The 54,413-nt window shown below is 70.9% G+C and carries 65 protein-coding genes (1 of these 65 running past the window's edge); 20 read left to right on the top strand and 45 right to left on the bottom strand.

All coding sequences use genetic code 11. The features are described from left to right. The 18 genes from METY_RS14225 to METY_RS21095 all read right to left on the bottom strand — a co-directional run. Positions 1-882, bottom strand: an 882-nt coding sequence (locus tag METY_RS14225; protein ID WP_146035727.1) for a DUF2793 domain-containing protein, incomplete at its 3' end; no start/stop codon positions are given. A 29-nt stretch (positions 883-911) separates the two neighbouring features. Continuing rightward, positions 912-4,847: a baseplate multidomain protein megatron gene (locus METY_RS14230; RefSeq protein ID WP_103122059.1), complete on the bottom strand. Its 3,936-nt coding sequence runs from the start codon at positions 4,845-4,847 to the stop codon at positions 912-914. A gap of 84 nt (positions 4,848-4,931) precedes the next feature. Next, positions 4,932-5,489 carry an NlpC/P60 family protein gene (locus METY_RS14235; protein ID WP_103122060.1) on the bottom strand — a complete coding sequence of 186 codons (558 nt, stop codon included), beginning with the start codon at positions 5,487-5,489 and terminating at the stop codon, positions 4,932-4,934. Then, complete coding sequence (locus METY_RS14240; protein WP_103122061.1) at positions 5,482-6,354, bottom strand: DUF2163 domain-containing protein; 873 nt, start codon at positions 6,352-6,354, stop codon at positions 5,482-5,484. The genes METY_RS14235 and METY_RS14240 overlap by 8 nt, the downstream gene beginning before the upstream one ends. Positions 6,355-6,549: 195 nt before the next feature. Further along, on the bottom strand, positions 6,550-7,179 hold the full coding sequence (locus METY_RS14245; RefSeq protein ID WP_103122062.1) for a DUF2460 domain-containing protein: 630 nt from the start codon (positions 7,177-7,179) through the stop codon (positions 6,550-6,552). Continuing rightward, positions 7,176-7,727 carry a phage tail tape measure protein gene (locus METY_RS14250; protein WP_103122063.1) on the bottom strand — a complete coding sequence of 184 codons (552 nt, stop codon included), beginning with the start codon at positions 7,725-7,727 and terminating at the stop codon, positions 7,176-7,178. The genes METY_RS14245 and METY_RS14250 overlap by 4 nt, the downstream gene beginning before the upstream one ends. Beyond that, positions 7,714-7,902, bottom strand: a complete 189-nt coding sequence (locus METY_RS14255) for a rcc01693 family protein (protein ID WP_103122064.1) — start codon at positions 7,900-7,902, stop codon at positions 7,714-7,716. The genes METY_RS14250 and METY_RS14255 overlap by 14 nt, the downstream gene beginning before the upstream one ends. Beyond that, positions 7,902-8,264, bottom strand: a complete 363-nt coding sequence (locus METY_RS14260) for a gene transfer agent family protein (RefSeq protein ID WP_103122065.1) — start codon at positions 8,262-8,264, stop codon at positions 7,902-7,904. Before METY_RS14260 ends, METY_RS14255 begins: the two co-directional genes overlap by 1 nt. A gap of 4 nt (positions 8,265-8,268) precedes the next feature. Beyond that, entirely contained in the window at positions 8,269-8,679 is a 411-nt protein-coding gene (locus METY_RS14265; RefSeq protein WP_103122066.1) for a phage major tail protein, TP901-1 family, read from the bottom strand. 21 nt (positions 8,680-8,700) lie between these two features. Next, positions 8,701-9,114: a DUF3168 domain-containing protein gene (locus METY_RS14270; protein WP_103122067.1), complete on the bottom strand. Its 414-nt coding sequence runs from the start codon at positions 9,112-9,114 to the stop codon at positions 8,701-8,703. Beyond that, complete coding sequence (locus tag METY_RS14275; protein ID WP_103122068.1) at positions 9,111-9,449, bottom strand: head-tail adaptor protein; 339 nt, start codon at positions 9,447-9,449, stop codon at positions 9,111-9,113. The genes METY_RS14270 and METY_RS14275 overlap by 4 nt, the downstream gene beginning before the upstream one ends. Next, on the bottom strand, positions 9,446-9,976 hold the full coding sequence (locus tag METY_RS14280) for a head-tail connector protein (protein ID WP_103122069.1): 531 nt from the start codon (positions 9,974-9,976) through the stop codon (positions 9,446-9,448). The genes METY_RS14275 and METY_RS14280 overlap by 4 nt, the downstream gene beginning before the upstream one ends. Before the next feature lie 190 nt (positions 9,977-10,166). Next, positions 10,167-11,435, bottom strand: a complete 1,269-nt coding sequence (locus tag METY_RS14285; protein WP_103122070.1) for a phage major capsid protein — start codon at positions 11,433-11,435, stop codon at positions 10,167-10,169. Positions 11,436-11,665: 230 nt separating this feature from the next. Next, complete coding sequence (locus tag METY_RS14290) at positions 11,666-12,133, bottom strand: HK97 family phage prohead protease (protein ID WP_103122194.1); 468 nt, start codon at positions 12,131-12,133, stop codon at positions 11,666-11,668. 197 nt (positions 12,134-12,330) lie between these two features. Then, complete coding sequence (locus METY_RS21430; RefSeq protein ID WP_244593662.1) at positions 12,331-13,011, bottom strand: RES family NAD+ phosphorylase; 681 nt, start codon at positions 13,009-13,011, stop codon at positions 12,331-12,333. Beyond that, entirely contained in the window at positions 13,008-13,418 is a 411-nt protein-coding gene (locus tag METY_RS21435) for an MbcA/ParS/Xre antitoxin family protein (RefSeq protein ID WP_244593663.1), read from the bottom strand. Before METY_RS21435 ends, METY_RS21430 begins: the two co-directional genes overlap by 4 nt. A gap of 68 nt (positions 13,419-13,486) precedes the next feature. Then, positions 13,487-14,662 (bottom strand): phage portal protein, encoded by a 1,176-nt coding sequence (locus tag METY_RS14300; protein ID WP_244593664.1) that lies wholly within the window; start codon positions 14,660-14,662, stop codon positions 13,487-13,489. A 264-nt stretch (positions 14,663-14,926) separates the two neighbouring features. Beyond that, positions 14,927-15,532: a hypothetical protein gene (locus METY_RS21095; RefSeq protein WP_160147358.1), complete on the bottom strand. Its 606-nt coding sequence runs from the start codon at positions 15,530-15,532 to the stop codon at positions 14,927-14,929. 1 nt (position 15,533) lies between these two features. Between METY_RS21095 and METY_RS21100 the strand changes: the two genes are divergently transcribed. Both METY_RS21100 and METY_RS14310 read left to right on the top strand, forming a co-directional pair. Further along, a complete protein-coding gene (locus METY_RS21100; protein WP_160147359.1) occupies positions 15,534-15,755 on the top strand; it encodes a DUF1236 domain-containing protein in 222 nt (73 codons plus the stop codon). Positions 15,756-15,862: 107 nt separating this feature from the next. Beyond that, a complete protein-coding gene (locus tag METY_RS14310) occupies positions 15,863-16,270 on the top strand; it encodes a hypothetical protein (protein ID WP_103122074.1) in 408 nt (135 codons plus the stop codon). 13 nt (positions 16,271-16,283) lie between these two features. Here METY_RS14310 and METY_RS14315 read toward each other — a convergent pair whose 3' ends face one another. The 5 genes from METY_RS14315 to METY_RS14335 form a co-directional block, all read right to left on the bottom strand. Beyond that, complete coding sequence (locus METY_RS14315) at positions 16,284-17,621, bottom strand: DNA-packaging protein (protein WP_244593665.1); 1,338 nt, start codon at positions 17,619-17,621, stop codon at positions 16,284-16,286. After that, positions 17,530-18,030 (bottom strand): hypothetical protein, encoded by a 501-nt coding sequence (locus METY_RS14320; RefSeq protein ID WP_103122076.1) that lies wholly within the window; start codon positions 18,028-18,030, stop codon positions 17,530-17,532. The genes METY_RS14315 and METY_RS14320 overlap by 92 nt, the downstream gene beginning before the upstream one ends. A gap of 534 nt (positions 18,031-18,564) precedes the next feature. Beyond that, positions 18,565-19,746, bottom strand: coding sequence for a glycosyltransferase (locus tag METY_RS14325; RefSeq protein WP_103122077.1), 1,182 nt, complete (start codon positions 19,744-19,746; stop codon positions 18,565-18,567). Positions 19,747-19,749: 3 nt separating this feature from the next. Continuing rightward, positions 19,750-20,634 carry a hypothetical protein gene (locus METY_RS14330; protein ID WP_146035728.1) on the bottom strand — a complete coding sequence of 295 codons (885 nt, stop codon included), beginning with the start codon at positions 20,632-20,634 and terminating at the stop codon, positions 19,750-19,752. Positions 20,635-20,739: 105 nt separating this feature from the next. After that, complete coding sequence (locus METY_RS14335) at positions 20,740-22,956, bottom strand: putative bifunctional diguanylate cyclase/phosphodiesterase (protein ID WP_103122079.1); 2,217 nt, start codon at positions 22,954-22,956, stop codon at positions 20,740-20,742. Between the two features lie 235 nt (positions 22,957-23,191). Between METY_RS14335 and minC the strand changes: the two genes are divergently transcribed. The 3 genes from minC to minE are packed head-to-tail and all read left to right on the top strand — an operon-like array spanning position 23,192 to position 25,046. Beyond that, positions 23,192-23,920, top strand: a complete 729-nt coding sequence (minC, locus tag METY_RS14340; RefSeq protein ID WP_103122080.1) for a septum site-determining protein MinC — start codon at positions 23,192-23,194, stop codon at positions 23,918-23,920. A 44-nt stretch (positions 23,921-23,964) separates the two neighbouring features. Continuing rightward, entirely contained in the window at positions 23,965-24,780 is an 816-nt protein-coding gene (gene minD, locus METY_RS14345; protein WP_103122081.1) for a septum site-determining protein MinD, read from the top strand. Further along, positions 24,777-25,046, top strand: coding sequence for a cell division topological specificity factor MinE (gene minE, locus METY_RS14350; RefSeq protein ID WP_103122082.1), 270 nt, complete (start codon positions 24,777-24,779; stop codon positions 25,044-25,046). Before minD ends, minE begins: the two co-directional genes overlap by 4 nt. Before the next feature lie 99 nt (positions 25,047-25,145). Here minE and METY_RS14355 read toward each other — a convergent pair whose 3' ends face one another. The 11 genes from METY_RS14355 to METY_RS14405 form a co-directional block, all read right to left on the bottom strand. Next, positions 25,146-25,880, bottom strand: coding sequence for a cytochrome c biogenesis CcdA family protein (locus tag METY_RS14355; RefSeq protein ID WP_103122083.1), 735 nt, complete (start codon positions 25,878-25,880; stop codon positions 25,146-25,148). Positions 25,881-26,006: 126 nt separating this feature from the next. Next, on the bottom strand, positions 26,007-27,023 hold the full coding sequence (locus tag METY_RS14360; RefSeq protein WP_103122084.1) for a P1 family peptidase: 1,017 nt from the start codon (positions 27,021-27,023) through the stop codon (positions 26,007-26,009). After that, complete coding sequence (locus METY_RS21440) at positions 27,020-28,459, bottom strand: cell wall hydrolase (RefSeq protein ID WP_244593666.1); 1,440 nt, start codon at positions 28,457-28,459, stop codon at positions 27,020-27,022. Before METY_RS21440 ends, METY_RS14360 begins: the two co-directional genes overlap by 4 nt. Positions 28,460-28,565: 106 nt before the next feature. Further along, positions 28,566-29,513: an ArgK/MeaB family GTPase gene (locus tag METY_RS14370; RefSeq protein WP_103122085.1), complete on the bottom strand. Its 948-nt coding sequence runs from the start codon at positions 29,511-29,513 to the stop codon at positions 28,566-28,568. Positions 29,514-29,610: 97 nt separating this feature from the next. Continuing rightward, positions 29,611-30,021 carry a hypothetical protein gene (locus METY_RS14375; RefSeq protein ID WP_103122086.1) on the bottom strand — a complete coding sequence of 137 codons (411 nt, stop codon included), beginning with the start codon at positions 30,019-30,021 and terminating at the stop codon, positions 29,611-29,613. Between the two features lie 126 nt (positions 30,022-30,147). After that, a complete protein-coding gene (locus METY_RS14380) occupies positions 30,148-30,747 on the bottom strand; it encodes a glutathione S-transferase family protein (protein ID WP_103122087.1) in 600 nt (199 codons plus the stop codon). Positions 30,748-30,910: 163 nt separating this feature from the next. Next, a complete protein-coding gene (locus METY_RS14385) occupies positions 30,911-31,123 on the bottom strand; it encodes a cold-shock protein (RefSeq protein ID WP_103122088.1) in 213 nt (70 codons plus the stop codon). A gap of 243 nt (positions 31,124-31,366) precedes the next feature. After that, on the bottom strand, positions 31,367-32,215 hold the full coding sequence (locus tag METY_RS14390; protein WP_103122089.1) for a 23S rRNA (adenine(2030)-N(6))-methyltransferase RlmJ: 849 nt from the start codon (positions 32,213-32,215) through the stop codon (positions 31,367-31,369). 15 nt (positions 32,216-32,230) lie between these two features. After that, positions 32,231-32,626: a cupin domain-containing protein gene (locus METY_RS14395; protein ID WP_103122090.1), complete on the bottom strand. Its 396-nt coding sequence runs from the start codon at positions 32,624-32,626 to the stop codon at positions 32,231-32,233. After that, on the bottom strand, positions 32,617-33,273 hold the full coding sequence (locus METY_RS14400) for a ribonuclease T2 family protein (RefSeq protein WP_103122091.1): 657 nt from the start codon (positions 33,271-33,273) through the stop codon (positions 32,617-32,619). The genes METY_RS14395 and METY_RS14400 overlap by 10 nt, the downstream gene beginning before the upstream one ends. After that, on the bottom strand, positions 33,270-33,740 hold the full coding sequence (locus tag METY_RS14405; RefSeq protein WP_146035729.1) for a hypothetical protein: 471 nt from the start codon (positions 33,738-33,740) through the stop codon (positions 33,270-33,272). Before METY_RS14405 ends, METY_RS14400 begins: the two co-directional genes overlap by 4 nt. Before the next feature lie 186 nt (positions 33,741-33,926). Between METY_RS14405 and METY_RS14410 the strand changes: the two genes are divergently transcribed. Further along, a complete protein-coding gene (locus tag METY_RS14410) occupies positions 33,927-35,156 on the top strand; it encodes an ornithine decarboxylase (RefSeq protein WP_103122093.1) in 1,230 nt (409 codons plus the stop codon). A 3-nt stretch (positions 35,157-35,159) separates the two neighbouring features. Here the strand turns inward: METY_RS14410 and METY_RS14415 are convergent, their stop codons facing one another. Next, positions 35,160-36,221: a DUF1176 domain-containing protein gene (locus tag METY_RS14415; RefSeq protein ID WP_103122094.1), complete on the bottom strand. Its 1,062-nt coding sequence runs from the start codon at positions 36,219-36,221 to the stop codon at positions 35,160-35,162. Between the two features lie 226 nt (positions 36,222-36,447). Between METY_RS14415 and METY_RS14420 the strand changes: the two genes are divergently transcribed. Next, positions 36,448-36,972, top strand: coding sequence for a BA14K family protein (locus METY_RS14420; RefSeq protein WP_200819689.1), 525 nt, complete (start codon positions 36,448-36,450; stop codon positions 36,970-36,972). Positions 36,973-37,124: 152 nt separating this feature from the next. Further along, positions 37,125-37,433: a DUF3072 domain-containing protein gene (locus METY_RS14425; RefSeq protein WP_103122095.1), complete on the top strand. Its 309-nt coding sequence runs from the start codon at positions 37,125-37,127 to the stop codon at positions 37,431-37,433. Positions 37,434-37,442: 9 nt separating this feature from the next. Here METY_RS14425 and METY_RS14430 read toward each other — a convergent pair whose 3' ends face one another. The 7 genes from METY_RS14430 to METY_RS14460 all read right to left on the bottom strand — a co-directional run bounded on the left by METY_RS14430 (position 37,443) and on the right by METY_RS14460 (position 42,788). Beyond that, positions 37,443-37,805, bottom strand: coding sequence for a tRNA-binding protein (locus METY_RS14430; protein WP_103122096.1), 363 nt, complete (start codon positions 37,803-37,805; stop codon positions 37,443-37,445). Beyond that, positions 37,802-38,521 carry a TetR family transcriptional regulator gene (locus METY_RS14435; RefSeq protein ID WP_103122097.1) on the bottom strand — a complete coding sequence of 240 codons (720 nt, stop codon included), beginning with the start codon at positions 38,519-38,521 and terminating at the stop codon, positions 37,802-37,804. The genes METY_RS14430 and METY_RS14435 overlap by 4 nt, the downstream gene beginning before the upstream one ends. A gap of 86 nt (positions 38,522-38,607) precedes the next feature. After that, complete coding sequence (proC, locus tag METY_RS14440; RefSeq protein ID WP_103122098.1) at positions 38,608-39,447, bottom strand: pyrroline-5-carboxylate reductase; 840 nt, start codon at positions 39,445-39,447, stop codon at positions 38,608-38,610. Between the two features lie 16 nt (positions 39,448-39,463). After that, positions 39,464-39,964, bottom strand: a complete 501-nt coding sequence (locus METY_RS14445) for a YbjN domain-containing protein (protein WP_020185992.1) — start codon at positions 39,962-39,964, stop codon at positions 39,464-39,466. Positions 39,965-40,163: 199 nt separating this feature from the next. Then, positions 40,164-40,466 (bottom strand): accessory factor UbiK family protein, encoded by a 303-nt coding sequence (locus METY_RS14450; protein WP_103122099.1) that lies wholly within the window; start codon positions 40,464-40,466, stop codon positions 40,164-40,166. Positions 40,467-40,539: 73 nt separating this feature from the next. Further along, the gene (locus METY_RS14455; RefSeq protein WP_146035730.1) at positions 40,540-41,505 is read right to left on the bottom strand and encodes a class I SAM-dependent methyltransferase; all 966 of its coding nucleotides are present in this window, start codon (positions 41,503-41,505) and stop codon (positions 40,540-40,542) included. A gap of 104 nt (positions 41,506-41,609) precedes the next feature. Next, entirely contained in the window at positions 41,610-42,788 is a 1,179-nt protein-coding gene (locus tag METY_RS14460; RefSeq protein ID WP_103122101.1) for an MFS transporter, read from the bottom strand. A gap of 109 nt (positions 42,789-42,897) precedes the next feature. Between METY_RS14460 and METY_RS14465 the strand changes: the two genes are divergently transcribed. The 12 genes from METY_RS14465 (at position 42,898) to METY_RS14520 (ending at position 52,396) form a co-directional block, all read left to right on the top strand. Continuing rightward, positions 42,898-43,830 carry a LysR family transcriptional regulator gene (locus METY_RS14465; RefSeq protein ID WP_103122102.1) on the top strand — a complete coding sequence of 311 codons (933 nt, stop codon included), beginning with the start codon at positions 42,898-42,900 and terminating at the stop codon, positions 43,828-43,830. A gap of 46 nt (positions 43,831-43,876) precedes the next feature. Continuing rightward, entirely contained in the window at positions 43,877-44,695 is an 819-nt protein-coding gene (gene lgt / locus METY_RS14470; protein WP_103122103.1) for a prolipoprotein diacylglyceryl transferase, read from the top strand. Continuing rightward, on the top strand, positions 44,692-45,783 hold the full coding sequence (locus METY_RS14475; RefSeq protein WP_103122104.1) for a class I SAM-dependent methyltransferase: 1,092 nt from the start codon (positions 44,692-44,694) through the stop codon (positions 45,781-45,783). Before lgt ends, METY_RS14475 begins: the two co-directional genes overlap by 4 nt. Next, positions 45,780-46,565: a peptidoglycan editing factor PgeF gene (gene pgeF / locus METY_RS14480; protein WP_103122105.1), complete on the top strand. Its 786-nt coding sequence runs from the start codon at positions 45,780-45,782 to the stop codon at positions 46,563-46,565. The genes METY_RS14475 and pgeF overlap by 4 nt, the downstream gene beginning before the upstream one ends. A 155-nt stretch (positions 46,566-46,720) precedes the next feature. Then, complete coding sequence (locus METY_RS14485; protein ID WP_103122106.1) at positions 46,721-47,653, top strand: ribose-phosphate pyrophosphokinase; 933 nt, start codon at positions 46,721-46,723, stop codon at positions 47,651-47,653. Between the two features lie 556 nt (positions 47,654-48,209). Beyond that, positions 48,210-48,914 (top strand): 50S ribosomal protein L25/general stress protein Ctc, encoded by a 705-nt coding sequence (locus tag METY_RS14490; protein ID WP_103122107.1) that lies wholly within the window; start codon positions 48,210-48,212, stop codon positions 48,912-48,914. Positions 48,915-48,939: 25 nt separating this feature from the next. Then, positions 48,940-49,548, top strand: coding sequence for an aminoacyl-tRNA hydrolase (gene pth / locus METY_RS14495; RefSeq protein WP_103122108.1), 609 nt, complete (start codon positions 48,940-48,942; stop codon positions 49,546-49,548). An 83-nt stretch (positions 49,549-49,631) separates the two neighbouring features. Further along, positions 49,632-49,910 carry a hypothetical protein gene (locus METY_RS20890; protein ID WP_200819690.1) on the top strand — a complete coding sequence of 93 codons (279 nt, stop codon included), beginning with the start codon at positions 49,632-49,634 and terminating at the stop codon, positions 49,908-49,910. Then, on the top strand, positions 49,843-50,283 hold the full coding sequence (locus METY_RS14505) for a PIN domain-containing protein (protein ID WP_103122109.1): 441 nt from the start codon (positions 49,843-49,845) through the stop codon (positions 50,281-50,283). Before METY_RS20890 ends, METY_RS14505 begins: the two co-directional genes overlap by 68 nt. Before the next feature lie 13 nt (positions 50,284-50,296). Continuing rightward, positions 50,297-51,394, top strand: coding sequence for a redox-regulated ATPase YchF (gene ychF, locus METY_RS14510; protein ID WP_103122110.1), 1,098 nt, complete (start codon positions 50,297-50,299; stop codon positions 51,392-51,394). Between the two features lie 61 nt (positions 51,395-51,455). Further along, complete coding sequence (locus METY_RS14515; RefSeq protein WP_103122111.1) at positions 51,456-51,920, top strand: MaoC family dehydratase; 465 nt, start codon at positions 51,456-51,458, stop codon at positions 51,918-51,920. Continuing rightward, positions 51,920-52,396, top strand: coding sequence for a MaoC family dehydratase (locus METY_RS14520; RefSeq protein ID WP_103122112.1), 477 nt, complete (start codon positions 51,920-51,922; stop codon positions 52,394-52,396). Before METY_RS14515 ends, METY_RS14520 begins: the two co-directional genes overlap by 1 nt. A 9-nt stretch (positions 52,397-52,405) precedes the next feature. On the opposite strand, the gene METY_RS14525 is transcribed toward METY_RS14520, so the two are convergent. The 3 genes from METY_RS14525 to METY_RS14535 all read right to left on the bottom strand — a co-directional run. Then, the gene (locus METY_RS14525; RefSeq protein WP_103122113.1) at positions 52,406-53,281 is read right to left on the bottom strand and encodes an S-methyl-5'-thioadenosine phosphorylase; all 876 of its coding nucleotides are present in this window, start codon (positions 53,279-53,281) and stop codon (positions 52,406-52,408) included. A 74-nt stretch (positions 53,282-53,355) separates the two neighbouring features. Beyond that, positions 53,356-54,273 (bottom strand): cytochrome c1, encoded by a 918-nt coding sequence (locus METY_RS14530; protein ID WP_244593668.1) that lies wholly within the window; start codon positions 54,271-54,273, stop codon positions 53,356-53,358. Between the two features lie 8 nt (positions 54,274-54,281). Beyond that, positions 54,282-54,413, bottom strand: partial view of a cytochrome b gene (locus METY_RS14535; protein ID WP_103122115.1) — the final stretch only. 1,146 nt of this gene lie beyond the right edge of the window; 132 of the gene's 1,278 nt are visible here — the last part of the coding sequence; its start codon lies off the right edge, out of view — the gene reads right to left on this strand; the stop codon is at positions 54,282-54,284.

Raw genomic sequence — 54,413 nt, forward strand, 5'->3', positions numbered from 1 at the left:
CGCGCCGATCACGACGCCGCAGTCGGCGGTGATCTCATCGCCCAGAAACTCCATGGCCGCGAAAGCGCCCGCGCCGCCCCCGCCTCCGCCCCCGCGCGCGGCGGCCGTGTCTCCGCAGGCCCCGCCGCCCCCGCCTCCGCCCCCGCCGGTGAGCAGCACCAGCACGCGCCCGGCCCAGGCCGGCTTCGTCCAGGCAGCGTTCGCCGTGAACACGTCGACCTGCGTGCGCTGGGGGGACCGGGCGAAGCTCGCGACGCCGGTGGCGCCGGCGATCTCCAGCACGGTCGTCCAGCTCGCCCCGTCCGCCGAGACCTTGAGCGCCAGCGCGTCCGAGCCGATCAGCCCGAACTCGGCGCGTCCGCCGTAGCCGGTCTGCAGCAGCAGGCTGGCGGTGTCGGCGGCCGTCGCCTTGTTGAGCTTGAGCTGCACGCCGGCCCCGGCATGCGTGAACAGCGCCGCGGCGGAGGCGACGACGAGGCGGTTGACGTCGTCCGCCGTCGCGGAGATCCCGAGCCGCGCCAGCCCGTCGAGGCTCGCGAGCGCGCCGACGGCGTTGACCCAGGCGCCGCCCAGCCGCGCAACGAGCTCCGTCGTCGCCGCGTTGTAGGCGAGCCATCCCGGCTTCGGCTCGACGAACACCCAGGCGCCGTCGAGGAAGGCCGCGATCTGGCCGTCCTTCCCAGCCCAGGCGCCGGTCGCGCCCACGCCCACGATGTGGCGGTCGCCCTCCGCCGGGGCGGACGGCGGCGCGACGCGGTCCCGGTCCAGCACGCCGAGCTGCACCAGCGCGTCGAGGCGCCGGAAGGCCTCGTTGACGGTGACGTGCTTCTGCGCCTGCGACGGCGCGAGATAGCCGAGGCCGAGATGGGGGCTCGCGCTCATGGTCGTCTCCAAGAAGAAGTGAGAAGCGGTCAGCTTCCGAAGCGGCCTCTGGCGGGCAGCCCGGGGCCGACCACGGCGGAGAGCTGGCGGACCTCGAAATCGAAGGCCGCCGGCAAGGCGCCGAAATCCGCCGTCTGGTCGGCGGCGGCGTAGGTCGCGGCCTGCGCGGATGCGGCGAGCGTGCGGAGCGCGGCGCCGGCGCCGTCGAGGATCGCGACCTCGTAGGCCTCGGTCTCCTCGGCCAGCCGCACCTCGCGGGCGTCGAAGTCGTCGCCGCCCACGCGGGTGCGGCGGATCCAGCGCAGCGCCACGTCGCCGCCCGGCTCGCGGCGCGCGGCCAGCCGCACCGGGGCGAGCGGCGTCAGGCCGCGCGCGCCGGCGCCGACGACGTAGCTCCCATAGGTTGCGTCGTCCCGTGGCTTGGTGGAGGGGCCCACCCGCCACGTCACGTCCAACCCGCGGTCGCCTTCGGGCAGGCTCGAGACCGGCGTCGCCGCCGTGATCAGGACGAAAGCGGCGTTCGCAGGCGTCGGCGCGCCGATGGCGTCCTCCGTGCCGCATTGGCCGCGCAGGAGCTCCGTCAGCCGCCAGAGGTTCGGCCCCACGAGCTCCGCCGCGCGGAACTGCAGAACCTCCCAAGCGCCTGACGGCCCCTTCACCGCCGCGACGTTGGCTCCTGCGAACAGCGCGGCCTCCGTCACGCTTTCGAGCGCGCGGTCCGGCCCGAGCTCGACCACCAGCGCGTTGGTCCGGTCGAACCGGCCGGAGGCGTGGAAGCCGAGCGGCGCGTCGAGCCGGCCGATGGTCGCCGGCGTTCTCAGCAGCTGATCGAGCGCGAAGCCCGCGCCGTCGCGGGAGCGGTAGACGGCGACTGGCGTCCAGGGCCGGGCGTAGGCGGCGAGACGCAGAGCGTGGGGCGCCTCGTCGCCCGCGATCAGCGGCAGGTCGAGCGCCTCGAACACCGGGGCGACCGGCAACGCGCTCGCCGGCGGCGGCCGCGTCTCGCCCGCGACGGGCTCCACGTTGCGGGCGTCGGGGTCGGCGCGCGTGGCCTTTGCGGGCCGCACATACTCGTCGCCGACCTCGTCGAGCCGCATCAGCATCGTGCGGCCTTGCGCAGTGAAGGTGACGAGGTCGCCCGGCTCCAGCGCGAGACGGCCCGGCGGCAGGGTCCACTCCGCCCGCTCGCGCTGGACGGAGGCCTCGATCAGCAGGCCGTCCGCGATCGCCTGCGCCTCGACGGGCGAGAAGGCGATCGGCAGCGAGCGCTCCGCCACCGCGCGCCCCTCGCCGCCGAGCCGCCGGGCCTCGACGGCGCTCGAGCGGTAGTCGAGCGCAGGCTCGACGTAGCGCAGCTTCAGCACGGCAGGCACCTCGGAGGCCTGGGCGCGGGTGAGCCGGAAGGCCGCGCTCCGGTCGCCCGGATCGACCAAGTCGTCCGGGGTCAGGTCGGCCAGGGGCCCGTCGGCGCGGTTCGCAATCTCGATCGCCTCGCCCCTCGCCCGCGCGCGGGCCCCATAGGCCTCGAGCAGGGGCTCGATGGCGTCGCGGGCGCTCATCACCTGGTCGAGCGCATAACCGCGCACCAGCCCGTCGAGGCTCTCGAGCGCGAGCGGCGCATCCACCGGCCGGCCGAGATCGGCGACGACGTCGCGCAAGGGCACCTGCCCCAGCCGGCCTGACAGCCAGTGCCCGCGCCCCCAGTTGTCGGCGTCGGCCCAGACGTCGCTGCGCACGGGAAACGCAGGGAATGGCCGCGCGTCCCAGGTCCAGATGAACAGCCGGACCGGGTCAATCATCCGTTCGCCGGTGACCTCCGACAGAGGATTGTTCCCGCTCCAGCGGCCCCAGTGCGTGAGCTGCGCCGTGAGATAGGCGCGCTGGGCGAGGTCGTCGCGGCGGCCGTTGGAGAACCACGGCGTGGCGCTCTCCGACGATTTGCCGTCCACGAACACGTTGGGCTGGTTCGCGCCCTTGTCCACGCCCGCGCACCCGATCTCGCAGAACACGATCGGCTTCGACTGCGGGACCCAGGCCGTCGGCGTCGCCTGCCGGACGCCGCCGGGACGGTCGTGGTGCGGGCTCTCCCACCAGTTTCGGAAGTCCTTGACCCGGAACACCCAGTGCTCGCCGTGGGCCGTGTCGACGATCGGCGTGCGGACCTGCGCCGCGCGGTCGGCGGAGGTCGCGTAGAACCAGTCGTAGCCCTCGCCGCCTTCGACGTTCCCATCGAGATAGGCGAGATCGTAGGGGCTCTTAGCGCCCGCGAGTGCGTCGAGATGGGCTGCGCCCTCGCGCCAGTCGGCGAGCGGCACGTAGTTGTCGACGCCGACGAAGTCGATGTTCGGGTCCGCCCAGAGCGGGTCGAGATGGAAGTGCACGTCGCCGGAGCCATCGCCCGGCCGGTGGTTTGAGTACTCCGTCCAGTCCGCTCCGTAGCCGATGCGGACGTCGGGCAGCAGCGCGCGGACCTCGGCGGCGAGCGCCCGCAGCGCTTCGACGGCGGGGTAGCTCGACGGCCCGTCCCGGAGCGTGGTCAGCCCCACCATCTCGGAGCCGATCAGGAAGGCGTCGACCCCGCCGGCCGCCTTCGCGATCCGCGCCATGTGCAGCACGAAGCGGCGGTAGGACCACTCGTCCGGGCCGTCGTAGTCGACGGTGCGGTCGTCGTCGTCCCAGTGGAAGTCGCCGGCCTCCGCAGCCCCGAAGAACGCCGCCACGTCGGCGGCGATCGCCGCCGTCCCGTCCGGGGAGCCCGGCCGGCCCGGGGCCGGGTGGCAGGTGACGCGGCCGCGCCACGGATAGGGCGGCTGCTCCCCGGCGCCATAAGGATCGGGCAGGCCGTTGCCGGCGGGGACGTCCATCAGCATGAAGGGCGTCAGCATCACCTTCAGTCCGCGGTCGTTCATCTCGCGGATCGCTTGCCAGATCGCCCGGTCCGCAGGCGCGCCGCCGAGCGCCGGGGCGCCGTCGAACTGCGACACGATCTCGACCTCGTCGCGCGTGCGACCCGAGACGCGCCAGCTCCATGGCCGCGTGGGCTTGGTCCCGGTCTCGACCTTGGGGCGGATCTGACAGTGGCCGACGCGCAGGTCCGCACCATGCCAGGCCACGATCAGCGAGACGCAGGAGGCCTGCGGCGCCGCGGTCTCCAGTTCGTCGAGCGCGACCAGAAGGTCGGCCTTCTCGGCGCCGGTGTGGACGTTCTCGGAGGCCCAGGCGCCGAATGCGACCCGCCGCTCCACAGGCTCGGTCGCGTAGGCGAACTCCGCCGCGCCAGGGATCAGCGTCACGCCGGTGACGAGGTCCTCCAGCGCCGGCTCCCCGGAGGGAGGGCGGCGGAGCACCTCCACCGTGATCTGCGGTACGCGATTGCCGAAATCCTCGAGCGGCAGCTCCTCGAACACCAGATAGGCGAGCCCGCGGTAGGCCGGCGCGAAGTCCGCGCCCTCCACTGCGACGATCTTCGGGTCCGGCTCCTGATCTTCGGTGCCGCGGTAAAGCCGGATCTCGAACGCGTCCTTCGCGATCTCCCGCCCATCCGTCCAGATGCGGCCGATCCCGTCGATCGGGCCTTCGCAGAGGCCGAGCGCGAAGCTTGCGTAATAGGCGTAGGTCGTGACCTCCGCCTTCGGGCCGCCGCCCTTGCCGCCGGAGCTTTCGGTGTTCGCGTCCTCCCGGAAGCGCGCGGCCCAGATGATCTGACCGCCGAGGCGCATGCGCCCGAAGAGCCGCGTCACGGCCGCGCCCTCGGTGGAGGCGGTGACGCGCAGGTCGTCGAGCCGCGGGCCTCTGCTCCGCTGCGTCGTCCCGAACAGGGCCTGGTCGAGCGCGGATCCCGCGAGCCCGCCGATCGCCGAGCCGATGGCCGCCCCGGACAGCGTGGCGCCGAGAAGCGTGATCCCGCTGGGCAGCAGCGAGCCGCCGATCGCGGCCCCGATCGCGGTGAGCGCAAGCACGGCCATGGGCGTGGTCCTCAGTTTCGGAAAGCCGAAGAATGCGCTCGAGCGGAGTGCGTGCTTCGAGACGCTGCGCAAACGCGAGGCTCCTCAGCATGAGGAGGTCCGGGAGCTTCGAGCCTCAGGTCCCCTCATGGTTCGAGGAGCGCCGTAGGCGCGTCTGGAAGCGCGGACTTCGGCTCGAGGCCCCGCCGCCGGAAACCGAAACCGTGCGACCAGCCGCCGCCGCCAGACGTCCGGAATCGCGGTCTCGGCGACCGCGTGGCCGTCGTAGGCATGGACCATGGCGGCGGCTCCCGTCGCGACGCCTGCGTGCCGCGCCGGGCCGTCGCGGCGAACCCGGAACAGCAGGACGTCGCCCGGCGCGATCTCGTCCGGCGGCAGCTCGACGAGGCGCCGGCGGGCCGCGGAGAGCAGCATCTCCGCGCCGCCGTCCTCCGCCCACGTCCGGGCGTAGGGCGCGAGCGCTTCCGGCTCCGGGCCGATCAACTCGCGCCAGACGCCGCGGACCACTCCGAGGCAGTCGGCGCCGGCGCCCATCAGGCTCGCCTGATGGCGATAGGGCGTTCCGACCCAGGCCCGCGCCGCCGCCACGACCCTGTCGGCTTCGAGCGTTGGGCGCCGTTGTTCATCCAAGATCTTAGACAAGTCGTCCTCCGTCGTTGTCGCCGTCGGAGCGCGCGGAGCCGGTGAGCCAGTCGTTGCCCGGCATGTGCGGGAAACCGCGGAAGTTCTTATGGTTGATGAAGCGTTTACGGCAGGTCGTGAAGCTCTTGTCGCAACCCGCCGTGACCGTGAAGGCGTCGCCCACGGCGAGCGCCATGGCCGGCGTCTCGGCGCACTCCGCCTCCGTCCCATCGTGGCGTCTCAGCTCCGAGACGGAGCCTGCGTTCGCGCCGTCGGTCCAGGTCAGCCGTCCCCGCGTGAAGACGGCTCCGCGCCCCGCCAGCGCCTCGGCGCGGAAGGCGCGGGCGCCGCGGATCTCGGTGACCACGCCCTCCGCGCGGTGGGCGGGCGCGCTGAGGTCCACGCCGCAACGGATGTCGCCCAGCTCCGCGTCGCAGGCGCGTTGATAGAGCCGTCCCTGCGGCTGCTGCAGCGCCGAGGCGAGGCCGCGGAGCTCCGCGGTGAACAGGCTGCGCTCCCGCGCCACCTCGCCGAGGACGCCCGCAAACAGCAGCAGCGGCGCGCCCGCCGCGCGCCAGTCGACCAGAGACAGCGTGACCGAGGCGCCGTCGTAGAGCCCGCGGGCGAGGTCGATCTCGCTCAAGCCCGCGTCGTCCAGCGCGCCCACAACGTCGAGCCCGCCGGCGGCGAGGCCGAGCGCCGCTTCGGCGGCCGACGCCGTCATGCCGCTTTCCGCGCGGTAGGTCTCGCCCGCGACGACGAGATCGCGGTCGTGATCGGTGAAGCCCAGCACGACGCCGTCCCGCCGCGCGAGCCGCCACAGCCGCGCGAAGGTGGTGGCGCCGGAGGCGAGCGCCGCCGCCATGGGTTCGGGGATGTCACGCATGAGGACGCCTTTCTGACGAAGGGTCAGGTGATCTTGAGGACGCCGCGCGACCCTCGGAGCCACCCTCCCCGTCGTGGTCCGGCTTGACCGGACCATCCACGTCGGGCGTGGCGCCGACGCCGGCGGTGGGTCCTCCGGTCAAGCCGGAGGACGACGGCTGAGGGTGGCCCATGGCGGGGTCGCCCCCGCCCGCGTTTACCTCAGCCGGATCTCGACCACCGGGATCGACGGGATCGCGCCGGCCTCGAAGGCGGCGAGGTCGATCTCCAGCCGGTCCATGTCGAACCGCGCCGGCACGTCGAACCGGAAGCCGGCGGAGACGGCGGCGCCGGCCGAGGGCGGGACGTCGAGCACGACTGCGCCGTCGGTCAGGTCGAGCGCGAAGGCGGTCGTCGCGACGCCCGCGACGGCGACGACGACCGAACCCGCCACGGGCTTCGCGATCGGCCGGACATAGGGGTCGAAGGCGCCGCCGTAGGTCTTGGTCAGGGCGAACCGGCGGTTCGTGCCGTCTCCGGAGCCGATCACCTGATCGGTCGCTGAGACCGCGACGCCCGGCGCGGACGACGCGTTGTCCAGCGGATCCTTGAAGCGGAAGCCGTAAAGCCGGCCGCGTCGCTCCTCGAAGAAGGCGACGACGGCCGCGAGTTGGGCGAGGGTCCGCACGCCGAGCCCCGCGTCCCACCGCCGGCGCGAGTGCGCCCAGACGGCGTTGCGCTCCTCAAAGCCGGAGCCGAGCGTCGCGATCTCCGTCCTCCGCTCCGGCCCGCCGCGCGCTCCGCGGGCGATATCGGTGGGGAAACGCACCTCGTGAAAGGCGGTCACAGGCCCCGCCTCCCGCGCGCCACGGCCCGCGCGAGCGCGGCGGAGACCTGGCCCTCGGAACGGCGGAAGCCTTCGACGTCGGGCGTCGTGATGTTGACCGTCACCGACCCGCCGCCCCCTCCCCCGCCCGACGCCACGCCGAGCCGTCCGTCCGCGCCGCGGGCGAGCGGCAGCACGGCTTCCGGTCCGGCTTCCCCGGCGAGCGCCATGGCCGCGCCGCCGCCGGACAGAACGGTGGGAGCCGAAAGCACGCCGCCTTTGGCCATCGGCGTGAGGCCGCCCAACAGGCTGGACATGAGATTTGAAAACATGCCGCCGACCGCCCTCTCAGCCGGCCTGAGCGCGGCGGACAGCGCAAGCTCCGAGAGGCGGGACCCAAGCCCCTTCAGCACATCGGACAGCGAGCGCCCCTTCACGACCCCGCCTTCCAGCGCGTCGCCGATCGCGGAGCCGAAGCCGCGCGCGAGGCGCTGGGCGTCGGTCATCTCGCGGCGGAAGCGGGTCAGGTCGACCCGGACGTCGAGGGACACGGGTTCAGGTCCGGCCATGGGAGACCTCCTCATCGGGAAAGCGGGCGATCAGGGCGGCGAGTTCGGCGCGGGCGAGCGGCTTCGGCCCGGCGTGGCGGCGCGTCAGGCCGTCGGCCGCCGCCGCGATCTCCCGCGGGGTCGCGCGCCAGAAGGCCTCGGGGCTCAGCCGCAGCACGCCGAGGCCGAAGCCCATCAGCTCGTTCCAGGGAAAGGGCCGTTCGCCTCGCCCGGCGCGCCCTCCCCCGCGCCGCCGAAGGTCGCCTGCAGGAGATCGGCCACCGCGCGGACGTAGCCGGCGGCGCCCTCCGCATGGACGAGACGCGCGACCTCGGCGTCGGCGATCTCCTCGCCTGCGGCGCGCAGGCCGGCGGCCAGGATGAGCGTCGCGTCGCGCGCCGAGAGCCGGCCGCTCTCGAAGCGCTCGGCCAGCGCGGTGAGGTCGGCGACCCCGAAGGCGGCCTCGAGCTCGGCCAGCGCGCCGAGGGTGAGCACCAGGCGGCGCGGGCGGCCGTCGAACACGGCCTCCGTTTCGCCGCGGCGGCGGTTTGCGGCCATGGCCTCAGATCGCCGTGAAGGCGAGCGCGCCGGCGCTCTCGAGCGCGAGGTCGTAGACGACCTCGCCGGCGTGGTCGCCGCGGTAGTCGAGGCCCGTCACCTGGAACGGCCCCTCCACCCGGCCGAAGTCGGGGATCACGATCTGGAACACGGCCGCCGCCCCGTCGAAGACGAGGCCGCGCACCAGCGCGTCGGAGGCGTCGTCGCGGAAGACGCCGGCGCCGGCGACGCTCGCCCGCTTCGCGCCGGCGCCGGCCAGCAGCTCCCGCCACCGCCCGGCGCTCTCGGAATGGGTCACGTCGACCGGCTCCGCGTTGAACGACAGCGAGCGCGAGCGCAGCCCCGCCACCGTGGTGAAGCCGCCAGCGCCGTCGGCGATCTTGAGCAGCAGGTCCTTGCCCTTCTGGATGGCCATGGTGTTCCTCGAGGAATGACGTCAGAGCGGTTCGGTGACCGCGCGGAACGAGACGGTCGCGCGGCGAAGGCCGTTCTCGGCGGCGCGGCCGGAGTCCGTGAAGCGCCAGGAGAGGCTCGCAAGGCGGTGGCCTTGGGGCGCGAGCGCGGCGCCGTCGAGCCGGCGCACCAGCCGGTCGGCCACCTTAAGCGCCTCCGCCAGTCCGCCCTCGCGCGACACCACCTCCAGCGCGAACAGGTGTTCTTCGACCGGCGCGGCGTCGCCCGAGACGTCGCGAGTCTCGACGCCGCCGAGCGCGACGTAGGGCGCCGCGGCCGCGCGGGGCGGCTCGTCGTAGACGCGGGCGCCTCCGAGCAGCGCGGCGAGCGCCGCATCGGAAGTAACGTGCTGGTACACGGCTGCGCGAAGCGACAAGGTGGAGGAGGTTTCGCTCACGGCGTCGTCTCCTCGCAGAGCAACTCCTCGAACCGCTCGTCGGCGTCGGCCAGGCGCACGGAAAGCACATCGAACGTCCGCTCGCGCCAGAGCACGCGATGGCCGCCGGTGAGGTCGCCGCGGGCGCGCAGCGTCACGCGGTAGAGCCGGGAGAGACCAAGCGCGAAGCCGCGTTGGGTCTCCGCGGCGTTCAGCGGCTCGACGCTCGCGAACGCCTCGCCGGCGCTGGCGAAGCTGCGCGCGACGCCGCCGGCGCCGTCCGGCGTCTCGACCGGCGCGAGGATCTCGACCTGCCGCCGCAGGGCGCCGAGGGGAAGCGCGACCACGCCGCTCACAGCCGAAGCTCTCGATAGGGCGCGAGCAGCCCCGCGACGTCGGCGGGCGGCCCGTCGCTCGCGCTGCGGCGCTCGAAGCCGTCCGCCACCAGCCGGCGCAGCGCGAGCCGCAGCGACTCCGGGATCTCCTCCGGCGCGCCATAGCCGCAGGCCATGTCGATCTCGACGATCCGGCCCACCGGAGGCGGACGCAGCAACGTCAGCCGCTCCGCCGCCCAGTCGAAGCGCCAGTCGGCGGGATCGACCGCGTCCAGTCCGCCGTCCGGGCGGCGCACGCGCACCTCCTCGACGTCGCGCACCGGCCGGGGTTTCAGCGCGATGACGCCATCCGCCGGCGCGGCCGCGTCGAGCCGCCAGCGCTGGGCGACCAGCACCCGGCGCGTCAGCCGTTCGACCGTGTCGCGGGCGCTCGCGATCAGCGCGAGCACGAGGTCATCCTCGGCGTCGTGCTCCAGGCGCAGATAGGCCTTCGCGTCCGCCAGACCGAGAGGCTCGGCCGCGGGCGCGGTGAGAAGAACGGCGGGCATGGGCTTGGGACCCTCGTGATACGAAAACGCCCGCCGGGACGCCGGCGGGCGCAGGGAAGACAGATGAAGGCGATCGGGCTCCCTCCCCGTCACGCCGGCGCTTTCCCACGGGCATCCACGACTGCGGCGTCGAACGCGTCGATTGCGGGCAAGTCGTGGATGCCCGCCAAGGCGGGCATGACGAGATGGATCAGCTCGCGCTGAACCGCAGCGTCTTGATGGCGTCGAAGTCCTGCACGCCGCCGCCGACCCGCTTCGTGGTGTAGAACAGCACGTAGGGCTTGGAGGTGAAGGGATCGCGCAGGGTGCGCACGCCGATCCGGTCCACCACCAGATAGCCGCGGCGGAAGTCGCCGAAGGCGATGGCGTGAGCGTCCGCCGCGACGTCGGGCATGGCCTCGGCCTCGACAAGCGGGAAGCCCATCAGCGTGGCTTCGGCGCCCGGCGCGGCCGGCGGCTCCCACAGGTACCGCCCATCGGCGTCCTTGAGCTTGCGGACGGTCGCCTGCGTGCGCCGGTTCATCACGAAATGGGCGTTGCGCCGGTAGCCGGAGCGGAGCGCGTAGACGAGGTCGAGCAGCTTGTCGGAAGGGTTGCTCGCCGGGAAGGCGCCGGCTGCGCCCGTCGCCACATAGCCGATCGAACCCCAGGTCCAGCTGGCGTTCGCCACCTTGGTCGGCGTCAGGAAGCCTTGCGGGCGGGTCACGCCGTCGCCGGTGACGAAGGCCACGCTTTCCTGCTCGGCGAAGGCGGTTTCGACCTCCTGGGCGATCCACTGGTCGAGGTCGACCGCGGCGTCGTCCAGCAGCGTCTGCGTCGCCGCCGGCATGGCGAACAGCTCCATGGCGGGGAAGGCCAGCTCGTCCAGCGCCGGCGTCGCGGACTGGGCGCGGGCCGCGGTCTCCGCCGCCCAGCCGGAGGCGAAGCCTTCGGTCGCGAACGGCTTGCGGAACACGGAGGCCGTCACCTGCTGCACGCTGGCGATGGCGCGGATCGGCGAGACCTCGGCGAGCTTGCGGCCGATCTCGCGCTCGGTCTCCTCCGGAACCAGATAGCCGCCCTGGGCGTCGGTGCCGGCGACAAGCGCCTTGGACTCGAGTCCTTTGAGCGAGGAAACCTCGCCGCGGCGGACATAGGCGTCGAACGCCGCCTTGTGCTCGCGGATCACGAGCCGCGCGGGCGAGCCCGCGGCCTCCAGCGCCGGCCGGCGGCCTTTGAGCGCGAGATCGTCCAGCAGCTTCTGCTGCCGGTCGAGCGCGTCGTCCAGCCGGGCGAGCTTCTCGCTGGTCACCGGGTCCGGCGACAGTCGCTGCTCGATCTCGGCCAGCCGCTCGTCGTTCACCTCCTTGAAGCTCTCGAAGGCGCGCATGAAGTCGTCGAAGGCGTGGACCACCTCGAGGCTGGAGGGCGCGGCGCCCGCCGCCTTGGTTTCAGGCGAGGCGAAATCGGAGAACGTCATGGACGAAGACCTTTCGTGCTGAGGAAGCAAGGCGCGCGGCTCTGGCGACCCCGACCGGAAGCCGGGGACGAGAGCTCGCGCGGATGACGTCGAAAAGCGGCTGGCGTCGTCTCCCCGCGCCGTCTTGGTCCGGCTTGACCGGACCATCCATCGCGGACGGGCTCGACGCCGGCGATGGGTCCCCCGGTCAAGCCGGAGGACGACGGAGAGCTTGAGGACGCCGGTCCGGGTCAAGCCGGCGCGGGTTGGAGGAAGGGAGAAGAGCCCTTCACCGCGCCGACGCGGGCGTCGGGCAGCATCGGGAAGGTGACGACCGAGATTTCCCAGAGGTCGACCTCGACGAGACGGCGCACGCCGCCGGGCTCGCGGGCGTGGCGAACGGGGCGAAACCCGATGGACAGGCCATCGAGCCCGCCCTGGCGCAGCAGCGCATGCACCTCGCGGGCGCGGGTCACGGCCAGGTTGAGCCGCCCGCGGACGCGCAGGCCGCGCCGGTCCTCGGCGAGGCTCTCCCAAGCGCCGATCGGCTCGGCCGGGTCGTGCTGGAACAGAAAGCGCACGCCGCGCGGGCCCCGCCGGGCGAGGCTCGCCGCGAAGGCCCCGCGCGCCACCCGGTCGCGGCCGAGATCGACCACGTCGAACAGGCTGGCGTAGCCCTCGATCGTCCCGTCGACAGAGACGGCGGGCGAAACGGGCAGGCGCTTGGTCTCGGCGCGAGCGCGCAGGCGCGACGGGTCGGCGACCCGCCGGATAAGCGTTTCGGGCATGGGCTCACCTCGCTGAGAGGACGGACGAACCGGACCGCAGGCACGAAAAAGCCCGCCGAAGCGGGCCCGAACGGGATCAGTTAGTCGGCCGTTGTCGCGCACCAACGGCTGCGCGCGCGGTGGTCGGCTCAGGACACCTTGCTCATGCGAACGCCGTCCCATGCGAACACGACCTGATCGCCCTGACGCACGTTTTGAATCACCGAGGGACGAAACGCGGCCAGGCACGACCCGCTGGGAAAACGCACGGACGGGTAGAGAAGGCCATTTCCTCCGCCGGCCCTGATGGATCGCGCCAGAGCCTGCCCGGCGGGATAGCCGGCAGCAGGATCGGGGTTCAGGCTGGGGTGCCCAGGCTCGTCCCGTAGATCATGGAAGCGGCACGCGAAGCCGGCGAGCAACTGGCGGTACGCCACCAACTCTTGCGCCGCCCCGGCTTCGCGGAGAGCGTTCGCCATGTGGAACGTCACCTCGCGCTCGGCGGTCTCCGCGCCCGCCGGGCCGAACGCCGCGTACCAGCACCCGCGGTCCTCGTCGTTGAACCGGTTGCCCGGAGGCTTCGCATGGCAGAAGGCCGCGTTGATGAACGACCAGCCGTAGCCGTAGCTCTCATTAAGCAACTCGCCGGGATCGACCCCGAGCGGCAACGCCGAAGCGCGCAGCCGCGCGGAGGTGAGGCCTTCCAGGGCGTTCAGAACCGCCTGTTCCTCGTCGTCGTCCGCAAGCGGCGCGACGGCAGGCTCGTCGATGTAGGCCGAGGCGATCAGCCGAACGGTGCGACCCTCGACGAAGTCGGTCTCGGGGATCACAAGCCGCCGCGAAGGCCGTCGAGATACCGACGGGTCCTCAGCATTTGCGGGATCCCGCCCTCGATCATCAACGCGACCGGGGATTTGCCTTGAAACAGCGGCCCCGTGTTCGGCGAGGTCGGCCAGGCGCTCACCAAGTCCTGGTTGAACAGCAGCCGCAGCGCCTTGAAGATGCCGACGATCAGGCTGGCCCGGGTGATCTTGTCCTGATCGAGCCGGCCGTGGAAGCTCCCCGCCTTCATGCGATTCCAGGTTGCGATCGGAACGTCGAAGAGCGCAGCCGCATCCCTGTTCGTAAGGCTCCAGAACGCGCAGGCCCGCACGACCGCCTTCACGATCGTCGCTGTCCTGTCCGTAGCCTCCGGCTGGATCGGTGGGACGAAAGCCCTGGGAGCCTCCAACGCCATCTCCTCTGAAATCCTCGGGCATATCATATGATATGCCGACGGGAGATCAAGGCTTGGACTTCGTATCATCACGAGGCACCGGACGCCTCCCCTGCCCCGTACCCCACCGCCGCGCGCTTCTCGTCGGCAGTGAGATAGTCCGCCGCGCCCACGCGGCGCCAGAGCGACTCGCGCTCTTCGGCGAGCGCTTCGACGGCGTCGAGGTCCGGGGTCAGCGCCAGCGCCGCGCCATAGGCCGGCGACAGCCATCCCGCGAGGTTCTCGGCCACGCGGCCGAGCAGCGGCAGCACGGTCTGGCGCCACAGCGCGCGGTTGGCCTCGCGATAGTTGGCGTAGGTCGCGTCGCCCGGGATGCCGAGCAGCATCGGCGGCACCCCAAAGGCGAGCGCGATCTCCCGCGCCGCGCCGTTTTTCGCGGCGAGGAAGTCCATCTCCTGCGGCGAAAGGGACAAGGGCTTCCAGTCCAGCCCGCCGTCGAGCAGCAGCGGCCTGCCGGCGTTGGCGGCGCCGGAGAACTGCCCTTCCAACTCCTCCTTCAGCCGTTCGACCTGGTCGTCGGTGAGGCTCGCCCCCTCGGCGCCCCTGTAGACCAACGCGCCGGAGGGCCGCGCGGCGTTGTCGAGCAGGGCCTTGTTCCAGGCGGAGGCGGCGTTGTGCAGGTCGAGGGCGGTGGCCGCAGGCTCCAGCGGGCTCAGGCCGTAGTGGTCGTCGAGCGGATGGAACAGCGTCAGGTGCAGGATCGGCGGCACCGGCTCGGCGCGCTGGTCGAAGCGCACGAGCTCGGCCCCGACGCGGTACTCGTAGGCCTCGGGCCAGCCCTCCGCGCCGGGAACCACGCGCATCCGGTCCGGCCTCAGCGCATGAAGCTCGCGCACCTCGTCGCCCAAGGTCACCGCCTCGACATAGGCGTTGCCGGCGATCAGCAGCTGCGAGACCAGAGTCTCGACGAGGCCCGCCCGCCCCTGCCGCGGGTTCGGGCGCTCGAGCAACGCCATGAGCGGATGCCCCTCGAGCTCCCGCCCCGCCTCCATCAGCGTCAGCGGGGTGCCGCCGGCGGCCTCGGCGACCAGGCGCACCGCACGATGGACGATGGGATTCCGCTGGTAGCCCTCGCGGGCGAGGCTCGTCGGATCGCGCGGGCTCCACACCGCTCGTCCGCCGCCGTGCAGCGCCAGCAGACCCCCGGCGCGGGAGGCCTTCGCCTCAAGCGCCCGGCCAAGAAGGCGAGCGAAAGGAAACGCCATGGCGCTCTCCATCTTGCTATAAACGTCAGCAACAATGACGCGAAATCGCGCCTTGCGCTGCATCGCAAAGTCGAAAATTACGCATTGCAACGTGCGTGGCGCCACATTCAAGTGGAACAAAGTGTTCAAGGGCGCGTTCTGCGTGCCGAGGGGCCCAATTGACCATCCGGATCGGACGGTCGAAGAAGGCAAAGTCATGAAAAATCTGCTTCTCGGCGGCGTCGCCGCGTTTGCGATCGTCGCTTCGCCGGTGTCCGGTCTCGCTCAGTCGACCGAACGCGGCGCGCAATCCGAAAGCCCGCGATCCACGGAGTCCGGCGGCGCCGGACGGGCGGAGTCCGGTTCGAGCGCTGGCCGGGCGGAGTCCGGTTCGAGCGGCAGCCGCATGGAGACCGGCGGCGCCGGGTCGGAGCGCGGCGGCGACCGCGGATCGTCGTCCGGCGCGGAGATGCGCGGCGAGCGGCCGTCCGCCGCAGAGTCCTCCAAAGACACGCCGTCCGGGCGCCCGTCCGCGGCCGATGCGCCGACGTCGCGCGGCACGACCGAACGCTCGGGCGGAGCGACGTCATCCGACACGAAGCCGTCCGCCGACACGAAATCGACGTCCGACACGAAATCCATGGAGCGCGACGAGAAGCTCCGCGAGCGCTCCGAGCGATCGGGCGGCGCCCGCGAGACGACGGACCGGCCCGACCGGGAACGCATGGGCGGCGACAGCTCCCGCTCAAGCACGGAGCGATCGACGACGACTGAGCGTCCAAGCTCCGAGCGGTCGACCACCACCGAGCGGTCGACCGAGCGCGACCGGAGCTCCAGCCGGACGTCGGTGAGCATCTCCAGCGAGAAGCGCAGCACGATCCGCGAGACCATCGTGTCGTCGCCGAGCGTGCGGAAGGTCTCCCGCTCGACGATCGGCGTCGACCTCCGCGTCGGCGTGTCGGTGCCCCGCACGGTGACGATCGAGCGGCTGCCGCCGCGCATCGTCGAAATCGTGCCGGAGTACGCCGACTACAGCTACTTCGTGCTCGACGACGGCACGATCGTGATCGTCGATCCCGCCACCTACGACGTGGTCTACGTCATCGAGGCCTGAGCGCCCCGACGTTCCGCCGGGAACAATCGCTCCCGGCGGGACGTTTCGCATCGACGCCGGCCGCTCCGCTTGCGGCCCGGTCGGCTGCGACGGAAGGAGCAGGTTCCATGAAACGGCGCATCGCATTGGCGCTCGCCACCGCGGCGCTTCTGACCTTTTCATTCGAGGCCGTGGCGCAAAGCGGCGGTTCTTCCGGCGGCGGCTCGTCGGGCGGATCCTCGTCCAGCGGGTCCGCTGGCAGCGGCTCGTCCGCCACCGGCGGCGGCTCGTCGACGAGCGGCTCCGGCGCCGCGGGCACGGCGGCCCCTCGAACCGGTGGAACGATGGGGACCGGGAACGACGCGGCTGCGGCGAAGCAGGGCGGCTTGGAACGCGGCTCGAGCGGCGTCGCCGGACGGAACAGGCAGGGCGGCGGCGGAGGCTCGATGGCGGGGTCAACCGAGAACAGAGCGGACGATCCCTCGCTGAACCAGGGCATCTACCGCGACCCTGGCAAGGCCCGCAGCGACCGCTGAGGCGCCGCGCGCTCTACAGCCGCAACACTCTGGGACCTCGCCCCCGGGCGCCGAGCATCAAGTGGGTAACCGCCCAGACGAGGGCGTCGACCCGGTCGGGCGAACGGCCGTTGGCGAGCCCGTCGAGACCGAACGCCGCCATTTCATCCTCCAGCGCGGGATGAGCGCCCACATGGGCCACCCGGCCCTGAGCGTATAGCGCGGCGACGGGCTCGGCCCTCAGCCATTTGCCGCGCGTCGCCCTGACCGCCACGACGGGGACGCCGGGATCGACCTGCGCGATGACCGCGCGCACCATCTCCCCTCCCTGGTTCACCTCCGCGACCAGCGCGTCAGCCTCAAGCCGGCGGTGCAAGGCGACCGCCCGCGCCGCCCAGAGCTCCGGGCGGGCGGCCTGCGCCGTCTCGTCCGCCAGCACATAGGCCCGGTCGTCCGCGCCGAGCCCCACCGCCACCAGCCCGCAGGCGTCGGACCGCTTCCCGCCGCCGGCCGGCGGATCGACGGCCACGACGACGCGCTTCAGCTCCGGAACGTCGCGCACCCGGGAGCGCTCGATCGCCTCCCGGCTCCACAGCGCGTCCTCGTCGTCCTCAAGCAATTCGCCGTCGAGCTCCTGTCGGCCGAGCCTTGTGCCGGCGTAGGTCCCGACGACAGCCTCGAGAAAACGCGGGGCGAGGTTGGCGGCGTTCATCCGGGTGGTCGCCCGCGACACCACGGTGGCGGGGTCCGCGAGCAGCCGCTTGATCAGCGGCACGGCGCGCGGCGTCGTGGTCGCGAGCTGGCGCGGCCGCTCGCCGAGGCGAAGTCCGAACTGCAGCATGTCCCATGTCTCCTGCGGATGGCGCCATTTGGCGACCTCGTCGCACCACGCGGCCTCGAACTGCGGCCCGCGCAGCGCCTCCGGATCCTCGGCGGAAAACCCCTGCGCGATCGCGCCGTTCGGCCAAAGCAGCCGACGCCGCGTCGGCTCGTAGACCGGGCGCTCGGCGCCCGCGCTCACGGCGAGAACGCCCGACACCCCGTCGACCATCACCTCGCGCAGATCGGCGTAGGTCTCGCCCACCAGAGCGATGCGGCCGACCGGCGCCTCCGCGAAGCCTTGCCGGCCGAGCGCGAGCCCGCAGACCCATTCGGCGCCGGCGCGGGTCTTGCCCGCGCCCCGGCCGCCGAGCATCAGCCAGGTGGTCCAGTCTCCCTCCGGGGGCGTCTGGTCGTCGCGCGCCCAGATGCGCCAGAAACCCGCCAGAGCCTCCGCCTCCCTAGGCGTCAGGGACGCCAGAAACCTGTCCCTCGTGCTCGGCGCGCATGCGAGCAAGTCGGCGCGCAAGCTCGTCCCGAAGGGCGTCGACATCGACGGGCTCGCCATTCTCGTCCCCCCGTCCGCCGGCCCGCGTCTCGTCGCGATCGAGCGCCGCCAGATCCTTCAAGGTGCGCACCAGCGCGCCGAGCGTCTTGGCGGCCCGTTCCGCCTCGTCGAGCCCGCTCCCGCCGGAGCGAACGAGCAGCGGCTCGATGGCGGCGAGCCGTTCGTCGACCCGCAGCCGCAGACGGCGCACGGTCTCCAGCCGATCGACCGCCGGCCGGGTCCACCCCTCGCGCGCCACCATCCGGCAGAGCGCCTGACGGGAGACGCCGACCCTCTGCGCGATCTCCGCCTGGGTCAGGCTCGTGGTCTCGATCAGCCGCCGCGCCTCCGCGATGGTCTCGGCGGACGCGCGCGGTTTCGGCCCGGCTTTGGGCGCTGCGTCGAACTCCGTCATGGAGACCTCCTCTCAGGGAGCGAGGAAGGCGTCGCCGCCGTCCCTCGCCCGCAGTTCTGGAGCATGGGAGAAACCTACCCGACGAGCGTCACGCTGTCAATGCATATTTTCCTAAGTAGGATTTTTAGCTGATTTTCGTCGAGCCTTGTGTGCGGGCGGTATCCCGCTCGAGCTGCAACAAGGCTGGTTCACGAGGAGTTCGAAGGTCCCAAGCACGCGGGTGACGGCCGGCTCCGGCGCCGCCGGACACCTGATTTGCTAGCGCGGACACGTTAACCGCCCACGAACCATCTGAACCGGAGATGAACCTTCTTATTAGAATAAGTTCAGACTGGACGGGCTAATGTGACACCGCGTCCAGGGAGTCCCCCGTCCGAAAGACGCTGCGCCGGAATTCCGCCCCTCTCCGGTCCAGGCCCCAAAGACGATGCTCAACTGTTGGGGAACGGTTGAGCGCCTTCGTCCCCTCTTCGCTTAGAGCGGTCCAGAATTGCCCCCGCCGGGCGGTCCTGCCACGCGCGTCGGCCTCCGGGTCTACCCTGTCACCGCAAGCGTCCGCACGCGGATGTCGACGCGCGGGTCGCGCGCGAGCTGGGGACGAAGCTCGGCGGCCAGCGCCCGGGCGCGGACAGCCGTCGCCGGCCGGGCGTAGGCGTCGCGGACGGCGGAGCGGAACGCTTCCGCGCTGCGCTCCTCGCGAGATACGACCCTCATCACGCCGGCCTCCGCAGCCCGGCGCGCGTGGTAGCCCTGCTCCAGATGCTGAGGCGCCGCCACCTGCGGCAGGCCGGCGCCGAGGCCGAGGCACAGGATGCCGTGCTGGCCCGCGCTCAGCAGCAGCCGCGTGCGGCGGGCGATCGCGTCGACCGGCGCCGGGGCGGTCTCGACGGTCACGCCGCGGGCCGCCAGCCGCTCCGCGGCTGCGGCGTCGAGGCCAGGGATGAAGGCTCGGGTCGGCGCGCCAAGGTCCTCGAGCGCTTCCATCAACGCCGGGTTGTCGCGCTCGGTGGTGGAGAAGTAGACGAAGATCTCCTCGCCTGAGCCGTCGGAGGCGGCGCTCGGGAGATCGGCGACCGGCGGCAGCAGCGGGCGCGCCCGCAGCCCGTGGTAGGGGTCGAGCATCGGCAGCGTGCACGCGAGCTGGTCGTCGGAGGCGTAGACCGCCGGAAGCCGGTCGATCTCGGGAACTCCGAGCGGCGTGGCGGCGCGGTTGACGGCCGCGACGATGTCGCGCTCGTCGTAGAGCCGCTCGGCGTGCTCGGGCATGAAGATCGGAAACGACGGCATGTCGGGCGGCGGGCAGGAGTAGCCGACGCCGATCGCGACCGCCGGCACGCCGAGACTGCGCGCGGCCATCAGCGCGCAAGGCGCGAAGTCCGCGACCACGAAGGCGATCCGCCGGCAGCGGATCACCTCCTGCCACCACGCGATCTGGCGCGCGAGGAAGGCTTCGTCGCGAAAGCCGAGATCGCCGAGGAACTCGCCCCAGGTCGCGGTGCGCACCGCGTTGGGGCCGCGTCGGTGAGCGTCGCGCGGGCGAAGCGAGGCGCCGGGAAACACCAGTTCGCAGACAGGTTCGAGCTCGACCGCGTGCTCCATACGGCAGAGCGCGGCGTCGAAGACAAAACGGTCGCCGAGCGCTTCGGCGACCGTTTTCAGGGTGACGACGTGGCCGCGCCCGGCCCCGCCCTCCCAGGCGAGCAGCGCGCGGCGCATGCGTCAGTCCGGATAGCAGGGACCGCACGAGCCTTCGCCGCCGCAGGGCGGAGGCGGCGGAGGCGTGACGCCCGGCGACCGGCGCCTGGACGAGGTCGAGAACAGGTCGTCCTTGAGCCAGTTCGGCGGGTCGCTCTCGCGGTGACGGGCGATCAAGGTCTTGTCGCCGCCTCCGAAGTAGACCTTCAGGCCGCCCCAGACGGCCTTGTAGTCCTTCTCGCCGAGGCGCCCCTCGACGAAGGCCGACGAGTCGAAGCCGGCGACCGGCAGCGCGATCTCCGTGCCGAGGGCCGCGGCGTGCTTGCGGCCGGTGTAGCGGTGGCCGGTGGAAAGCTTCCAGTCGTCGGTGACGTAGTAGCTCACGTCGACATAGTCGAAGAACGAGCCGCCCTTGCGGGTCCGCTCGGTCGCGCTGGAACCGCCGCCGATGTGCTCGTACCCCAGCACGCCGGACAGGGTCAGGCGCCCGAAATAGGCCTCGCCCTCGGCGCCGATCTTTGCGTTCCACGAATTGAGCCGGTCGTCGAACCCGATCCCGGAGCCGTAGACGCCGAAGAGATAGCTCGCCGGATCGCGGGTGAAGAGGTGGCCCGCTCCGCCGCCGACGAAATCCCCGCGCTTCGACGCCGCGATGCCGTCGACCTGCGCGCCGAAGCGCTCGCCGAGCGGCAGCGTGACCGAGGCCAACCCGCCGCCGACGAAGTCGCCGCTGCGGCCGAAGCGGCCGTCCACCCAGCCGCCGAAGCCCTCGACCTTGCCGTTCAGCACGTCGACCGCAGGAGCGAGTCCGGCGCCCTCCGCGAAGATGTCGGCGGCGCGGACCGGCGCCCCCGCGCCGAACACGAGTCCCATCGCAGCGCCCGACAGGAGCGCCGTCTTTAACGTCATGTGCATGTGATCTCGCTCCCCCCGGGCGAATCGTCAGGTCCAAAAAAAGACCACACTCCTCGCCCGCTGACCAGCCGCCTATCGAATCATGGAGAGCTTCGGTCTTCAGCCCGCCGTCCGGGCGCTTGCGCTCCGCGGCTCAGGCGTTTGGGCGGCGTCCAGGAGGTCAAGGAGATCGGGCTCGGCGAGCGGGCGCGCCAGATAGAAGCCCTGCACCTCGTCGCAGGAATCGACGCGCAGCAGCATCAGCTGCTCAGGGGTTTCGACCCCCTCGGCGGTCACGGTGAGGCCCAAAGCGCGGCCAAGGCCGAGGATCGCCTGCACAATGGCGCGGGCCTCCCCGCGTGGGGCCAGATCCGCCACGAAGCGGCGATCGATTTTTATGGCGTCGAACGGGAAGCTGCGGAGATAGCCGAGCGAGGAGTAGCCGGTGCCGAAATCATCCATCGCCAGCCGGACGCCGAGCGCCTTCAGCTCCAGCATCACGGCGCGGGCGCGGTCGGCGTCCTCGATCAGCACGCTTTCGGTGATCTCGATCTCGAGCCGGCTCGGCTCCAGGCCGGAGCGCAGAAGGGCGTCCGCCACCACGGCCGAGAGCCCGTCGTCGCGCATCTGGACCGCGGACACATTCACGGAGACCCCGATGTCCGGCCAGCGCACCGCGGCGGCGCAGGCGGCGCGCATCACCCACTCGCCGAGCGGGACGATCAGGCCCGTCTCTTCGGCGAGCGGAACGAACTCCGAGGGGCCGACCAAGCCGCGCGTCGGATGGCGCCACCGCAGCAGCGCTTCGGCCCGGCGGACGCGCATCGAGCGCGCGTCGTAACGCGGCTGGAAATCCAGCACGAACTCGCGCTGCTCCAACCCCCGCCAGAGCTCGGCCTCAAGCTTCCGCCGCCCCAGGATCTTGTCGTTCATCTCGCTCGCGAAGAACCGGTAGGTGCCGCGACCGGCCTCCTTGGCGCGATAGAGCGCGAGGTCCGCATGGCGCATCAGTTCGCCGGCGTCGCACTCGGGCTGCGGCATCGCCACCCCGATCGACAGGCCGAGCCGGACCTCGCCGAAGGCGTGCCGGATGGGCGCGGCCACGGTCGCGATCAGACGGCGGCAAAGCCGCTCGACGCCCTCCTGGTCCAGCCCGCCGGCCACCACCACGAATTCGTCGCCGCCCACCCGCGCGACGAGGTCGCCTTCCGGCAGGCTGCGGCGGAGGCGCTCGGCGACCTGCTGCAGGACCTCGTCGCCGGCGGCGTGGCCGTGGGCGTCGTTGACCGGCTTGAAGCGATCGAGGTCGAGGAAGAGCAGCGCGAGACGCGACGTCGGGTCCTGGAGGCGCTCGTCCATGTGCCGGTCGAGCATCAGGCGGTTCGGCAGGCCGGTGGTGGCGTCATGCATCGCCTTGCGCTCGACGTCGCGGTAGGCGGCCTGCAGCCGCCGTTCGCTCGCGCGGATCAGGCCGGAGGCGCGGCGCGAGTCGCGCGCGAACAGCGCGAGCAACATGGCCATGGCCGCGCCGGCGCAGAGCACCAGCGGCAGCACCGTTTCCACAAGCCGCCGGCCGGGGCGCTCCGGGTCCCAGCGCAGCGTGAGAGGAGCTCCGTTTTCGAAGGCGAGATGAACCGCCGGAGCGGCGGCGGCGTCGACCGCGTCCCGCGCGACGCGGAGGTTGTCCACGAAGTAGCGCGAGCCCAAGGCCTTCAGCCGGGCCGGCGCCATGCGCTCCGCGAACAGCATCACGGAGGCCGGTCCCGGGATCGGCGTCACCGTCCAGTCGGCGCCGGTGGAGATCGCCGCGGCGGAGACGATCGCCGGATCGCCCCCGATCGTCAGCAGCCCCGGGGTCGTGACGGTCGTGTTGGTCCCGGCGGCTTGGCGCGCGCGCGCGATGAGGTCGGCGACCGAGGGGCCGAAGGTGTCCTCGACGGTGGAGGAGCTCAGCGCCCCGTCGACGAGCGCGTACCGGGTCTCTCCCGAGGGCCCCACCACGAAGACATGCGTGAACCCCAGCCGGTTGAACACGGTGTCGCCGAGGTTGGCCTGGGCGTAGGCCCAGTCGATGTCCACCCGCACATGCAGGTTGGCGTAGGCGGCGCCCCAGGCGGCGTAGTCCTCGAGCGTCGTCGCGAGCAGGTCCCGCCGCCCCTGCCAGGCGTGGTTCTCGAGCGCGACCGATCGGGCTTCGGCGATGACGTCCTGGTCGTCGGCGATCCAGGTCAGCAGGGCGAACGCCACAACGAAGGCGAACACGATCGCCCCCACAAGCGCCGCCATGGCGCGGCGTCCCAGCGCTGCCGCCGCAGCGGCGTCCTGATCATGTGACATTTTCGCTTCGCCCCCGATGCGAAGGGCACCTTGGCGCCAAAGCCTAAACACTTCGGCGCCGCGACCACGGCCTCCGACCGGTTTTCGCCGGACTTGGAGGGCTCGCCGCCCCCTCGCCTCGCAGATTGCGCGGGCGCCCGGCAGAAAGTGCCGGGCCGGTTAACCCGTCGTTAACCACGGAAGCGTCAACTCGGGTGGCAACGCTTCGTTAACCCTCCTGATTCCGGGACCGCTCGTGTCGCAAGCCGCTCTCCAGATTGTGCCGAAGCCGGCCGACGCCGCCTCCGAGACCGCCGCCAAGCGGCGTCCCATCCGCTTCCGCGGGCGCTCCTTCATGGCGCTGGTGCTCGCCCCCGAGCAGCCGCTCGACGAGTGGTACGCCGAGCTCGACGGCCTGACCGCGGGCTCGCCCGGCTTCTTCGGCGAGCGCCCGGTGGTGCTCGACGTCTCTGGCATCAAGCTGTCCCCACGCCTGCTCGCCGCCCTTTTGGGCGAGCTCGACATCCGCAAGGTGCGGATCATCGGCGTCGAGGGCTGCGACCCGAAATTCCTCGACGGCCCCAACGCCCGGCTCGCCATGCCGGTCGGCGGGCGGGCGGCCGGCGAGATTTCCGCCAAGGAAGCGGCCGCCGCCTCCACCACCTCGCTGGTGATCGACCACCCCGTGCGGTCAGGCCAGAGCGTCTCGTTCCAGGGCGACGTCACCATCTGCGGATCGGTCGCCTCGGGCGCCGAGATCGTCGCGGGCGGCTCCATCCACGTCTACGGCGCCCTCCGCGGCCGGGCGATCGCGGGCTCGGCCGGCGACGGCAAGGCCCGCATCTTCTGCCGCAAGCTCGACGCCGAACTGCTGGCGATCGACGGCGTCTACATGACCACCGACGAACTGGACAAGACGCTCCGCGGCAAGCCCGTCCGCGCGCAGCTCGACGGCGAAATCCTGCGCGTCCACGCGCTCGACTGATCTTTCGATGAACGAACGACACAACGATTTTGGAGAGAAGTCACATGGCTGAGGTTCTGGTCGTCACGTCGGGCAAGGGAGGCGTCGGCAAGACGACGTCGACCGCAGCCCTCGGCGCGGCTCTCGCCCAGACCGGGCAGAGCGTCGTCGTCATCGATTTCGACGTCGGGCTGCGCAACCTCGACCTCGTCATGGGGGCCGAGCGCCGGGTCGTCTACGACCTCATCAACGTGGTCCAGGGCGACGCCAACCTCAACCAGGCGCTGATCAAGGACAAGCGGGTGGAGAGCCTCTCGCTCCTCCCCGCCTCCCAGACGCGCGACAAGGACGCGCTGACGGCCGAGGGCGTCGAGCGCGTGATCAACGAGCTCAAGGGCAAGTTCGACTGGATCATCTGCGACAGCCCCGCCGGCATCGAGCGCGGCGCCTACTTCGCGATGCGCCACGCCGACCTCGCGGTCATCGTGACCAACCCTGAAGTCTCCTCGGTCCGCGACAGCGACCGCATCATCGGCCTGCTTGACTCCAAGACCGAGAAGGCCGAGCGCGGCGAGACCATGGAGAAGCTGCTTCTCCTCACCCGCTACGACCCCGTGCGCGCCGAGCGCGGCGACATGCTCAAGGTCGACGACGTGCTCGAGATCCTCTCGATCCCGCTGCTCGGCATCATCCCTGAGAGCCCCGAAGTGCTGAAGGCCTCGAACCTCGGCTCGCCGGTCACGCTGGCGAACCCGATCTCGGCCCCCTCGCGCGCCTACCTCGATGCGGCCCGGCGTCTCCGCGGCGAGACCATCGAGATGACCGTGCCGAGCGAGAAGAAGCGCTTCTTCGGAAACCTGTTCGGTCGGAGGGCGGCATGAGCGTTCTCAAGTTCTTCACCCGCCGCTCCTCGGCGCCCGCCGCCCGCGAGCGTCTTCAGCTCCTGCTGGCCCACGAGCGCGCCGTGTTCGGCCGCACCGATCTCGTCGCCCAGCTCAAGGACGAAATCCTGGCCGTCATCGCGAAGCACATCGCGATCGACCCGGAGAAGGTTCGGATCAAGACCGACACCCGCGACACGCTGGCGACCCTCGAGGTCGACATCGAGATCCGCACCCCGAACGGCGGGCTCAAGCTCGCGGGCTGACCCCCAAGAAAAAGCGGCGCGCTCCTCGGGGCGCGCCGTTTTTCCATTCTGCCGAGTGTCTCGGACGATGGTCCTACGACTTGACGAAACTCGGTCCGCTTATCCGAGCGTCGCGAGCCCCGGAAACGTCTCCAGCAGCCAGAACGACGCCGTGGTGGTGAAGCCGGTGAGGAAGGCGACGCCCGTCAGCACCAGCAATCCGCCCATGACCTTCTCGACCGTTCCAAGATGCGAGCGGAAGCGGCGGAGGAAGCCGACGAAGGGCTTCATCGCGAGCGCCGCGATCAGGAACGGCACGCCGAGCCCAAGCGCGTAGACCCCGAGCAGCCCCGCGCCGGCGGCCACGGTGGTCTCGGAGGCCGCGACCGAGAGGATCGCCGCCAGCACGGGCCCGATGCAGGGCGTCCAGCCGAAGGCGAAGGCGAGGCCCATGACGTAGGCCCCCCAGAGCCCGACGGGCTTCTGCACCTCCATGCGCGTATCGCGCATCAAGAACGGAATGCGGAACAGTCCCAGGAAGTGCAGCCCCATCACGATGATGGCGAGGCCCGCGATGGTGGCGAGCAGCGGCGCGTTCTGAAGCAGCAGCCGGCCGAGCAGCGACGCGGTCGCGCCGAGCGCCACGAAGACGGTGGAGAAGCCCGCGACGAACAGGGCCGCGGCCGCCAGCGCCCGGCCGGTGGCGGCCTTGGGCGCGTCGTCGGCCGTGAGCTTGTCGAGCGTCGTGCCGGCGAGAAAGCACAGGTAGGGCGGCACCAGCGGCAGCACGCAAGGGCTTAAGAAGCTGATGGCCCCGGCCGCGAAGGCGGCGGGAATGGTGACGGCGCCGATCATCTCACGCTCCGGTCGCGCGAGGCCTTTCGCGCCTCCCTGCCCTAGCCCGGCTTCAGGCTAAGCGAAAGGCGCCCGTGCGGCGCGGCGCGCGAACGTGAAGGGAGCGCCGTTCGCAGATCCCTGACGCTACGAGGTCCCGAACCGATCCCGCCACGCGCCTTGCGCGCCCGGCAGTGGCAGCGCTGTCGCCTCGTACACGCCGCGGGCCACGGCGCGCGCCAGCGTGAGCGCCGCAACGTGGCCAAGCGCGGTCAGGGCCGCCACGCGATCCCCCTCGAGCTGGCGCAGACCGGTCGCGGCCGAGAACACCACGTCTCCGTCGAGCGGCGAGTGACAGGGCACGAGGGCGCGCGCCAGGCCGTCTTGCGCCATGACGGCGAGCGCCTTCGCCTCCGCCTTGGTCAGCCGCGCGTCGGTCACGACGACGGCGAGCGTCGTGTGCGCGCCCGGCTGGGGTTTCGCGGGCGGGAACAGCGCCTCGGGCGGAACCACGGGCGTCGGCCCGCGCCCGCCGAACTCACTCCCGATCTCGAACGGCGCGGCCCAGAAATGCGCGCCATCCCCGATCGTTGCGGACCCCAGCGCGTTGACGGCGGCCAGCGCGCCCACCGTGACGCCTAGGTCCTCGACGATCGCCGAGGCCGAGCCGAGCCCGCCCTTCAGCGTCGCGGTGCGGGCGCCGAGCCCCGCGCCGACCGAGCCAAGCCCAAAATCCTCGCCCGCCGACACCGTCGCGCAATAGCCGAGGTCGCGATAGGGCGGATAGCGGCCCCAGTCCTTGTCGCCGCCGTTGGTCAGGTCGAACAGGATCGCGCCCGGCACGATCGGGACCCGGGCCGGTCCGACGGCGAAGCCACGGCCGGCTTCCGCCAGCGCCGCCATGACGCCCGCCGCGGCGTCGAGGCCAAAGGCGGAGCCGCCGGATAGGACCAGGGCGTCGATCGCCTGCACCGTGCGTTCAGGCGCGAGCAGCTCGGTCTCGCGGACGCCCGGCCCGCCGCCGCGCACATCGACGGAGGCGACGGCAGGCGTGTCGAACACGATCGCGGTGACGCCGGAGGCGAGCCCGACGTCGTCGGCGTGGCCCACGCGGACGCCCGCGACGTCCGTCAGCAGGTTCCGCAGCCCCGTGCGGAGCCTCACGCGTCGCCCGGCTGGGGCGCGTGCCAGCGCACCCGGTAGAAGATGTGGCGGCCGATCTTGTCGAGCTTGACCATGTCGCGGATCCAGCGCGGGCGGACGTAGGTCGCGTGATAATGCGTCGAAGAGCCGACCTCGGGAAGCCAAGCGCCGCCCTCGGTCACGTCGCGGGCGATGCGGGTCGCCAGCCGCCACGCGTAGACGTTGTTCACCCGGTCCGGGATGCGGTCGCAGGCGAAGGAGAACTGGCACGCGTTGCGCCAGTTTTTGTTCTGATAGACGACGCCGCAGACCGTGTTCGGATAGTAGCCGGAGCGCGCGCGGTTCATGACGACCTGCGCCACCGCATACTGGCCCTCGACCGGCTCGCCGCGGGCCTCGAAGTAGATCGCCTCCGCAAGGCACTTTTCCGACGAGGCGAGCTGGGCCTCGGGGATGAACAGCCGGCGGGACATCCGCGTCTGGATGACGCCGTCGAGGCCGCCGCGGAGCGCCGCGGTCTCGGCTTCGGAGGGCGCGCCCTTGCGCAAGGGGGCGTCGTTGGCGCGCGCGTCGACCTTCGCGAGATGACCGGCGTCGCCCTTCGTCGGCGCGACCGGCATGGCCGCCACCGCCATCGGCGCCTCAGTCGCGGGCGTGGTGGTGCGCGGGATGTGGCCTCCCGACAGAAACGCGACCGAGGGCGTCGAACCGTCATGATTGGCGCCGGCCTCCCGGCGCGTCATCGGCACGCGCGTCACCGCGCCGAGGTCCTGAACCGCCGAGTAGGCGCCCTCCTCGTCGAGGCCGTCGTCCTTCGGCGCGGCGTCCGCAACCTTCTCGGACAGCTCCGCGCGGCTCGGCGTCGGCGGCAGCACGATGGTCGGCGCCGCGCGGCGGCCGTCGCCGACGAGCGGCAGGACGCTCAGCACGCCGCGGCGGTCGGGATGAAGCAGCGCGCCGATCGGGGGCAGGGTCACGAACGCCTCGCCGGAGTCGACGGTCGCCGCGACGGTGGGCGCGGTCTGCTCGGGAGGCGGCAGGATGGCGCTCCGATCGCCCTTCGCGGTGCGATCGAGGAACGCCTCGGGCCCCTCCCCCTTGGCCGCCGCGGCGACGAGGACCTCCGCCTTCGGCTCCTCGGCCTCCTGCAGCACGAGATACTCGCCGGCGCCGAGGAGATCGACCGAGAGCTCCGGCCCGCGGCCCGACGCGAACAGGTCCGCCGCTTCGAGCGAGACGAGATCGGCCGCGCGCCGACGCCCGGCTGCGAGATAGAGCGAGCGATCGCCCTCCTCCGCCCGCACGCGCCCCGACGAGAGGCTGAAAGCGTCCTGCCGCGCGATGGAGGTCGTGGCGAAGGGCAGCGTTGCGGCCGCCAGCGCAAGGCGAAGCGCGAACGGCCCGAGCCGCCGCTCCCGCCGTCGCCCGACGCGCCGCTTCGTCTCCCGTGACGCCATGGAACGCGCACTCCACGCGAGGCCGGGCGAGCATCTCACCCAGCCGAAACCACACACCGGTATGGTTTTCGCGTCTTAACCTTGAGGAGCGGTTAACGAGGGCGCGTCAGGGGGCGGTCAGCCGGGCGGCGAGGCGGTTGGCGACTTCGCGCTCGCGGGCGAAGGCGCCGCCGGAGAGCTCACGGAGAAGCGGGGCCGCGGCGGCGACCCCGGCCGTGCCGAAGCGGGCCTTGAGGGCCGCGTTCAGCCGGGCTTCGGACTGCCGCCCGCGTTGCGGGCCGAGTTGGCCGGTCGCCTTCAGATGGCCGAGGTGCTCATCCACCAGCGCGGCGAGGCTTTCGACGCCCTCGCCGGTCTCCGAGGAGACCAGCGTCACCGGTGGACGCCAGCCGTTCGCGCCCCCGCTCGCAAGCGTCAGCGCGCTTTCGAGGTCGTCGCGCGCGCGCGTGGCGGGAGCGCCGAGGTCCGCCTTGGTGACCGCCACAACGTCCGGCAGCTCCATCACCCCCGCCTTGATGAACTGCAGCGCGTCGCCGGAGGCGGGCTGCACGGCGAGCAGGATGGTGTCAGCCACCAACGCCACGTCCGCCTCCGACTGGCCGACGCCGACCGTCTCGACGATCACCCGGTCGAACAGCGCCCGCATCAGGATGACGACGCCGAAGGCGAGGTCGGACAGGCCGCCCAGCCGGTCGCGCGCGGCGAGCGAGCGGACGAACACGTCCTGGTCGTCGGGGTCGGTCGGGATACGGGCGCGGTCGCCGAGCAGGGCCCCGCCGGAGCGCATGGACGAGGGATCGACCGCCACCACGCCGACCGACAGGCCGCGGCCGCGCAGGCGCCGCACCAGCGCCCCAGTGAGGGTGGACTTGCCGACGCCTGGAGGGCCGGTGAGGCCGATCACGTCGCCCTTCGGCTCGGCCTCCGCGGCGTCGAGCAGGGCCGCGACCTCCAGGCCGCCGGCGCCGCGCTCGAGCCGGGCGAGCGCGCGCGCCAAGCCGGCCTTGCCGGCGCCGCGGAGGGTCTGGAGGTCGGGAAACGGCTGGGCTGTCACGGGACCTGGCGCACCGGGGGCGAGAGAGGCGTCAGCCTCCTCTCGCACGATTCCACGGCGCCCGCGACGGCGCCTTCGTCGGCGCGCCGCGTCGGGGTCAGGGCTTCGGCGCGGCGCCCGGCTGCGCGGGCGCGGTCTTGTAGCGGTCGCATGCGTCCTTGAGCATGCTGTCGGCCTTCTGCAGCGCCACGTTGAACACGCGGGACTTCTCCGGCGGGAACATGGCGCGCTGCGCCTTCGCCTTGTCCACGTCGCCCATCATGTAGTCGTAGAACACCTGCCGCTCGGCGATGTCGTTGATGTGCAGGTTCGCGACCTGAACCACGCAGCCGCAGAGCTCTTTCGACACCCTGGCCGTGCACGCCGCCGTGTAGGCGCTGTCCACCTTTGCGGATTCGGCCGGATCAGCGGTCTGTTGCTGACCCGACGACGGCGCGCCCTGCGCGAAGGCCGCGCCGCCGGCGGCGAGGAGAAGGGCGGCCGCGAGGCCGAAGCGGGCGTGACGCATAGGTGAGGTCCTCCGACGCGGGCGGCGCCGTCTGTCGCGGCGCTCGCCTTCTTATGGCGCGCTTACGTTTGGCACGCCGCGCCCGGATCAGCCACCCCCGCGGGGGGCCGACGATGGGCGAAAGCGTCAGTGCGCCGCGGTGGCGTCGTAAGCGGGCGTGGTGGCGCGGAAGGCGTCGAGCCATTCGACGAGCTTCGGGTGCTCCGCACGCCAGCGGCCTTCGAAACGGAAGTCGAGATAGCCGAGCGCGCAGGCGACCGCGATGGCGCCCACGTCGCCATGCTCGACCGGGGGCGAGGCCTCGAGCGCGCCGAGCGCCCGCGCGACCTTTCCGGCCTGCATCTCGAGCCACTTCGGTTCGATCTTCGCCTCGTCGCGGAAACGCCGCTCATAGATCTGCAGCAGGGCGGCGTCCATCAGCCCGTCCGCCAGCGCCTGCGTCCGCAGCGCGGCGAACCGGGCGGAGGGGTCCGCAGGAATGATCTTTCCGCCGCCGGCGAGGTGGTCGAGATATTCGAGGATCACGCGGCTGTCGAACAGGGTCGCGCCGTTGTCGAACTCGAGCGTCGGGATCTTGCCGAGCGGGTTGACCAAGCGGATCGGATCGTCGGGGTCGGCGGTGTTGGTGGCCACAACCCTGATGCGGTCGGATAGGCCGAGGATCGCGGCCGCGATCTTGACCTTCCGGCCGAATGGCGAGGGGGCGGCGGAACGCAGGATGAGCATGGCGTCTCCCAGAGCACGAGGACCCTCCGGCCCCCCGGCGGCCGCCGGGGGCGTCCCTCAGGATCGCCGTCATCCTGTAGCACGCGGAGACGCGGCGGAAACGCGTGAAGCTCCCGCCGGCTCTTACGGTTCCGGAGATCCCGATGCTCCGGCCGCCGCCGCCTCAGCCGACGGTGAGATTGACCGCCTTGGGACCCTTGCCCTTGCGGTCCGGCTCGACCTCGAACGTCACCAGCTGGCCTTCCTCCAGACCCGGCAGACCCGACCGCGTCACGGCCGAGACATGCACGAAGATGTCGGCGCCGCCGCCGTCCGGCTTGATGAAGCCATACCCCTTCTCGGCGTTGAAGAACTTGACCGTTCCGCTTTGCGCCATGTGGCGCCCCCTTCGCTCGCAAGTGAACTGCCCGCGCCCCCTCCGGCGCGTATCGAACGCCGGCCGCCCGCCTGGGCTGCAAAGACGAAGGTCACACCTGCGCCGCCTCGCCCATCCCGCTCGGCCTCCCCATTTTGGTAACGTTTCGCACCTGCGAAAGGCAAGGCGAAAAGATGGCGCGTTCCAGGGGATCGGCGCCTCAGGAGGGTGCAAAACGGCGTTGCGAACGGCCGAAACCGGTGGTCAGACGCTCAGTTCTTCAACAATCGCGCGTCCGCCTGCGTCCTGTTGAAGAGCTTGGGCGATCTCCGGCAGTCCGGAACGGCAATCGTCGGCGAGCGTCCAAGGTGGGTTTGCGAGGATCAGGCCCGTCCCGTTCAGCAGCCGTGGGTCTTCGCAGCCGCGAACATGGACTTCGACGCGCAGCAGCTTGGGTCGGCCTGAAGCCTTCAAAGGCTGGATCAGCGCCTGAAGATCATGGGGATCCTTCACCGGGTACCAGAGCGCGAAGCCGCCGGTCGGCCAAACGGCGTGCGCCGCGAGAAAGCGCTCCGCCATCCGCGCCAGTTCGCCCGTTTGCTCGTAGGGCGGATCGACCAGCACGAGACCGCGGCGCTCACGCGGCGGCAGCCAGGCGTTCAGCGCGGTCCAGCCGTCGATCTCGACCACCTTCACGCGCTTGTCCCGGCCCATCGCCCGCCCGAGGGCCGCGGCGTCCTTGGGGTGCAGTTCGCACAAGCGGAGCCTGTCGTCGTCCCGCGCGAGCCGGCGGACAATCTCCGGCGAGCCGGGATAGCGCCCCGGCCGCCCACTCCCGTCGTCGAACTCGGCCAACACTCGGCGCCAAGGCGCTAGCAGCCGCTCCGCGGCCTCCCCCAGCTGCCGTCCCGCAAGACGGCCGACGCCGTTCCGCCATTCGGCGGTCCTGCTCGCCTCTTCGCCTTCAAGATCGTAGACGCCGACGCCCGCATGGGTGTCGAGATAGCCCCAAGGCGCGCTCTTCAAGTTGAGGTGTTCGATCACGCGAGCGAGCAGGACGTGCTTGAGCACGTCCGCGAAGTTCCCGGCGTGGAACGCGTGGCGGTAGTTCACTCCCGGCGGCCGGCGTCAGACGTCGTCGGGCGGCGGCGGGAGCATGACCACGAAGTCCTTCTCGCAGGCTTCCACCACCGTCCAGACGCCGACGAAGCCGGGCTCGATGACGATCGCGTCGCCGGCCTCGTAGTCGACGGGCTCGCCGCCGTCCGGCGTCAGCACGCAGCGACCGGACCGCAGACGGCACCACTCCCACTCGTCGTACGCGACGCGCCACGCGCCCGGCGTCGCGGACCAGACGCCGGTGATCAGCCGGCCGTCCGGCGACTCGTAATGCACCGACGTCCGGAAGGTCGGCGCGCCTTCGACGACGAGCTCGGGCGCGGGCGCGCCGTCCTCGAACGCGGCCCCCGGCCCTCCCAAGAGGTGCAAGCGCATGGCGGCATCGACGTCGTCAGTCACGGCCATTCTCCCCGCATCGGCGGAAACGCCACGCGGTCGGCGCGGCAGGCGCGGCGGTCGACCTCGCCGCAGGCGCGGAACTCCAGGTCCTTGGTCATGCAGACTCGCACCTCGCGCAGGTTCCGTCGCGCACAGTCGACCGCGATCATGTCCGCGTTCAAGCCCGGATTGGCCGCGATGAAGGCGCGCTCGACGTCGTCCGGCGAGGTCGTCAGCCAACGGTCGAGCGCGCGGTAGGCCGAAGGGATCGCCATCTTGTCATAGGCCGCCCGGGCTTTCGCGAAGTAGCCGGCCGGATCGAGCCCGGAACATGTCCCATGCTTGCGCCACTGATGCCGCACGAGGCCCGGGCTCGGCATGACGTCGAGCATCCCGTCGACGGTGCGGCGCGAGGGGCCGCGATCATCGCCGCCACAGGACGACGGGAAGCCGCGCTCGTACTGCGGCCAGAGCCCATGCAGCACGAAGGCGAAGGGCCTGGGACCCGCACATTGCATCCGGTCGGCCCGCGCGCCGCGGTCGGCGCAATAGGTCGGGGACCACGACAGCGAGAGCACGTAAAAGTCGAAGTCTCCAGGCTGCCCCCGCTCCTGCGCCGAGGCCGGCGCGACGGCGAGGAGAAGGAGCGCGGCCGCCAGAAGGCGTCGGATCACGGACGAACCATCTTGCAGCCCGGAGCGAAGGCGCGGTGACGGTCGAGGCCGGTGACGCACCAGTTCACGCCCCAGCCCATCCCGGCGAAGCCGTCGCCCTCGATGATCTCGTAGAACACCCGGCGCGGGCGCCGATCCGTGGTGACTGTCTCGGCGGCGCAGAACCGGCGCGGCACGAAGCTCGGCCCCCAGCTGCGGTAGCCGATCTCGCGGGGATGACCGACCGCCTCGAGGGCCAGGTCCGAGCCCCAGTAACCGCGCTCGCGCGCGGCGAAGGCCGAGGTGATGCGGCCGATCACGCCGCTGTCGCCGCAGGCCGGCAGGCGGCCCGAGAACCCGCGGTAGAACGGCGCCGGTTCGACCACCGTCGCCTCGTAGGTCGTCGTCGTCGCATAATCCGCGGCCATGGCTGCGGGCGCCGTGGCGACCGCCGCGAGGATCGCGCAGGCACCTGCAAAGCTCTTCATCCGACCCTCCGCTGCGTCGTCTATGAGCGCGTCCGCGCCCGAAAGCGACATCAAGCGCCTCATTGGTTAAAATCAAGCGTTTGCGCCCGAGATGGTTACGTCCGCCGGCGGGTCTTTGGACCGTCGCGGAGCGGGTGCTACCGTCCAGCCGCCCGACCGCCCCCACAACAGGATACGCCGCGCACGATGCAGAGGTTCGAGACCGCCCATGACGCCGCCCTCGCCCTCCGGCCCGATCAGCCCGTCTACGCGTTCCGGCCGGGCGTCCTGGCGACCGACGCCAAAGCGTTTCTCAGCGCCTTCCGCGGACAGACGGCCTACGCCGTAAAGACCAACGGCGAGCCGTTCGTCCTCGACGAACTGGTGAAGGCGGGGGTGACGGCCTTCGACGTCGCGAGCCCCGCCGAGTTCGCCGCGGCTCGCGCCGCCTCAGCCGACGCCGGCATGTTCTACATGCACCCGGTGAAGGCGCAGTCGGACATCCGGCTCGCGCTCGAGACCTACGGCATCCGCCACGTCGCCCTCGACCACGAGGACGAAATCGCGAAGATCCTTAGGATCGTGCGCGCGCAGGACATCGCGCCGAGCGACGTCACGCTGTTCGTCAGGCTCGCGACCAAGGGGCACGCCGCCTACGAGCTCTCGAAGAAGTTCGGCGCGACCGCCGCCCACGCCGTCGAACTGCTGCAGCGTCTCGACCGCGTGGGCTTCCGTGCGGGCCTGACGTTCCACGTCGGGAGCCAGGTCGAGGATCTCGACACCTATGAGCGAGCGATCGGCACCGCCGCCTGGGTAAAGGGGCGCGCAGGCGTCGACATCACGGCGCTCGACATCGGCGGCGGGTTTCCCGCGCCTTACGGCCGCGACCTGAAGAAGGACGCGCGGCCGACGCCCGAGATCGGAAGCCTCGTCGCCAAGATCGAGCAGGAGATCGACGCCTGGGGGCTCGGCGACCTACCCCTGATCGCGGAGCCCGGCCGGGTCGTGGTCGCGCGCTCGCTCTCGGTGGTGGTGCGGGTGCTGCTGAAGAAGGGCCAGCGGCTCTACATCAACGACGGCGTCTGGAGTTCGCTCTCCGACAGTTGGACCGGCAAGATCACCCTGCCCGCCCGGCTGATCCCGGATCCGGCGCGCCGCCGCGCGCCGCGCTCCTCGGCGCCGAAGCTCGCCCCCTACCGGGTGATGGGCGCGACCTGCGACTCCGTCGACATCCTGTCCCGGCCGTTTTGGCTGCCCGACACGGTGGACACCGGCGACTGGATCGAGATCGGCCACATCGGCGCCTACAGCCTCGCCCTGCGCACCCGGTTCAACGGCTTCTACCCCGACACCTTCGTGGAGGTGGCGACGCCGTATGAAGACGAAGAGGGCCCCGAAGGCGTCGCGACGGTCGAAAGCCGGGGGGCCGTACGCTAAGCGTCAGCGCTCGCCGCGGAACACGATCGGGAACTTGCCGGGCTCGCCGACGCCGTCGCACTCCTCCTTCGACCGATACTCGACCATGCGGAATGCGGCGCCGCCCCACTCCCAGGATCCAACCTGACCGCAATCGCCTTGGGCGCGCCCGCGATCGAAGGCGGTGAGCTCTTTCTTCGCCGGGTCGTAGGCGACATTCGACAACACATCGACGCCAGTCCAGCCGACCGATTCCAGGAAGGCTGCGAACAGCAGCGGCTCGAAGCGCCCCGCCGCGCGCGACGGATCCTCGAGGAAGAGGGCGAAGTCGACATTGGTCGCGCCCGAGGCGCAGACCATCGCCCAAAGGGTGAGGCCGCCGCCGAGATCGGCCGCGAAGGACTCCTCGGCCAGGAACGAGGCGTCGGTTTCGTTGCGGTCCCAGACCGGGCAGTCGCGATCCACCATGATCTGGCGGAGAGCCGGCGGCGCATGTTCGCGGCTCACGTCGCGGACCTGCCCGGAACGCACCGCGGGGGTGTCGCCCCCCACGAGCGCGACCAACGCGTCCGGACGGTCGACACGGCCTTGGGCGCGATCGACCTCGGCGAGCGCGGAGGCGAACCCCGGCAAAGCGAAGTCCGCCGAGAGATCGCGGCGGTCCTCCGCGACGATCTCCGCCGTCAGCACCTTGCCGCGGCGGAGGAAGGGCAGGAGCTTGCGGGTGGCCGCGTCGGAAAAGCGGAGTTCGACGCCGCCGGCAGCCCCCGGGGCGCTTGCGAGATCAGCGCCGGAGGCGAAGCGGATCGGCGGGCCGCCGTCGACCGCGAGCGCCACGCGCGGCCGATTGAGGGCGCCTTCGACGTCGACCGCCAGCACGAGCCGAGGCGCGGTTTCTGGGGCGCCGGCCCGCTGGGCGACAAGCCGAGCCGCGTTCGCGGTCGTCTTCACCGCCGCCGTCTCCATGCGGCAGTCGACGACTTTCACGCCCGTCCCACAGGAGACCCCCCAACCCTCGAATTGCGCGGCGTTCGCCGCGGCGCATGCGGCGGCGATGAGAGCGAGGCTTGCGAGCAAACGGCGCATGGCGGGTCGCGACCTCGAATGCAGCGGACGGCGCGCGACCCTAATCCCGAATCGCGCCGAGACAAATCAGCCGGACGCACAGGCCCTCGACCAGAACGTCACGCAGACGTGAGGCGCCACGCCCTCGCCCGCGAAACTTTCCCCGGGACCGTCGAGTTATCTCCGGTGGGAGAGGCGCAGAACCTGGCGCGCACGCGCGCCCCTTAAAAATCAGGAGCTTCAAAAGATGCGAAAGACGCTCGCAATAGCGATCGCCGCAACGATTGGCCTCACGGGTGTCGTCAGCGCCGAAGCCGCTCCGCTTCGCGCGCCGGAGCCGCGGGCGACGCTGGATCAGGTGCGCGCCCAAGCGCTGACCGACATGCAGACCGGAAACATCCAGACCGTGGATCGACGCCGTTGGCGCGGCGGGCGCGGCTGGGGCGGAGGTCGCCATTATGGCGGCCGCCGGCATTTCTCCAGCCGGCGGTATTATGGCGGACGGAGGTACTACGGCGGACGCCGGTATTATGGCGGGCGCGGGTACTACGGACGGCGCTATTACGGGCGGCGGTACTATCGCGACCGGGACTACGGCGGCTATGCGGCGGCCGGCATCGCGGGTCTCGCGGCCGGCGCTCTGATCGCAGGAGCGGCGAACGGCCGCAGCTATTCGCGCGGCGACAGCTACTGCGCACAGCGGTTCCGCTCGTACAATCCGCGGACCGGCACCTATACGGGCTACGACGGACGTCAGCACCCCTGCCCGTAAGGACCTGCGACGACGGCGCGACCAGCGCCGAGCGTTCCTCCGAAGCCCCGGCGCGCGCCCCGCGCCGGGGCTTTTTCATGACCGCCGTCGAGGAACCGTCGTTCAGGTCGGGCGTTTCCCCTCGTGAACGAAGACAGAACGAGGACACGCTCATGGCCGAAAGTCGCCCGCAGGCTCGCGTCGACGCCCGCCGCGCCGCAGACCCCGATGCGCCTACGCCCGGCGCCCCGGCTCACGACATCCATCCCAATCCGAAGACCGCGCCCGATCCTGAAAGCAACACGGAGAAGGACCCGAGCGATTGGGTGTCAGGCGACGAGCCGATGACCGGGGCCCAGGCCTCCTATCTCAAAACGCTTTCGGAGGAGACCGGGGCGGAGGCCTACAAGCCGGACCTCACCAAGGCTGAAGCCTCGATGGCGATCGACGAGCTCAAGGACGCCCGCAACCGAAAACGCTGATCGGACCGCTCAGTACAGACGGCCGCCGTTCGGAACGGCGGTCGTCGGCGACAGCAGCACGACCTCGCCGTCGGCGTCCGGCACGCCGAGGGTCAGAACTTCGGACATAAACTTGCCAATCTGCCGCGGCGGGAAGTTCACCACCGCAACGACTTGGCGACCGATCAGATCCTCAGGCGCATAGTGCCGTGTGATCTGCGCCGACGATCTCTTCAGGCCGATATCCGAGCCGAAATCGATCTTGAGTTTGATCGCGGGCTTTCGCGCCTCGGGATAGGGCTCGGCTTCGACGACCACGCCGACGCGGACGTCGAGCTTCAGGAAGTCGTCGAAGGTAATGATGGGGGCAGCGGCCTGATCCGTCCCGCTCACGCGGCGCTCGCCACGTCGTCGGCCTCGTCCTTGCGGCTACGGTGGCCGAAGGCGCGGTCGCAGACCTCGCGGAAGGGTGCGGTCAGGCGGAGCGCGTCGTCGGCGCGGCGGGCCCAGCGTTCAGCCTTCCGGAGCTCCTCGTCGAGGGCCTTCATGGTTCGGGCAAGGCCCTGGTCGGCGTCGTTGAGGAAAGTCTCGAACACGCGCGCGTGGACGAGCACCAGCGCCTGAGCGCGCGCCGCTCCCAGAGGACCGGACTCCTGCACTCCGGCCGCGGCCAGCATCCACTGCATCGATGAGACCGCGACCTTGTTCATCTCCGCGGCGCCCAGCGGATCGCGCATCACGCCGCGGCGTGCGGCGCGCAAACCCTCTCGGTAGGGCGCTAGGGCCTCGAAACGCCGCATCAGCACGTCGAAGAGACGCTCGCGCGCCGGCTCGTCCGCCATGTCCTTGACGTCGTGATCGAGCACGTCGAGATCGATCCTGCGGACGAAGCCGGCGAGCACCGCGCCCTTCGAAGGGAACAGGCCACGCAGTTCCGCCAGCCCGACCCCGGCTCGGTCGGCAAGATCGTGCAGACCGATCTCGCTCCAGGGCTTCTCGGCCAGCAGTGAAAACAGGGCGTCGATCACCTTGTCGCGCGGATCGGGTCCGGGCGCGGCCTTTGACGGCTTCGCCGCCGAAGCGTCGCTCGACGATGGATTGCGGGCCATGGCGCGTCTCCTCGCGTGTCTGGGGTGATCGCTCGTCACGCGATTATGGGCACAGAGCGGGTCCGTTCCAAGGCGGCCCGGGCTGCTCAGCCCGCAAGTTCGCGGGAACGCGCTGTCGCCGCCGCCACCGCCCGCTCCAGAAGCGGGTCGAGGCCGTCGGCCGCCATCAGGACGCCGAGCGCCGCGGCCGTCGTCCCGTTTGGCGAGGTCACGTTCTTGCGCAGCGTTTCCGGGGTATCGGCCGAGCGGTGAAGCAATTCGCCCGCGCCCTCGACGGTGGCGCGCGCCAGTTTGGCGGCGAGCTCGGGCGGCAATCCCGCCGCGACGCCGGCGCGGGCGAGCGATTCCGCCATCAGGAACACATAGGCCGGTCCCGACCCGGAGACGCCGGTGACGGCGTCGATCAGCGCCTCGTCGTCGACCCACACGACATCGCCGCACGCCTGCAGCAAGCGGTCCGCAAGAGCCCGTTGCGCCAGGCTGACGCCCTCGCCTGCGACGCAGACCGTGATGCCGCGGCCGACGGAGGCCGGCGTGTTCGGCATGGTTCGCACCACGGCGGCGTTGGCGGGAAGCCCGGCCCGCAGCGTCTTGAGCGTCGTTCCCGCGAGGATCGACACGACCACCGTATCCGGGCCTACGAAATCCGCCACGCTCGGAAGCGCAGCCCCCGCCATCTGCGGCTTGACCGCGAAGAGGATCGCCGCCGGCGGCGGCAGGCTGCCGGGTTCGGGCGCGAGGATGACGCCCTGCGCGGCGAGGCGTTCAGCGGCGGCGGTCGGAAGTCCCGGGTCGACGACGGCGACCAGCGCCGGATCGAGACCGCCCGCCAGCCAGCCGTCCAGGAGGGCGCCGCCCATCTTGCCGGCGCCGACGAGAAGAATCGGGCCGCCCGGAGAGAGCGGCCCGATGGAATGCCCGGTCATGAAAGGCTCAACGCCGTCACGCCTCCCCCGCCGTCTCGAAGGCCACCACCTGCATGGCCTCCTCGGCGCTCTTGCCCGCCCAGACCACGAACTGGAACGCCTGATAGTGACGTTCGCAGGCTTCGAGGGCCCCTTGCAGCAGGGCTTCGCATTGGGGGGCGCTCGCCTCCGCCCCGCCGGTCAGCAGGAGCGAGTGCCGGTAGACCACCACGCCCTCCTTGCTCCACAGATCGAAGTGGCCCAGCCACATCTGCTCGTTGACGAGCGTCAGCAGCTGGAGAATTTCCACCTTGCGGCGGTCAGGAACCTTGAGGTCAAAGGCGCAGGCGAGGTGAAGGGACTCCAGATCGTCCATCCACGTGAGAGACACGTGGTAATCGGACCAGGATCCATCGACGGAAATCGTAATCTCGTCGTCGTCGGACCGGTCGAAAGACCAGTCGTTCAACGTCGCGATGCGTTCGATCATGTCGACAGGGTGGCCGTGACGCTCGGCGTCCACGTCGATGAGAGCCATGAGCTCCTCCCCAGGTGAAGGCCCTGCTCGAGGGCGTGGGAACGACGTCGCGCGTGACCTGCGGACCAAGGGCGGCCCGCCGACCGAGGCTCCGGATCGCGTGGCGTAACGCCAGCGATTCGAGCCCCCTCAGACAGTATATGGCGCCCGTTTCGGCGCTGCACACATGCTGTCGTACTTGGATGAACGGATCCGCCCGTCAGATCGCGACTGTGTCTTCCGGACCGCTGCCGCCCTGCGGCGTCGAGGTCGCGCCGGCGAGCTTCGCTTCCAGCGCCTCCAGCCGCGCGGAAAGCGCCTCGTTCTCCTCGCGCGCCTTTACGGCCATCGCGCGCACGGCCTCGAACTCGTCGCGGCGGACGAGGTCGAGATCCGCGAGGATCTTGCTGGCCTGAGCCCGCACGACCGTCTCGACCTCCCGCTTCACCCCGGAAGCGGCGCCGGCGGCGTCGGTCATCAGGCGTCCGATCTCGTCGAACACGCGGCCGCGGGTCTCGGTCATGGAGTGAGGCCTTTCACAGGGAAAACGCTCGTCACACATGGCCCGTCGCCGCCCTCCCCGCAAGATCGGCGGTTCACGAGGCTTGCGGCTTCCGCGCCACGAGGAAGGCGTCGACGTCCGGAGCGCCCTTCGGAACCGGCTTGAAGCGCACGGCCAAGAGCGCCAGCGCGTAGGCGAGGACGAGGCTGACGTGCCAGGACCACCGGTGGCCGACATAGCGGGCGTTTGGCGGGGGCGTCGTCCGGCGGGCGAGCAGACGCCACAGCCAAAGAATGACGCCCTGATGGGGCGAGACCGGCAGCGTCTCGAGAGCGACGACCTCAAGGCCCAGTTCCGTAGCAAGCGCGCGGAACGCGCCCGCGTTCCACCACGTCACGTGATGCGGCGGGAGATTGAGCGGAAAATTCGGAATGTCCGTCAGCGGCGACGGGTGCAGCGGCGCCGCGAGGATCAGCAGGCCGCCGGGCTTCAGCAGCTTCGCCATCAGCCTGGCGTGACCGAGCGGATCGGACACGTGCTCAATCACGTGGAACGCCGTCGCGACGTCATAGGCGGAGGGGTTTGTCTCCGCATGATGCTCCAGCGTCTCGCGGATCACCGCCTCGTCGGCGCCAGGGCCGGCGTAGGGGTCGAGCCCGACGAACCGGGCGTGCGGCAGGTGGCGCCGGAACAAGCCGGGGCCGCAGCCGATGTCGATCACCGTGGCGCCTTTGGGCACGGAACGGGCGGCGCGACGGAAATCGACGCGGCGGTCGACCTCCTCCGTCAGCCCCTTCTGGATGTCCCACTTGGCGTAGAACCGGGCGTAGAAGGCCGCGTCTCCGACGATCGGCGGATCGAAGAACATGAGGCCCGACGGACTTTCGTACAGCGTCAGCCGCTTCACGCCCTCGAACAGGCGCGCCACGTCGACGCCCTGCCCGAACCGCCAGAAGTGCCGCAGGAACGCCGTCGAGACGCTCTGGACCGCGCGGGCGGGCTTGCCGGTGATGGGGCAGGTCGGCCCGACGGCCTCGGACGTGTCGGCGGATGGCATCATGATGTGCGCCACCGACGGGCGCCCTTACGCAACTGCGGGAGGACCTGTATCGCCCGCGCGGCGGTCGACGTCCACGGAAAGCCTGGGAGAGTGGCGCTCCGAGTTCAGGTTTGGCACGCCGCCACGACCGCAGGCCGAAGGCGATCGAGCCGCAGGCTGAAGGCCGCGACGGCGAGCCCTGCGAAGGTGATCGCGGCGGCCACGAGAGGCACCGACCAGAGGCCCGGCCCGTAGTCGATGGTCGCGCCGCCGGCCCAGGCGCCGATGGCGTTGCCGAGGTTGAAGGCCGCGATGTTGAGGCTGGAGGCGAGGTTGCGGCCGTCCGCGCCGGCCTTTTCCATCACCCGCATCTGCAGCGGGGCGACGGTGGCGAAGCTCGCCGCGCCAAGCAGGCCCAGGATCGCGACCATCGCGATCTTGTCGTAGGCGGCGACGGTCGTCAGCGCGAGCGTAAGGCTGAGCGCGCCCAGGGTGCCCACCAGCGCCAGCCCGACGTTGCGGTCCGCGAAGCGGCCGCCGGCGAGATTGCCGACCGCGAGGCCCGCGCCGAACACCAGCAGGATCGGGGAGACGGCGGCCTCCGAGAAGCCGGTCAGCTCGGTCAGCAGCGGCTGCACATAGGTGAAGGCGGCGAACACGCCCGCGAAGCCGAGCACCGTCATGAGGAAGCCAAGCTGCAGCTGCGGGTTCTTCAGGCTCGAGAGCTCGCGCTTCAGCGGCGGGGCGGGCTCGGAGGCGACGTCGCGGGGCACCGCGAGCGCAATGATCGCGAAGGCGACGACGCCGATCACGGCGACCGCCCAGAACGTCGAGCGCCAGCCGAACGCGAGGCCGAGCCAGGCGCCGGCGGGCACGCCCAGCAGGGTCGCGGCCGTGAGGCCGGTGAACATCACAGCGATCGCCGAGGCCTTGCGCTCCTGCGGCACCAGTCCGGTGGCGACCACCGAGCCGACGCCGAAGAAGGTGCCGTGGGCGAGCGAGGTGATCACGCGCGCCGCCATGAGCCAGCCGTAGTCCGGGGCGAGCGCGCAGGCGAGATTGCCCAGGACAAACACGCCCATCAGCGCGAGCAGCACGGTCTTCCGCGGCAGCTGACGGCTCGCGATCGTGAGGACGGGGGCGCCGACGAACACCCCGAGCGCGTAGCCCGAGATCAGCAGTCCGGCGGCGGGAATCGAGACGCCGAGGTCCCCGGAGACCTGCATCAGCAGGCCCATGATGACGAACTCGGTGGTGCCGATGCCGAAGGCGCCGGCGGCGAGCGCATAGACCGCGAGGGGCATGGAGTCGCTCCAGAACGCATGGATTGGAATGATTGGAGCCAAGCTAGCCGCAAGGCAGGCCACAGATTAGTCTTCACAAGATCCAACAACTTGTGACCTAAAGGCACGAATGAGCCGATCCGAACCTAACCGCGCCGCCGAGATGGAGACGTTCGTCCGCGTCGTGGAGCGGGGCGATTTCTCGGCGGCGGCGCGCGAGCTCCGACAATCGCCGTCCGCGATCAGCAAGCTGGTCGCCCGGCTTGAGGCGCGGCTCGGCGCCCAGCTCATGACCCGCACCACGCGCAGGCTTCAGCTCACGGCGGAGGGCGAAGCGTTCTACGAGCGAGCGACGCGCATCCTCGCCGATCTCGACGAGGCCGAACGGGAGGCCGCCGGCGGCGCGGCGCCACGCGGCCGCGTGCGGGTGAACTGCAGCGTGTCGTTCGGACAGATGTACGTGCTGCCGCTCGTGCCGGCGTTCCTCGCCCGCTTCCCAGAGGTGACGCTCGACATCGTGCTGACCGACCAGGTCGTCGATCTCGTGGAGCAGCGCGCGGACGTCGCGATCCGCATCGGGCCGCTCGCCTCCTCCCGGCTCGTCGCGCGCAAGCTCGGCCAGAGCCGTATGGCGGTCGTCGCCTCGCCGGAGCATCTCGCGCGCCACGGCGTGCCGCGGACGGTCGAAGATCTGGAGCGCCAGCCCCGGATCGGCTTCAACTTCACCCGCACCGTGCGCGGCTGGCCGTTCCTCGTCGAGGGGCGGACGGTGACCGTTTCCCCCAATGGCCCGGTCCAGGTCGGCGACGGCGAGACGTCGCGGCTGCTGGCGCTCGCCGGGGTCGGCCTCGCGCGGCATGCGCTGTTCCACATCGGCCCGGACATCGCGGCGGGAACGCTGGTCCCCGTGCTCGAAGAGCTGAACCCAGGCGACATCGAGGAGATCCACGCCGTGTTCGTGGGCCGTCCGGGCCGCCTCCCCGCCCGCACTCGAGCCTTTCTCGATTTCCTGGCTGAGGCTGCGGGAGAAATGAACCGAAGCGGCTGGACCACGCCGCCTTGACGCTGCGCGTCGCCACGTCCATCACCGCGCCGACCCTGGAGCGCGCATGCCGCTGTTCGCAATTCCGTTTCCGATGATCGATCCGATCGCGGTGTCCGTGGGCCCGCTCGCGATCCGCTGGTACGCGCTCGCCTATGTCGCGGGGCTGCTGATCGGCTGGTGGCTCGCCAAGCGGATCGCCGCCAACGACGCCCTTTGGGGCGCGACGCGGCGCCCGACGCCGCTCGAAGTCGACGACCTCATTCTGTGGGTCGCCTTCGGCGTGATCCTCGGCGGCCGCATCGGCTATGTGCTGTTCTACAATCCGCTGTATTATCTCGATAATCCCCTGGAGGCGCTGCAGGTCTGGCACGGCGGCATGAGCTTCCACGGCGGCCTCGCCGGCGCGGCGCTGGGAATCATCCTGTTCGCCCGGTCGCGCACCTTGCCGGCGCTGCCGATCTTCGACCTCTGCTCGGCGGTCGCGCCCATCGGCCTGTTCTTCGGCCGCGTCGCGAACTTCATCAACGGCGAGCTGTTCGGCCGCGTGACGGACGTCCCTTGGGCGATGGTGTTTCCCACCGCGGACGGCCAGCCGAGGCACCCGAGCCAGCTCTATCAGGCCGCGCTCGAAGGCATTGCGCTGTTCGTGCTGGTTCAGGTCCTCGTGCGCGCCGGCGCGCTGAAGCGCCCCGGCCTCGTCGGCGGCGCCTTCCTGGCGGGCTACGCCGTCTGCCGCATCATCGGCGAGGAGTTCCGCGAGCCGGACGCACAGATCGGCTTCCTGCCGGGCGGCCTGACGATGGGGATGGCGCTGTCGCTGCCCATGCTGGCGCTCGGCGCGGTCGTCGTCGTCCTCGCTCTGAAGCGCGCCCGGCGGGCATGACCCCGCTCGGCCGCGAGATCGCCGAGACGATCGCGCAGGACGGGCCGATCACGGTTGAGCGCTACATGGCGCTCTGCCTCGGCCACCCCTCTCACGGCTACTACGCGACCCGCGATCCCTTCGGGGCGAGCGGCGACTTCGTCACCGCGCCGGAGATCACCCAGATGTTCGGCGAACTCATCGGCCTGTGGTGCGCCGAGGTCTGGCGGCGCATGGGGGAGCCCGCGCGCGTGGCGCTGATCGAGCTCGGCCCCGGCCGAGGCACGCTTATGGCCGACGCGCTCCGGGCGGCCAGGGCTGTTCCCGGCTTTCGCGACGCGCTCGACGTGACGCTGGTGGAGACCAGCCCGACGCTTCGGCAGATCCAGCAAGAGAACCTGGCCGCGACGGGCGTGCCGCTCCGCTGGGCCCTGACGATCGAAGAGGCCCTCGGCGCGCGTCCCATCCTCCTTCTCGCCAACGAGTTCTTCGACGCCCTGCCCATACGCCAGTTCGTACGCACCGAGGCGGGCTGGCGCGAGCGCATGGTCGGGCTCATCGACGGCGCTCTCGCCTTTGGTCTCGCCGCCGAACCGCCCGCGGACCTGCGCCTCCCGTCCCGTCCGATCGGCTTCGTCCTCGAGCTCAATCCGCAGGGGGTGGCGATCGCGGCCCGGATCGGCGCCCATCTCGCGGCCCATGGCGGCGCGGCGCTCGCGCTCGACTACGGCGAGGCCTACAGCGCCGGCGACACGCTGCAGGCCATGCGCCGCCACGGCTTCGTCGATCCGCTGGCGGAGCCGGGCGAGGCCGATCTGACGGCCCAGGTCGATTTCGGCGCGCTCGCTCGCGCGGGTCGCGCGGCCGGGGCGGCCCCCATGGCGCTGCTGCCGCAAGCCGATCTGCTCGAGCGGCTCGGCCTCCACGCCCGGGCGGCGCAGCTCGCGCGAAACGCGACGCCCGCCCAGACGGACGCCATCGCGGCCGCCGTGCGGCGGTTGACCGACCGCTCCGCTTCCGGCATGGGCGCGCTGTTCAAGGCGTTCGCCATCGGCCATCCAGCCCTGGGGCCCCTGCCCGGCTTCGAACCCGACGGAGATTCCCGATGACCCTCCCCGTCCCGACCGTTCAGTCCGAGGCTCTCGCCGCGCTTCCGGGCGTGCGCCACGCCTTCTTCACCCGCCAGGGCGGCGTCTCGACAGGCGTGCTGTCGAGCCTTAACGGCGGGCTCGGCGCCAAGGACGATCCGGCGAACGTGCACGAGAACCGTCGTCGCATGGCCGCGACGCTGGGCCTTCAGGCCGGACGGATCGCCTTGCCCTGGCAGGTGCATTCGGCGGAGGTCGCGGTCGCGACCGATCCCTGGACGCGCGAGACCGCGCCGCATGTGGACGCCGTCGTGGTGGCGAGCCCCGGTCTCGCCGCCGGCGTCACCATCGCCGACTGCGGGCCGATCCTGTTCGCGGACGCGGAGGCTCGCGTGGTCGCCGCCGCTCACGCCGGCTGGCAGGGCGCGTTCAAGGGAGTGGCGGAGGCGACGCTCGCCAAAATGGAGGAGCTGGGCGCGCGCCGCGAGCGCGTCGTCGCCGTGCTCGGCCCCTGCATCCGGCAGGCGAGCTACGAGGTCGGCCCAGAGTTCGCCGCCCGCTTCGCCGCGGCCGACGCCTCGAACGCACGCTTCTTCGCGCCCTCGGCGAAGCCCGGCCACGCGCTGTTCGACCTTGGCGGCTATGTGGTCGCCCGGCTGAAAGCGGCCGGCGTCGGCACGGTCGAGGACGTCGGCCTCGACACCTACGCCGACGAGGAGCGCTTCTTCAGCTACCGCCGCATGACCCACCGCGGCGAGGACGACTACGGCCGGCTGGTGGCAGCGATCGCGCTCGATCCGTAAAGGCTTCTGTGACCCTTCTGCGACGAAGGTGCGCAACCGCCTCACGGTCGGTTGAGGGCGGTTGGAATAGTTGTTAAGAGCCGCACGCCTTTCCTCGGCGCCACGGTCGTGGACAGCACAACGGCGCCGCGGGGCGCGCACGAAGGTCGTTCAGCATGAAGGTCGTCGCCGGCAACTCCAACCGCGGGCTCGCCGAAGCCATCGCGGCCTATCTCGCCACGCCGCTCACCCGCTGCAACGTGCGCCGCTTCGCGGACATGGAGGTGTTCGTCGAAATCCTTGAGAACGTGCGCGGCGAGGACGTCTTCGTCGTCCAGTCGACCTCGTTCCCCGCGAACGACCACCTGATGGAGCTGCTGATCATCATCGACGCGCTGCGCCGCTCCTCGGCGCGCCGCATCACGGCCGTCATGCCCTACTTCGGCTATGCTCGGCAGGACCGCCGCGCCTCGGGCCGGACGCCGATCTCGGCGAAGCTGGTCGCCAACATGATCACCCAGGCCGGCGCCGACCGCGTGATGACGCTCGACCTGCACGCCGGCCAGATCCAGGGCTTCTTCGACATTCCGACCGACAACCTGTTCGCGGCGCCCGTGATGGTGCGGGACATCAAGGACCGGCTGCCGACCGACAACGTCATGGTCGTCTCGCCGGACGTCGGCGGCGTGGTGCGCGCCCGCGCCATCGCCAAGCGCATCGACGCCCAGCTCGCCATCGTCGACAAGCGCCGCGAGCGCCCCGGCGAGTCCGAAGTGATGAACGTCATCGGCGACGTCGAAGGCCGCTCATGCATCCTGGTCGACGACATCGTGGACTCCGGAGGCACGCTGGTGAACGCCGCCGACGCGCTGCTCGCGAAGGGCGCGAAGGATGTCTACGCCTACCTCACGCATGGCGTGCTGTCGGGCGGCGCGGTCGCCCGCGTCACGGCCTCGAAGATCAAGGAAATGGTGATCACCGACTCGATCCAGCCCACCGAGGCGGTGCGCGTCGCGAAGAACATCCGCGTGATCTCGATCGCGACGCTGATCGGCGAGGCCATCGCGCGCACGTCCAGCGAAGAATCGGTGTCGAGCCTCTTCGACTGAGCCGATCAGCGCCGCGCGGGTACCGCCGGACGGTCGTCGTCCGGCGCGTCTCGACGACAGCTGGCTCGTAGCCGGGAACGTCCGCCTCGACCCACATGCCTCGCACCTGCTGGGGGAGTCGCCGGGACGTCAGGACCGGTTCGAACAGCCCGAAGAAATCGTCCTCCAGCAGCACGCGCGGCCCCCGCTCAACGACCACCTGCCGCGCAGCGTCCCGCAGAGGCAATTGCGGGCCGTAATAGCGCTCGGCGGCGCTCGTCCGGTACGTGCGCTCTACGGACCGGGTGACGACGACGCGCTCCGCCGGATCGGCCGCCGCGGCGGAGCCTGAGCCAAGGGCTAGTAGAACGAGGACCAAGCCTCCGACGCGCGTCATGTCGATCTCCCCGGGGAACCGCCGTAGGAGATGGAGCGCGCCGATCGGCCGTCGAGGCCGGACACGTTGCGCCGGAACAGCGTTTCTGCTAGCTCACGCGCGCGGCGTCCCACACCCCTGGAGGGGTTCGCCGCCTGAGGCCGTCCGCATCGGGCGGCCAATTCATTTCGGAGAACTGATATGTCCGCGACCAAGCCGCTCAAGGCCGAAGCGCGCGAGAAGGCCGGTAAGGGGGCCGCCCGCGCACTTCGCCGTCAAGGTAAGATTCCCGCCGTCATCTACGGCGGCAAGAAGCCCGCCGTCAGCATCGCGCTCGACGGCCACGAGGCGTTCAAGCTGCTGCACGCCGGTGGCTTCAAGACCACGATTTTCGAGATCGACACCGGCAAGGGCAAGGAGCGCGTCATCCCGCGCGACTACCAGCGCGACGTCGTGACCGACACCCTGCTGCACGTCGACTTCTTCCGCGTCACCGCGTCGTCGGTCGTGGACGTCGAGGTGCCCGTGCACTTCCTCAACGACGAGGCCTCCCCCGGCCTTAAGCGCGGCGGCGTGCTCAACGTCGTGCTGCACACCGTGCACGTGAAGGCGGGCGTCGACGACATCCCGACCGCGATCGAAGTCGACCTCAAGGGTCTCGAGATCGGCGACATCATTCACGCCAACGCGGTGAAGCTGCCGAAGGGCGTCGAGTTCGCGGCCGAGAACCTCGACGAGCTGACCATCGCCACCATCGCCGCGCCGACCGTGGTCGCGGAAGAGGTGGCCGAGGAGCAGGCCGAGGCGGCCGCCGAGAACCGCGGCGAGACCGTGGAGCCGGAAGAGGGCGCAGAAGGCGAGACCGCCGAGGGCGAGACCTCCGACGAGAAGAAGTCCGAAGACTGATCTCGGCCAAGCGGGAGCGACCGACATGCTGCTCCTGGTCGGCCTCGGCAATCCGGGGCCGAAGTACGAGAAGAACCGGCACAACATCGGCTTCATGGCCGTTGACCGGATCGCGTCCCGCCACGGCTTCGGCCCGTGGCGGGCGCGCTTCCAGGGCGAGACGGCGGAGGGCGCGATCGGCGGCGTGAAGACGCTGCTGCTCAAGCCGCGCACCTACATGAACGAGAGCGGCCGCGCGGTCGCCGAAGCCGCCCGGTTCTTCAAGATCGCCCTGCCCGACATCGTAGCGCTGCACGACGAGCTCGACCTCGCGCCGGGCAAGCTGCGCGTGAAGATCGGCGGCGGCAACGCCGGCCACAACGGCCTGCGCTCGATCACCGCCCACATGGGCAATGATTACAAGCGCGTGCGTCTGGGGATCGGCCACCCCGGCAAGGACGCGGTGCTGTCCTACGTGCTGAACGACTTCGGCAAGGGCGAGATGGGCTGGGTCGACGTGCTGACCGAAGCCGTCGCCGACGCCGCGGACCTGCTGGCGAGCGCGCAGGACGCGAGCTTCCAGAACAAGGTGCACCTCAGGATGGAGGCCGCAGGCTTTGGCGAGGTCGAGAAGCTCGGCGCCGCGAGGCCCTGACGCGGAACGGCTTGATCCGGGGACACGAAAACACGAAGTTCGTGTCGAGGAGCTTTGGTCAAATGAAGAACGTTACGATTTCGATGGACGACGAGGTCTTGAGCTGGGTGCGGGTGGAGGCCGCGAAGCGCGGCGAAAGCGTTTCGCGCTACTTTGCGGCCCTCGCTCTGGAGCGGAAGCAGCAGGATGCGCGTGTGAGCCAGCGGGAGAGCCTGGAGCGTTTCCTGTCCTACCCGACGCGGGATCTGACGCGCGCCGACGGGACGCTGCCGAGCCGCGAAGAGATCTACGACGATGCGGTGCTTCATCGATACGAACATCCTGGTCTATCTCAGGGACCGGCGAAGCCCGGCGAAGACTGAGCAGGCGACCGTATGGGTGGGTGAGCTGTCGGACCACGAAGGCCTCGTCGTCAGCCCGCAGGTGATCAACGAGTTCACGGCCGTGCTGACCCGGAAGCTCAAGATGTTCAGCCTCGCCGAAGTGGAGCCGATGGTCGCCGAGATCGGCCGCTGGTGCGACGCGCCGCTGACGTTCGAGACGTCGACCTTGGCCTTCGGGGTTCACGAACGGTTCGGTTTCGCCTGGTGGGACAGCCTGATCGTCGCCTCCGCGCTCCAGTCGAACTGCGACCTCCTGCTGTCCGAAGACATGAGCCACGGCCAGCGCATGGGCCCGCTCATGACCATCAATCCCTTCCTCGTCCGACCGGACGAGATCCTCTCTCAAGACTGATCGGTTCCTCCCCATGGGCTTCAAATGCGGCATCGTCGGCCTGCCGAACGTCGGCAAGTCGACCCTCTTCAACGCGCTGACGCAGACCGCCGCCGCCCAGGCCGCGAACTATCCGTTCTGCACGATCGAACCGAATGTCGGCGAAGTCGCGGTGCCCGATCCGCGGCTGCAAAAGCTCGCCGCTATCGCCGGCTCCAAGGAAATCATCCCGACGCGCCTGACCTTCGTGGACATCGCGGGCCTCGTGCGCGGCGCGTCGAAGGGCGAAGGCCTCGGCAACCAGTTCCTCGCCCACATCCGCGAGGTCGACGCGATCGCCTATGTCCTCCGCTGCTTCGAGGACGACGACATCACCCATGTCGAAGGCAAGATCGATCCGCTGTCCGACGCCGATACGGTCGAGACCGAGCTGATGATCGCCGACCTTGAGAGCCTCGAGAAGCGGGTGGTCGCGCTCGAGAAGCGCGCGCGCTCGAACGACAAGGAGGCGAAGGAGCAGCTTGAGCTCGTCAACCGTGTGCTCCCGCTGCTGCGGGACGGCAAGCCCGCCCGCCTCGCCAAGATCGCGGACGACGAGCGTGCCGCCTTCGACGCATTGAACCTGCTGACCTCGAAGCCGGTGCTCTACGTCGCCAACGTGGACGAAGACTCGGCCGTCGGCGGCAACGCCTACTCGGCGCGAGTCGAGGAGCTGGCGAAGGCCGAAGGCGCCGTCGCGGTCGCGATCTCCGCCCGGATCGAGAGCGAGATCGCGGTGCTGCCCGAGGACGAGCGGACCGAGTATCTGGAGGCGCTCGGCCTGCACGAGCCCGGCCTCGACCGTCTCATCAACGCCGGCTACCAGCTTCTCGGGCTTGTCACCTACTTCACGGTCGGCCCCAAGGAGACCCGCGCCTGGACGATCGAGCGGGGCACCAAGGCGCCTGCGGCGGCGGGCGTGATTCACTCCGACTTCGAGAAGGGCTTCATCCGCTCCGAGACCATCGCCTACGACGATTACGTCACGCTGAAGGGCGAGACGGGGGCGAAGGACGCTGGCAAGATGCGGCTCGAAGGCAAGGAGTACGTCGTCGCCGACGGCGACGTGCTGCACTTCCGCTTCGCGAACTGAGCGGGCGGAAGCGGAGCGCGCGCGGCCTGCCCGCACCGTCGTTGCTCAAAGGATGACGTCCATGCCGGACCCCCGCTACGCCTTCGAGGATTTCGCGCCGGGCGACAGGGCGGAGTACGGCGGCGTCGTCGTCGACCGCGACGACATGGTGGCCTTCGCCGAGGAGTACGATCCGCAACCGATGCATCTGTCGGAGCATGCGGCGCGTTCAAGCATGCTCGGCGAGTTGATCGCGTCCGGTTGGTACACCGCGGCGCTGCTGATGCGGATGAACTGCGACCGCTGGCTTGTCGACAGCACCTCGATGGGCTCGCCGGGCGTCGATAGCGTCGAGTGGCGCGCCCCGGTGCGCGCGGGCGACCGGCTGACGGTGCGCAGCGAGGTCCTAGCCGCCCGCGCCTCCCGCAGTCGGCCGGAGATGGGCGTGGTCTCCTTCGCTTTCGACGTGCTGAATCAGGACGGCGTCGTCGTGATGCGGCAGGTCAACGCCGTGATGTTCGGCCGTCGCAGTCCGGGAGCGGTCTGATGCACCTTGAGGACTACGCCCCGGGCGATCGCGCGGAGATCGGCTCGCACCTCTTCACGGCCGACGAAATCCTTCGGTTCGCGCGGAAGTACGACACCCAGGCCTTTCATCTGTCCGAGGAGGCCGGGCTCGCCGGCCCATTCAAGGGCTTGGCCGCCTCCGGCTGGCACACCTGCGCGGTGTGGATGAAGCTGATGATCGCGTTCCAGACCCGTATGGCGAAGGAGCGGATGGCGGCGGGCCTGCCGGTCGGCCGCGTCGGCCCCTCGCCCGGCTTCCGCGATCTGCGCTGGACGGCGCCGGTCATGGCGGGCGACACGCTGACCTACTTCTCAGAGGTGCTGGAGACCCGGCCGAGCGCGTCCCGCCCCGGCTGGGGCGTGCTCACCGCCCGCAACACGGCGACGAACCAGCGCGGCGTCGAGGTTTTCGCCTTCACGAGCGCGGTGTTCGTCGGCGTGCGGCCGGCGGACTGAACCGCAGCCTCAGCCGCGGAGCACCCGGCCGGCTACCGCGTCGAGCTTCGCCAGCAGCTGCGGATCGCGGCGCTCCGGCGCGGTGACGATGGCGTACTCCAGCGCCCGGTCCGATCCGAGCGGGCACGGCTCGTGCTCCTCCGGAAAATCGGCGGCGAGCCGCGCCACCAAGCGACGCGCCTTGTCGCCGTTGGCGTGCATCACGGCGAGAACGTCGGCGACGTCGACGCCGGCCTCGTGTGGGCGCCAGGCGTCGTAGTCCGTCACCATGCCGACGGTGGCGTAGGAGAGCTCCGCCTCACGCGCGAGCTTCGCCTCCGGCATGTTCGTCATGCCGACGATCGACGCGCCCATGGCCTTGTAGGCGATGGATTCGGCGCGCGTCGAAAACTGCGGGCCTTCCATGCAGACATAGGCGCCGCCGACCACGTGCGGCACGCCTTCGGCCGCCGCGGCCCGGGCGATCCGCGCCACGAGGTTCGGCGCGACGGGGTCCGAAAAGGCGACGTGCGCCACGCAGCCGGGGCCGAAGAAGGTCGTCTGGCGGCGGAAGGTGCGGTCGATGAACTGGTCCGCCAGCACGAAGGTCCCGGGCGGAAGCTCCTCGCGGTAGGACCCGCACGCCGACAGTGAGACAAGGTCCGTGACGCCGGCGCGCTTCAGGACGTCGATGTTGGCGCGATAGTCGATATCCGACGGCGACAGCCGGTGGCCGGCGCCGTGGCGGGGCAGGAAGACGATCGTGGTCGCGCCGATCCGGCCCCGCTTCGGCTTGGCGGACGGCAGCCCCCAAGGGCTTACGAGATCGAGCTCCTCGACGCCTTCGAGGCCGGGCAGATCGTAGATCCCCGACCCGCCGATCACGCCCAGAACGGCCTTCGCCATCGTTCGCTCCCTGACAATGAAAAACGGCGGGCCCGAAGGCCCGCCGCTCTATAGCACGGGGTCGTCCGCGAGGATCAGGCGATCGGCTTCGGCTTCGCGCCGGCCCAGATGCGCTTCTTGACCAGATAGACCAGCGACCCGAACACCAGCAGCCAGATCAGCACCACGAAGCCCGTCGCCTTGCGGGCCGCGAGGTGCGGCTCGGCCGCCCACATCATGAAGGCCGCGACGTCCTTGCCGTACTGGTCGACGGTGGTCGGCGTGCCGTCGGTGTACTCCACCTGTCCGTCCTGGATGGGCTTCGCCATGGCGATCCAGTGATTGGGGAAGTACTTGTTGTAGTGCAGGTTCGCGGCGGCCGGCGTCGCGCCCGCCGGCGGCTCCTCGTAGCCCACCAGCAGGGCGTGGATGTAGTCCGGGCCCTGCTCCTGGTACTGGGCGAAGATGTCCCACAGGAACCACGGGAAACCGCGCTCGTAGGTGCGGGCCTTGGCGAGCAGCGAGAAATCCGGCGGATAGGCGCCGCCGTTCGCCGCGCGGGCCGCCTGCTCGTTGGGGAACGCCTTCGGGAAAGCGTCCGACAGCCGGGCCTTGCGGGTGAACATCTCGCCCTGGTCGTTCGGGCCGTCCTGGACCTCGTACTCGTTGGCGATCGCCCGCGCCTGGCCCTCATTGAAGCCAAGGCCGCCCGGCTCCATCAGGTTGCGGAACGAGACCAGCGAGAGCGAGTGGCAGCTCGAGCAGACCTCCTTGTAGATCTTGAAGCCGCGCTGCAGCTGCGCCGGATCGAACTTCCCGAACGGACCCCAGAAGGTCCACTTCTGCATCGGCGGCTGCGGCGTGTGGTGGGCGCCGCCTTCCTGCGCGCCCTCCCCGCCGGCCGCGAGCGCCCCGCCGGCGCCGGCCAGCGCGCCGAGGCCGATGACGGCCGCCGCGGCGACGGCGCGAAGAGAACGCAGGCTCATGGTCTTGCCTTCGAAACGCAGGGTCATGGGCCCGATCATCCCTTCGTCTCGGGCGACGCCGCGGCGCCGGCCGGGAAGCTGTGGCCGCCGGAGGGACCGAGGACCGATTCTGCGATCGAAGCCGGCAGCGGCTTGGTCTTCTCGATCCTGCCCAGGACGGGAATGAC

This window comes from Methylopila sp. Yamaguchi (assembly GCF_002897035.1).
Taxonomy (GTDB): domain Bacteria; phylum Pseudomonadota; class Alphaproteobacteria; order Rhizobiales; family Methylopilaceae; genus Methylopila.

Coding starts and splice junctions, on each gene's coding strand:
- METY_RS14230 (WP_103122059.1), bottom strand. CDS start 4,847: ATGGCCGTGCTTGCGCTCACCGCGATCGGGGCCGCGATCGGCGGCTCG.
- METY_RS14240 (WP_103122061.1), bottom strand. CDS start 6,354: ATGCGTGACATCCCCGAACCCATGGCGGCGGCGCTCGCCTCCGGCGCC.
- METY_RS14250 (WP_103122063.1), bottom strand. CDS start 7,727: ATGGCCGGACCTGAACCCGTGTCCCTCGACGTCCGGGTCGACCTGACC.
- METY_RS14255 (WP_103122064.1), bottom strand. CDS start 7,902: ATGGGCTTCGGCCTCGGCGTGCTGCGGCTGAGCCCCGAGGCCTTCTGG.
- METY_RS14260 (WP_103122065.1), bottom strand. CDS start 8,264: ATGGCCGCAAACCGCCGCCGCGGCGAAACGGAGGCCGTGTTCGACGGC.
- METY_RS14265 (WP_103122066.1), bottom strand. CDS start 8,679: ATGGCCATCCAGAAGGGCAAGGACCTGCTGCTCAAGATCGCCGACGGC.
- METY_RS14280 (WP_103122069.1), bottom strand. CDS start 9,976: ATGCCCGCCGTTCTTCTCACCGCGCCCGCGGCCGAGCCTCTCGGTCTG.
- METY_RS14285 (WP_103122070.1), bottom strand. CDS start 11,435: ATGACGTTCTCCGATTTCGCCTCGCCTGAAACCAAGGCGGCGGGCGCC.
- METY_RS21435 (WP_244593663.1), bottom strand. CDS start 13,418: ATGGCGTTGGAGGCTCCCAGGGCTTTCGTCCCACCGATCCAGCCGGAG.
- METY_RS14300 (WP_244593664.1), bottom strand. CDS start 14,662: ATGGCGTTTCCTTTCGCTCGCCTTCTTGGCCGGGCGCTTGAGGCGAAG.
- METY_RS21095 (WP_160147358.1), bottom strand. CDS start 15,532: ATGGTCTCGCGGATCGTGCTGCGCTTCTCGCTGGAGATGCTCACCGAC.
- METY_RS14310 (WP_103122074.1), top strand. CDS start 15,863: ATGAAACGGCGCATCGCATTGGCGCTCGCCACCGCGGCGCTTCTGACC.
- METY_RS14315 (WP_244593665.1), bottom strand. CDS start 17,621: ATGTCGACGCCCTTCGGGACGAGCTTGCGCGCCGACTTGCTCGCATGC.
- METY_RS14320 (WP_103122076.1), bottom strand. CDS start 18,030: ATGACGGAGTTCGACGCAGCGCCCAAAGCCGGGCCGAAACCGCGCGCG.
- METY_RS14325 (WP_103122077.1), bottom strand. CDS start 19,746: ATGCGCCGCGCGCTGCTCGCCTGGGAGGGCGGGGCCGGGCGCGGCCAC.
- METY_RS14330 (WP_146035728.1), bottom strand. CDS start 20,634: ATGACGTTAAAGACGGCGCTCCTGTCGGGCGCTGCGATGGGACTCGTG.
- METY_RS14335 (WP_103122079.1), bottom strand. CDS start 22,956: ATGTCACATGATCAGGACGCCGCTGCGGCGGCAGCGCTGGGACGCCGC.
- minD (WP_103122081.1), top strand. CDS start 23,965: ATGGCTGAGGTTCTGGTCGTCACGTCGGGCAAGGGAGGCGTCGGCAAG.
- minE (WP_103122082.1), top strand. CDS start 24,777: ATGAGCGTTCTCAAGTTCTTCACCCGCCGCTCCTCGGCGCCCGCCGCC.
- METY_RS14355 (WP_103122083.1), bottom strand. CDS start 25,880: ATGATCGGCGCCGTCACCATTCCCGCCGCCTTCGCGGCCGGGGCCATC.
- METY_RS21440 (WP_244593666.1), bottom strand. CDS start 28,459: ATGGCGTCACGGGAGACGAAGCGGCGCGTCGGGCGACGGCGGGAGCGG.
- METY_RS14375 (WP_103122086.1), bottom strand. CDS start 30,021: ATGCGTCACGCCCGCTTCGGCCTCGCGGCCGCCCTTCTCCTCGCCGCC.
- METY_RS14380 (WP_103122087.1), bottom strand. CDS start 30,747: ATGCTCATCCTGCGTTCCGCCGCCCCCTCGCCATTCGGCCGGAAGGTC.
- METY_RS14385 (WP_103122088.1), bottom strand. CDS start 31,123: ATGGCGCAAAGCGGAACGGTCAAGTTCTTCAACGCCGAGAAGGGGTAT.
- METY_RS14395 (WP_103122090.1), bottom strand. CDS start 32,626: ATGGCCGTGACTGACGACGTCGATGCCGCCATGCGCTTGCACCTCTTG.
- METY_RS14405 (WP_146035729.1), bottom strand. CDS start 33,740: ATGAAGAGCTTTGCAGGTGCCTGCGCGATCCTCGCGGCGGTCGCCACG.
- METY_RS14410 (WP_103122093.1), top strand. CDS start 33,927: ATGCAGAGGTTCGAGACCGCCCATGACGCCGCCCTCGCCCTCCGGCCC.
- METY_RS14415 (WP_103122094.1), bottom strand. CDS start 36,221: ATGCGCCGTTTGCTCGCAAGCCTCGCTCTCATCGCCGCCGCATGCGCC.
- METY_RS14420 (WP_200819689.1), top strand. CDS start 36,448: ATGCGAAAGACGCTCGCAATAGCGATCGCCGCAACGATTGGCCTCACG.
- METY_RS14425 (WP_103122095.1), top strand. CDS start 37,125: ATGGCCGAAAGTCGCCCGCAGGCTCGCGTCGACGCCCGCCGCGCCGCA.
- METY_RS14435 (WP_103122097.1), bottom strand. CDS start 38,521: ATGGCCCGCAATCCATCGTCGAGCGACGCTTCGGCGGCGAAGCCGTCA.
- proC (WP_103122098.1), bottom strand. CDS start 39,447: ATGACCGGGCATTCCATCGGGCCGCTCTCTCCGGGCGGCCCGATTCTT.
- METY_RS14445 (WP_020185992.1), bottom strand. CDS start 39,964: ATGGCTCTCATCGACGTGGACGCCGAGCGTCACGGCCACCCTGTCGAC.
- METY_RS14450 (WP_103122099.1), bottom strand. CDS start 40,466: ATGACCGAGACCCGCGGCCGCGTGTTCGACGAGATCGGACGCCTGATG.
- METY_RS14455 (WP_146035730.1), bottom strand. CDS start 41,505: ATGATGCCATCCGCCGACACGTCCGAGGCCGTCGGGCCGACCTGCCCC.
- METY_RS14460 (WP_103122101.1), bottom strand. CDS start 42,788: ATGCCCCTCGCGGTCTATGCGCTCGCCGCCGGCGCCTTCGGCATCGGC.
- METY_RS14465 (WP_103122102.1), top strand. CDS start 42,898: ATGAGCCGATCCGAACCTAACCGCGCCGCCGAGATGGAGACGTTCGTC.
- lgt (WP_103122103.1), top strand. CDS start 43,877: ATGCCGCTGTTCGCAATTCCGTTTCCGATGATCGATCCGATCGCGGTG.
- METY_RS14475 (WP_103122104.1), top strand. CDS start 44,692: ATGACCCCGCTCGGCCGCGAGATCGCCGAGACGATCGCGCAGGACGGG.
- pgeF (WP_103122105.1), top strand. CDS start 45,780: ATGACCCTCCCCGTCCCGACCGTTCAGTCCGAGGCTCTCGCCGCGCTT.
- METY_RS14485 (WP_103122106.1), top strand. CDS start 46,721: ATGAAGGTCGTCGCCGGCAACTCCAACCGCGGGCTCGCCGAAGCCATC.
- METY_RS14490 (WP_103122107.1), top strand. CDS start 48,210: ATGTCCGCGACCAAGCCGCTCAAGGCCGAAGCGCGCGAGAAGGCCGGT.
- pth (WP_103122108.1), top strand. CDS start 48,940: ATGCTGCTCCTGGTCGGCCTCGGCAATCCGGGGCCGAAGTACGAGAAG.
- METY_RS20890 (WP_200819690.1), top strand. CDS start 49,632: ATGGACGACGAGGTCTTGAGCTGGGTGCGGGTGGAGGCCGCGAAGCGC.
- METY_RS14505 (WP_103122109.1), top strand. CDS start 49,843: ATGCGGTGCTTCATCGATACGAACATCCTGGTCTATCTCAGGGACCGG.
- ychF (WP_103122110.1), top strand. CDS start 50,297: ATGGGCTTCAAATGCGGCATCGTCGGCCTGCCGAACGTCGGCAAGTCG.
- METY_RS14515 (WP_103122111.1), top strand. CDS start 51,456: ATGCCGGACCCCCGCTACGCCTTCGAGGATTTCGCGCCGGGCGACAGG.
- METY_RS14520 (WP_103122112.1), top strand. CDS start 51,920: ATGCACCTTGAGGACTACGCCCCGGGCGATCGCGCGGAGATCGGCTCG.
- METY_RS14525 (WP_103122113.1), bottom strand. CDS start 53,281: ATGGCGAAGGCCGTTCTGGGCGTGATCGGCGGGTCGGGGATCTACGAT.
- METY_RS14530 (WP_244593668.1), bottom strand. CDS start 54,273: ATGACCCTGCGTTTCGAAGGCAAGACCATGAGCCTGCGTTCTCTTCGC.